This is a genomic window from Streptomyces javensis, assembly GCF_039525925.1.
Classification (GTDB): Bacteria; Actinomycetota; Actinomycetes; order Streptomycetales; family Streptomycetaceae; genus Streptomyces; species Streptomyces asiaticus.
Genome location: NZ_BAAAIF010000061.1, coordinates 1 through 56,452 on the forward strand (window position 1 = coordinate 1; position 56,452 = coordinate 56,452).

The window sequence follows — 56,452 nt, forward strand, 5'->3', positions numbered from 1 at the left end:
ACGTGCACACACCCCGCAAAACGAAGCCAGCGAAACGGCAAACGAACAAAACGTCCAACCCACGGCCCCGCCGCACAGGTTAAAGATCAAGCTAGGGCGTGTTTCGAAAGTGCTGGTCACAGCCATTCGTTGACGGCCGCGACCAGCACGGTCGCCTCATAGCGGACGGCGAGCTTGTCGTACCTCGTTGCCACCGCGAAGCATGGCCGCATCCACGGCCTGCCGATTCCCGGGGCCTCAGCAGGCCGAGTGACCTGCGACGTTAAAGGCCAAGCTCAGGAAGAAGGGAGCTCAGACCTCGCAGTGCAGCTACCTGGAAGTCACGCAGCTGGCTCCGGGGCTACTGGTGCCGTGGAAGAGCCTGTGCCTTCTGCGCCGAAAGAGTCTTGTAGACGGTACCCGCGAGGTCGGGCAGCGTGTCCCCTTCGCCAACGGCGCTGTTGACAGCAATGGCGATGATCATGCCAGTCTTCGGGAAGTACATGTGCAGCACCCGGTTTCCATAAGTGGCCCCCTCATAGGCCCAGACCGTCCCGGCCACAGGATGGACCAACTTCACGACACCGAGCCCGAAACCCATGGGATCGTCGGCCGTGACGCTCTTGATGGGCTTACTCGTCTTCGTCGAGACCAGGGACTCCAGCTCGCGCTGCTGCGCTGAGGGCAGCAGTCGACCGCTGTACAGCGCCCTGTCCCAAGCCGTCATGTCTCGCAGTGAACTCACCAGGCCACCCGCCCCCTGCGCCCAGGACAGGCGGAGCCGAGGAAGTGACTTGTTGAGATGCTTCGGCAGGACGGAATGGGTGGAGTACGGCGTCGGCATGCGCGAGGCCGTGTCCGGAGGGCAGTCCGGGGGGAGGCAGGTGTCGTTCATTCCGAGAGGTTCGATGATGCGCTCGGCGAGCCGCTCATGGTAAGTATCGTGCGACGCTCGTTCGACGATCATCTGCGCGAGGAGGTAGTTCGTATTCGAGTACTCGTACTTCGCGGGACCCAGTGGCAGACCCTCCACATAGGACATCAGGCGCTCCAGCGTGAAGCGCGTGGAGGGATTGGCGTCGAAATCCTTCAGGAACGCATTCTGCTCGGTGTAGCTGGGGATGCCGCTGGTCATCGACAGCAGTTGCTTGATGGTGACATCGCGCCACGCCGGATACTGGGGAAGCCACTTTCCCAGCTTGTCCCGTATGGACAGCTTTCCTTCGGCCTCCAGTTGAAGCAGCAGCACGGACGTGAACGCCTTGGTGTTGCTGCCTATCTGCCACAGCGCCTTGCTGTTCACCGGTCGACCACCGCCGTAGCGGGACGTCCCCGCATCGACCGAGATATCAGGGCGCTGATCGGCATAGGTCACCCGAAGGGAGACCGCTGAGAAATGATCCTTAGTGCCCTGAGCGTCCAGATATTTCTCGAGGTCACTTCGCAGTGACGCGGTGGCACTGCGAACGGATGGCTCCACCACTGCGTGCGCGACGGCCGGCCCACTTCCCGACACCATCATCCCCGAAACAATCGCCGCGGTGGCCGTCGCCAGGGCCACGAGGCGCTCCCCTTGCTGGCCACCCCGCCGACGAAGCCTGTACCTCATTGTCGCTATTCCTCCATCGAATTGAACAGAACTGGGAAATGACGATCACGCTACGCAGTGGAGGCACGGCAGGTAATGGGGGTAACCCCCGCTTGGTAGTGGTGCTGACCCCCTGAGTGAGGCCAAGTACAGCTTCGAAGGCAGCCATCTGCCCGTCGGAAGAGGAGAGACCGCGACGGTCATTGACTCATGTCTGGGGATAGTTGTTGCCGATCCTGAGGGGGGCGATGCTGGTTGTAGTGCCGGATGTACTCGGTCAGGACCGCTTGGGCATGGGCCGTGTGGTAGATCAGGATCCGGTCGAGGACTTCGCGGCGTAGGGTCCCAACGGCTCGCTCGCAGATTGCGTTCGCCTTTCGGGCCCCAGGCGGGCTGAGCAGGATCTCCACGTCGTCGGCCTGGAAGTCGGCGTCGAAGGCGCAGGTGTACTTGCGGTCGCGGTCGTGGAGGAGGAAGCGCAGGGAGTCCATCCGGCATCCCATGGCCATGGCGGGATTCCTGGCCTGCTGGACGGTACATCGGGCGGTGGGATGGGCGGTGACGCCGGCGAGGTGGATTCGTCTCGTGTCGTGCTCGATGAAGACCAGGGCGTAGAGGCGCTTGAGCGCGATGGTGTCGAGGTGGAGGAAGTCGGCGGCGAGGATGCCGCGCGCCTGGGCGGTCAGGAACTGGCGCCAGGTCGGGCCGGCGCGCTGCGGAGCGGGATCGATGCCGGCTGCGTGCAGGATCTCCCAGACCGTGGATGGGGTGATCGAGTAGCCGAGGCGTGCGAGTTCGCCGTGTATGCGGCGGTGGCCCCACGTGCTGTTGTCCTTGGCCAGGCGCAGGATGAGCTGCTTGACGGTGGCCGCGGTGGAGGGCCTGCCGGGGCGGCGGTGCTGGGAGAACGTCCAGTTCCGCGCGATGAGTTGCCGGTGCCAGGCCGGCAGCGTGGTCGGTGTGACTGCGAATACGTGGCGCCAGCGTTCCCGCGGGACCAGCCGGGAAGGGACGGCGGGCCACATCCGGTCGGCGGGCTCGTAGCGGACTCGGGCGATCTGGCGGCGTAGCACCGCGTTCTCGTGCCGTAATGCCAAGACTTCCGCATCCTTGGCCACGCGGCTGCGCAGCAATCGTATCCTCGAGCGGGACAGGTCGACCTGGGGCTTTGCGCCCAAGGGGGGCAGGTTCAAATCCTGTCGTCTTCGACCAGCGTTTTCGCAGGACGGAGGCCATTTGTCCAGAGATGGGAAAGCGGCCTTCTTCGTGTTGTGCGGCGTGGTGGTCGCATGGCGGTCGCACGCGTGCCTTGAGGTGTGGAGGCGCTGGGTGAACTGGCTGTCGGGGTGGCGAAGTAGGGCAGCGCGAGGCGTGTCCGGGACCTGTTCGGGTGGTCGCGGCGTGGTCGCGGCCAGTCTGGTCAGTGCGGATGACTACCGGCGGCCGGCGGCCGCTGCTGGCCGACAGCGACTGTGCGGTGGAGGGCAGGCCCCCGGGGGCACGTGGTGGACCCGAAGTGCTGCCACGGCCCCCGCCACAATCCGCACTGGCACGTCGTCCACGAGTACGGGTGCGGGCTGTTCCGTGCGGGTGGCGATGAAACGGCTCCAGGACGCGCCCTGGCACCTGCGGGACGGTGGGTACGTCCGCGTTCGAAGGCGGGCACGGCGTTCCTGGACGCGTGCCTGCTGGAGACCGCCTGGGGTGCACCGACTTCGGGCCCTGGCCCCCAACAACCCGGCACCAACATCAGGTTGGAAGAGGCTCACTCTTCACAGACTGATTGCAGCGATGCCGGCAAGAACGATCACGGCACCGGTGATGCGGCGGGGAAGGTGCCCCTCGTGGAAGAGCCGCCAGGCGAGCAGCGATCCGAGGACGATGGACGATTCGCGGAGCGGGGCGACGAGCGCGACGGGGGCGGTTTGCATCGCGACGAGGACGAGGATGTAGGCGATAGGCGAGAGCACCGCTATCAGGAGGATTGGGACCGCGTCGGTGCGGAATTCGAGCGCGAGCTGCTTGCGTCGGGTCAGGCCGCGCGGGAGGAGCATGAGGGTCTGTAGTAGCAGCGTGCCGACGTAGTACGGGATGGGTTTGAGGTGCAGGGCGGTGATGCTGTAGCTGTCCCAGAGCGTGTAGGCGACGATCGTCGCACCGGTGGCGGCCCCCCAGGCGATGCCGGGGAGGGGATGGCGGTGGCTGTGGCCGAAGGGATTGCCGGTGACGACGATGATGCCGCCGACCACGAGCGCTGCGCCGAGGATCGCGGTGCCGGTGAGGCGTTCGCCCAGGACGAGCAGCGCGCAGAGCATCGTGAGCACGGGTCCGGTTCCGCGGGCGACGGGGTAGACGACGCCGAGTTCGGCGCGGTCGTATCCGGTCTGCAACGTCAGTGAGTACGCCAGGTGCAGGACGGCGGAGACCGCGCAGCCGACCGCGAGCTCCCAGTCGAGGGTCTGCGCGCCGGTCGAGATGAACGCGACGCCCAGCGGGAGGAACAGCGCCGCCGAGGCGATCGCGTACGCCCAGACGAACAGGACCGTATCGCCACGTTTGTACTTGGATGCAGTGTTCCACACCGCGTGGCATGCGGCGGCAACGAGGACGATGGCGATGGTGCCGGGCAGCATCGGGTCCGGTTCAGCCGAGGTCGGGCAGGTCGATGCCCGCGTACTCGGCTCGTCGCCGGCGGTCCGGGTCTCGGATCGCGATCGCGGCTCCGAGGGCGTCGGCGACGGCGAGATGGGCGATGCGGCTGCCGGCGGCGGCCATCTGCTCCGACAGTGGCGCGCCGCCGACGGCGAGGACGACGTCGGCGAGGTCGGTCAGCGGCGTGCCGTACTGGTTCGTGATTGCGATCAGCGTCGCGTCGGAGGAGGACGCGGCGTCGGCGACGGCGAGCGTGGTCGCGGTGCGTCCGGTCGAGCTGACGAGGACGACGACGTCGTCGGGTCGGAGGAGCCGCATCGCGATCATCGCGGATTCGTGGTCGGTGATGCCGGTGGTTCTCGCGCCGAGCGCGCGGAGCCGGAACACGGCGTCGGCGGCGACCGTCGCGGACGGCCCCGCCCCGAACGCGATCACCTGCTGCGCGTGCAGCACCGAGTCGACAGCTGCGTCCAGCGCGGCCTCGTCGAGCGCCCCGCTGAGCGCGGTCAGGGCGTCGTGTCCCGCCCGGGCTGATGCGTCGATGATCGTGCGGGTCGTCGCGTCCGCGCCGAGGGCAGGCGACGGATCGAAGAAGTCCGTCGTGCCGCGGGCGCGGGCGATTTCGAGTTTGAGGTCGGCGAACCCGCCGAGGCCGAGCGCGCGGGCCGCGCGGACGACGCTCGGCGCGGACACGCCCGCCCGGGCAGCGACCTGCGCCGTGGTCGCGCTGCCGACGAACAGCGGGTCCTCCAGCAGGAGCTGCACCACGTTCGCCTCGCTGGGGGCCAGACCGCCGGCTCGGGCCTGGACGCTGCCGAGCCATTTCGCAAGGGAGTCGCTCATGAAAACGTAGTTACCTTTCACCTTGCACCCTCGTAACAGGGTAACATCGTCGGGTGACAGAAAAGAACAGTTCTCCAGACACGGGTGGTCAGCGGCCCCCGACTGTGGCGGTCGTCGGTCCGGGCGCGATCGGCACGACGATCGCGGCGGCGCTGTATGAGGCGGGCGCGGGCCCGATGCTGTGCGGCCGCACGCCGCGCGACCACGTGGAGGTGCGCGACGGGGACGACGTCGTCGTGGTGCCGGGACCAGTGCTCGTGGACCCCGATGCCGTCGATGGGACGGTCGATCTGGTGTTCCTCGCGGTGAAGGCGACGCAGACGGAAGGCGCTCTCGGGTGGCTGGAGGCGCTGTGCGCGCACGACACGGTGGTCTGCGTGCTCCAGAACGGCGTCGAGCAGGAGAAGAGCCTCGCCGGTCGCCTGTCCCATGGGCAGGCGGTCCCGGCCGTCGTCTGGTTCCCCGCGCAGACACTGCCCGACGGCGCGGTGCGGCTCCGCGGCGACGCACGGCTCACCCTGCCCGACGTGCCCGCCGCGGACGTCGTCGTGCGAGCGCTTGCCGGCAGCCGCTGCGCCGTGGATGTCTCGGCCGGTTTCGTGTCGGAGGCGTGGCGGAAGCTGCTCCAGAACGCCGCAGCTGGGCTGATGGTCCTCACGCGCCGACGGTCGGGCATGTTCCACAGGACCGACGTCAGCCGACTGACGACCGAGTACCTCCGCGAATGCCTCGCCGTGGCGCGAGCGGAAGGCGCAGCTCTGGACGACGCAGACGCCCTGGCGATCGTCGACAAGTTCCGAGGATTCCCGCCCGATATGGGCACCTCGATCCTGACCGACCGCGAGGCTGGCCGGCCGCTCGAATGGGATGTCCGCAACGGCGTCGTCCAACGGCTGGGAAAGCTGCACGGGATACCCACCCCGATCAGCGACGTCCTCGTGCCACTGCTCGCCGCCGCGAGCGGCGGCCCCGGATGACCCGCCGCGGGGTTGCTGCGATCGGGGTCAACCGAGGTGTGCAGTCACCGGTAGGCACGCTGCGCCGGGCAGCGTTTACTCGACTGGGTCTGAGGTTCCGGCATCGCTGCGCGCTGCGGCTGGTCCGAGCGACGCCACAGCCCCAGCCGCCCGCGGGCCGCGTCCTGGAAGGCGCCGTAGTCGGCGGTGCGGTCGATGGGCCACATCTTCTAGTCGGGCGGGTCGGCGAGCTGCGGGGCGTAGGCGACCCCGGCCAGGGTGAGCAGCCCAAACACGATGTCGTTGTTTATGTGGAAGTTCAAGTTGCTCTTCCTTCGGCTTGCCGCTCGGGTCGTTGGCGGTGTTGGCGCGGGCCGGAGAAGCCGCGCGCATAGAGTGAGATCTTTGATGGAGTGGCAGGAGTGGAGGCAGTGGAAATCACGGTCCAGTGGATACGGACGTCCTGGACGAAACTGTCCCGCGGAGGAGAAGCCGCCGCCCGTAGGAACGGGGCCCCGGTCGGCTTCACTGTCCCGTATGTGCCGCCCTCGTTTGCCCACGTGGTCCGCATGCATGAGCGAGACGGCTTCGAGCCACATGGCGTCGAGGAAGACCTGCGCAAGGTCGACCTCCAGCTTCGCGAAGCCGACGGCCGGCTGCGCGTACTTCCCCGAGTGCAGTCCCTATTCGCCATACCACCTCGGCCGCGACGGCCCCCAGCCGTGCGCCTTGCCTCCGGCCAGTGGGTCCGCTGGCAGCTCAACTACCGTTTCAGCAGCGCGGCGGGTGTGCGGGACTGGTCGTACTGGCTGGACACCTTCAACATCGCCTATGGCCCGGTGGGTGCCGACGTATTCTTGTCGCATCCCACTGTCCACGTTGACGAGCGAGGACCGCTCCGGTAGCTCCGCCCTGGGGTGACCTCGCGGTCCCAGCCGCGTTCGGCCGCGTCGCGGGCGAGGGCCAGCTCGACCTCGCGCCGTGCCCGCAGTTGTGGTGCGTATTCGGGTGTGGTGACGAACTTCGCGCAGGTCAGGTAGAGGTCGCACTCGCAGGGGCCTTCGGCGGGAAGCCGGAGGCAGCGGCCGAGTTCGAGTTCGGTCTTGAAGAAGTTGGTCTTGAGCCAGTCGACCGAGGTGTCCGGCAGGGTGCCATTGCGCAATTCGTCGGCAGCGGGGCCGGCGATGGCGGCGCCGGGACCGAGCACGGCCTGGTAGTCGCGCAGGACTTCCTGGTCACTGATCTGCGTGTAGACGAGCGCCATGTTCACGGAGGTGTGCCCGAGGACCTTCATGATCGTGTAGAGCTTCGCGCCGCGTTCGGCAAGCTGGGGCCCACCGTGTGGCGGAACCGATAGGCCGAGACGGTGCCCCGGCCGGTGCCGCCGCGGCCGCCGGGGCGGACGAGACCGACGGCCTTGCAGGCGGCCTGGATCGGGGTCTCGAACAGGTAGTACCTCGACAGCAGCTTGCCGTGGCTCATGAACAGGTAGTGGATCTCCTCGCCGGTCCGCTCGTCGGTGAACGGCCGCTCCGGTGCGTTTCTGCGCAGGTCGATGACCTTTTGCAGGGCCTCGGCGGCGCATCCGCCCCTACATCGCCACGGCCGGTGTGCTGTGGCTCGCCTGCATCGCCGCCGCCAGCGCGACCATGGGCGGCCACCGGCCCAGCGAAGTGCTGGGGGCCGCACTGTTGGCCTGTGCCTATTACGGCCTCGCAACCTGGCTGCTGCCGCCGGCCGCCGCGCCAGGCGCCACGCGGAGCACCCGTGCGCTGCCCGTCACCACCTCTACGGTGGCATTGGCCATCGCCCTCGTTTCCGGCGCACGAAACGACACCCTCACAAGGTCACTGGTCTCCGCGGCGACGGCCTTCATATGTGCGGCCCCGGCCTGGTGCGCCGCAGTCGGGCGGCCGGGTCGTCTCCGATCCCTGCGTGCCGGCCGGGAGCCGTGGCTGGCTGTCGACCCCAAGGGGTACGTGGGAGATCCTGCCTACGATGGCGGCGTACTGCTGAAGTCCCGCGCGCTGACGCTCCTTGAAGCGGATGACCTGCGCAAGGCTGTCCACCGCGTCTTGGACGTCTTCGCCGAGGCCGCTGAACTCGACCGTGAACTCGCCCAGCGGTGGGGGCCGCCTCGGCGACGTCGAGGGCCACTCCGTCCCTGGCTCCTTTCAGCGCCCGGCACGGGGAGTTCGCAGTAGGGGCCACGGTCGGTTCTCCAGATCTCGTACGTGTCCGCGGGGCGAGCGGTTCGCCTCGCGGGAGAATGCGGCTCGGTGCTCCTGGCCCAGGGTGGGGTGGTGCTTGACCGGCCAGGTGGAGTTCGCAGTTGGTCCCACCGGCTGCCGTTGTGCGGTCGTGGCCGGTGGGGACCTGTAAGCGGCTCACCGGGGGAGGGGTTGTCCCTTGGTCTCCGGCCCGACGAACCAGACGGTGGCGATGGCGATGACGTACATCACCACTCCGACGACGGTGGCAGCGGCGGTGATCCCGCCGAGCAGGGTGATGAGCATTCCGGTGCCGAGGGTGACCAGCGCGCCTGCGATGCGTGCGGAGTTGAACACCGTGGAGATCGCGGTGGCGCGACCCGAGGTGGGGAACAGCTCGGGCATGTAGATGGGCATCCAGGCGAACTGGCCCAGGATGAAGAACCCGGCCATGGCTGCCACGGCCAGTGCCGCCTGCGGGGTGTGGACGGCGAAGAAGAAGGTCGGGACGACGGCCGCGGATGCGGCGTAGTAGAGGAGCATGGTGGGTTTTCGGCCCCAGCGGTCGGCCAGGTAGCCGAGCAGGAGGTAGCCGGGTACGGAGGCGCCGTTGAACACCAGGCCGGCGTTGGCGCCCCATTGAGTGCCCGTCTCGCCGGTGTCCTTGGCGAGTTGGGCGGTGTATGCGGGGATCCAGGCCGACACGGCGTACAGGCCGATGACCGACACGACGGTCAGCACGAGCAGCCGTAGCCCGCGACGGCGTAGGTGGGCGTGGCTGAAGACGGCGGTGAAGGGGGAGCGCAGGAGTGCCCTGTCCGCGGCTGTGACGGTGGTGCCGGCTTTTTGGGCGGCTTTGGCCTTGCGTCGCCGGTCGCGGACCGAGGTCCACATCTCGGGGTCGCGGACGGCCCGCCGTACGTAGAGGACGATGAGTGCCGGGAGCGTGCCGATCAGGAAGAGGTACCGCCAGGCGTTGTCGCCCACGGGCTCCAGCAGGTACCAGGCCAGCGCGGCGATGGCCGCGCCGACGCCGAAGCCCGACTGAAGTACTGCGGCGGCTCGTCCTCGTGAACGGTCCGGCCAGAGTTCGCCGATCAGGGTGGTGGCGCTGCCCCACTCCGCTCCCAGCCCCATGCCGGTGATGAAGCGCAGGGTGAGCAGCCACCAGTAGTCGGGTGCGAGTGCGGTCAGACCGGTGAAGAGGGCGTACCAGAGGATGGAGAGGATGAGGGTGCGGCGTCGGCCGAGTCGGTCGGCCGCGAAGCCGGCGAGGATCCCGCCGAGCGCCCAGCCGGCGAGGGTGGCCGCAAGCAGGCCGCTGACGTAGGTGGGAAGGTCTGCCAGCTGTGCTTCGGTGCCCACCGCCACGACGGCCGTGGGGCAGACGAGGACGAGGGCGTAGGTCTCGAACCCGTCGAAGGTCCATCCCAGCCAGGACGCGAACAGCGCGCGGCGGCTGCTTTCGTCGATGTGGCGCACGGCTGGGGACGGGCCGAGAGTTCTGGGGGGCGACACGTCGTGTTGCAGGTCGGACATGGTGCTCTCCTTTGAGCGGTCGCGCGACGTCGTGACGTGCCCGTCGTCAGCCGATGACGTTGACCGGCCTGAGGACGGAAACCTCGACCGGTTTGGCGAGGAGGTCGGACAGCTGGGCGCGGTACGCCTTGTAGTGGGCCGTCGCGCGGTGCGCCTCCAGGGCCGCGGAGTCCTGGTAGCGCTCCAGGAGAACGAAGTCCGAGGCTTCCGTCTCGGTGGTGTAGAGGTCGTAGGAGCGGCATCCCGGCTCGGAGCGGGTCGGGGCGATCATTCCTTCGAGCAGGGACTGGAGCTGCGGAGCGCGGTCCGAGGCCGGGGTGAAGCGGGCGATCACGGTCACGTGGTTCTGGTCTGGCACGGGGACTCCCTTTGATTCTCGGCGGGGCTACTTGCGCCCACCAGATGTAAGACGTTATAAAACGTCTTATGACATGCGTCAAGGGTTCGGTGACCCCGCCGACCGTGACACCCGAAGGGGTTGTTACGCGTCCGGGCCTGCTGCCGGGTTCAATACGACTTATGACATCTGACATGGGCAACGAGCCCCGCTTCGACCTGTCGGCCGCCGGATTCCGGATCGAACGGGGCCGGACATCGGCGACGACGCAGCTGGCGGAGCAGATCAAGGCACTGATCCTCAAGCAGGAGCTGCCGCCGGGAACGCGGCTGCCCACGGAACGGGAGCTGATGGCTGAGACCGGTCTGAGCCGCATCACGGTCCGTGCCGCCGTGGGTGCACTGGAGTCGCAGGGCTGGGTGGTGCGCAAGCAAGGACTGGGCACCTTCGTCTCCGAACCGGTGGACCAGGAGCTGTCCTCCGGCGTGCGCACCATCACCGAGGTCCTGCTCGAACAGGGCGTCACACCGCACATCGACGTCCTGGGCTTCGGGGTCGAATCCGCCGCGCCCCACGTCGCGCAGGTCCTCGGGGAATCCGAGGTACTGACGATCCGGCGCCGGTACGGGGACGGGGAGAAGCCGGTCGCGCTCGTCACGATCCACCTCCCGACGCGCGTGTTGGAGGCGGCCGGGCCGCTGAGCTCCGGCGAACCCGCCACCGAGACCACGTACACGATGTGGGAGCAGCGCCTGGGGGTGCGGATCGCGCAGGCCCGACACCAGATCCACGCGGCCGCGGCTTCTCCGGACGTCGCCGCGGCGCTGGAGATCGACGAGTCCGCACCCGTGCTCGTCCTGGAGCGGGTCAGCTACGGCCACGACGACCGTCCACTGGAAGTCGTGGTCTTCCACTACCGCCCGGAACGCTACGGATTCACCGTAACCCTTCCCCGCACCGTCTCCGGTGCCCCGGTCGGCATGACCGACATGACAGAAAGGCGACGCCCATGAACGACGACGATCCCTCCGGCGCGGGTCCCGCCCACGAGCCCGAGCCGCACATCGGGCTGATCCTGGCCCTGACCATCCGCGGCCTCGCCGTGGGCAACTATCCCGACATGGCCCGCGCCGCGCAGGCGGCCGAGTCCTACGGATTCGACTCCGTGTGGCTGTGCGACCACTTCCTGACCCTCAGCCCCGACGACTACGTCCGGGACGCGGGCATCACCGCCGGACCCGAGAGCGACGGCGATGCCCAGCAGAGCCGCTCGTCGTCGGTCCCGCTGCTCGAATGCTGGACCGCGCTGTCGGCCCTGTCCCGCGACACCACCACCGTGCGCCTGGGCACCAGTGTGCTGTGCAACTCCTACCGCTACCCCGCCGTGCTCGCCAAGATGGCCGCCACCCTCGATGTCATCTCCGGCGGCCGACTGGACCTGGGCATGGGAGCGGGCTGGTTCCAGCAGGAGTACGAGGCATACGGCATCCCGTTCCCCCCGACCGGGGACCGGGTCACCGCGCTCGGCGAGTCGCTCCAGGTGATGCGCCAGGTGTGGACCGACCCGCACCCGACCTTCCACGGCGACTTCTACAGCATCGACGGGGCGGTCTGCGATCCGCCCCCGCTCCAGCAGCCGCATCCGCCCCTGTGGGTGGGCGGCGAGGGGCTGCGGGTCCACCGCATCGCCGCCCGGCACGCGGGCGGCATCAACGTCCGATGGTGGCCCGCCGAGAAGTGCGCGGAGCGCCGCGCGTTCCTGGACCGTGAGTGCGAGGCGATCGGCCGCGACCCGGCGACCCTGCGCCTGTCGATCACCACCCTGCTCGCACCGACCGACTCCTCGGCACAGCAGGACGAGCTGCGTACCCGCTTCCAGTCGATTCCCGACACCGGACTGATCACCGGGACGCCGGAAGCCTGTGTCGAGCGCATCCGCGCCTACCAGGACGCCGGCATCGACCACTTCCTGTTCACCATCCCCGACGTCGCGGACTCGACCTATCTCGACGTCGTCGGGGAGCAGATCCTGCCCCACATCAAGCCCGCACGGCACACGCAACCCACCTGACCCAGCCGCGCGACCACGACGCCAACGACTCAACGAAGGGCTACTCCGTGACCTCCGATACGACCGCACACAGCGACCTCACCACCATCGACGAGGCGTACCTGAGGCCGACCGCCTACATCGATTCCGACCACCCGCTCGTGGTATCCACCGCACGAGAGCTGACGGACGGTGCCACCACCGACAGCGAACGACTGGGCCGCATCTACCACTACGTCCGCGACCTGCCCTACGACATCCTCGCCTCGTTCCGCTATCTCGCCGAGGGCGAATCGGCGGCCAGCGACGTCCTCGCCCACGGCGTCGCCTTCTGCATGGGCAAGGCGAGTTCGTTCGTCGCCCTGTCCAGGGCCGCCCGCATCCCTGCCCGCATCGCGTTCCAGGCGCTCCACGCCCCGAAGATGGAGTTCCTGTCACCGGAGGTCCGCACCCTGTGGGGAGGGCCGGTCGGACGGCCACTGCCCTGGCACTCGCTCGGCGAAGCCTTCCTCAACGGCCGGTGGATCAAGCTGGACGCAACCATCGACGCGCCCACAGCGACCCGCCTGGGCAAGCCCTACACCGTCACCTACGACGGCGTCACGGACATCCCGACCGTCGAGGGGCCCGTGCTGCGGGAGAACGGCAGCTACGCCGACTATCCCGCCGAAGTGGCGCGATGGTACGAGCAGGTCGCCGGCGAAGTCCTCGAAGCGCTTGCCTCGCCCGCCGCGCACGAGCGGGTCGCCGGCGACGACGTGCTGTGGAGCGGCCCCGATCCGGAGCTGGTCGGCCGCACTTCCGTCGCCTGATCCGGCCACTCGAGGAGCGCCCCGAGACACCGACCGGCGGACATGCCCGCCCTTCGCGGACCATCACGTCAACCCCCAAGGAGTGAGGCCACCATGGCCGTTCACCAGATCAACTCCGTCAACCCGGCCACCGAGGAAGTCATCGCCCAGTTCACCCCCCACTCGCCGACAGCTGTCGACGCGGCAGTCGAGCGGGCATCCCTCGCCGCCAGGAGGTGGCGGACGATACCCGTAGCGGCACGGGCCGAGCACCTCAAGCGGGCCGCCGCGCTACTGCGCGCCGAACGGGACCAACTCGCCGCACTCATCACCGAGGAGATGGGCAAGCCCATCGCCGAAGCGGAAGCCGAGGTCGACAAGTCCGCCTGGGCTTGCGAGTACTACGCGACGCAGGGACCGGAACTACTGATGCACCAGCCCGTGGCAACCGGGGCCGCCCGCAGCCACGTCGCCTTCGACCCGCTGGGCCTCGTCCTGGCAGTCATGCCCTGGAACTATCCGCTCTGGCAGGTGTTCCGCTTCGCGCCGCCCGCGCTGCTGGCCGGCAACGGTGCCGTGCTCAAACACGCCTCGAACGTGCCGCGTTGTGCCCTGGCCATCGCCGACATCTGGAACCGGGCCGGCTGCCCGCCCGGTCTGTTCACCACGCTGCTCGTCGGCCCCGACGCGGTGCCGGACCTCATAGCCGATCCCCGCATCCACGCCGTGACCCTCACCGGATCGACCGAAGTGGGCTCTGCCGTCGCCGCGATGGCCGCGCACCACCTCAAGCCACAGGTCCTCGAACTCGGCGGCTCGGACCCCTTCATCGTCCTCGCCGACGCGGACGTCCCGGCCGCCGCCGCGGCAGCGGTCAGCGCACGCATGAACAACACCGGGCAGAGCTGCATCTCCGCCAAACGGTTCATCGTCGAGGAAACGGTCGTCGAGGAATTCACCGACGCGTTCAGCGCCGGTGTCGCTGCCCTGACCGTGGGCGACCCGTTCCGCCGAGACGTGACGATCGGCCCGCTCGCCCGCTCCGGTCTCCGCTCCGACCTCGTCGACCAGGTCGAGCGCAGCACCGCAGCGGGCGCCCGAGTCGTCACCGGCGGCACGGTCCCCGACGGCCCCGGGTACTTCTATGTGCCCGCCGTCCTCGACCAGGTCACCCCGACGATGGCTGTCGCAGCGGAGGAGACGTTCGGGCCGGTGGCCGCCGTCGTCTCCGCGAAGGACCCGGCCCAGGCCGTCGACATCGCCAACGCCACCGAATTCGGTCTCGGCGCCGCGCTGTGGACAACCGACCTGGAGCGCGCCGATCGCCTGATTCCCGGCATCGAGGCCGGCGCGGTGTTCGTCAACGGGATCGTCGCCTCCGATCCGCGGCTGCCGTTCGGCGGCATCAAGCGCAGCGGCTACGGGCGCGAGCTGGGTGCCTTCGGACTCCGTCAGTTCACCAACGTCAAGAGCGTGTGGATCGGCCCCGCACACAACGCACAGAGCCATCCCCTCAGCGAATGACCAGCATTCTCCCGTACCGCAACCAGCCGACCGAAGGCGATCACCCATGACAGTCACTCAGCCGGACCCGTTCCCCGGCACAAGAACACATCACGAGAACACCGTCGCCATCGTCGGCGGCACCGGCGCCCTCGGTCTTGGGCTCGCGACCCGGTGGGCCCACAGCGGCGTCAACGTCCGCATCGGATCCCGGCGTGCAGACGCGGCGCAGGGCTGCGCCGACAAACTCCCCGGAGCGGTCGGCGGGGACAACACCACAATGATCGAAGGCGCGGCGGCGGTGGTCGTCGCCGTGCCCTTCAGCGCACACGTCGAGACGATGCGCTCCATTGCGAAAGCCATCCGGCCCGGACAACTGGTCATCGACACGACCGCGCCTCTTCTGCCCGTCGGCCCCCGCGGCCTGCGCCCCATCGTCCCCTGGGCCGGTTCTGCCGCCGAACAGGCCCAGGCCCTGCTGCCGGACGGCACAAGCGTGGTCTCGGCCCTACAGACGGTCAGCGCCGCCACCTTGCGGGACCTCGAGCTCCGGCTGGACGAGGACGTACTGCTCTGCGGCGATCACACGGCCGACAAGCTCCTGGCCGCGGATCTCATCGACCGTATCCCCGGGCTGCGCACCGTCGACTGCGGCCTGCTGGACATGAGCGGTGTCTGCGAGCGGATCACCGCGCTGCTGATCGGGATCAACAGGCGTTACAAGACCCACGCCGGCATTCGGCTCACAGGTCTCCCCAAGCCACTCGCCCGATGAGCTTGTTCTCTTTCTTCCGGCCTCGAACGGTGTCGTGAACTGAGCCGCTCACCTGGGGGTTCGCCGGACGCGGACGCCGGGGGAGCGGACTTCGTCTGATCATGTGCTCCGGCCAAGGTGCACGTGATCAGACGGAGGCCGTGAGGGTGAGTCTGCTGCCTGATGCTGCCCGGAGGGCAGCGTTGGCGGAAGCTTCGAGCGCTGGTGGACTTGACGCCGCTGCCCGAGCATCGAGGTGGACACGGAGCGATGTACGGCGGCTTGAACCACGGCCGGCTCGACGTCGAAACGAAACTGCCTAGTCGGATTGGGTGCCATCGGCGTCCGTCCCGCTGCGCCGGGCTATGAGTTCGTCCTCGATGCGCCGGAGCGTGGCATTGACGATCTCGATGGTGGCGGGGTCGTCGATGATGCCCCGGAGGGTCCGGTCCCAGTTGTCGCGGAGGATCTGGTGATTCTGGTGGGCCTTGTCGGTGGGGTACAGGCGCACGCCTCGGGCGTTGCGGTCGTCCACGACGCGATCCACGAGCCCCCTCTTCTCCAGGCCGCGCAGTACCCGGCTGAAGTTGCTCGACGGAAGCAGGGTCGCCTCCGACGCGGCTCGCGCGGACGTGCCGGGGTGGTGGTGGATGAACCGCATGACGCTGATCTCGATCGGCGTGCACGGCTCGAAGGCGGGGTCCGTCGGGGGCCGAAGCTGCCGCCCCACGGCGAAGACCAGGTCGGCCAGCTCGTGGAGACTGGCGGCTTTGACGTCGCTCATGCCACGAGGATACCTTCCTATTGCTTGATAGCTATCAATCGATAGCATTGAATGGCGGACGCCCCGCGCCTCGAAGGCCGTGGCGCTGCTCAGGCAATCCACCGACTCATGGATGAGGACCCCCCTATGGACATCAGCGGAGCCGTAGTACTCGTGACCGGAGCGTCGTCAGGCATCGGAGGAGCCACCGCACGCGCCGCCTCCCGCGCCGGTGCGCGCGTGGTGCTCCTCGCCCGCCGCGAGGAACGCATCCGACAGCTCGCCAGGGAACTCGGCGAGTCCGTGGCCCTGGCCGTGCCATGCGATGTGACGGACCGGGTCCAGGTCGCGGCGGCCGCAGAAGCCGCGATCGAGAAGTTCGGGCGGATCGACGTCCTGGTGAACAACGCGGGCCAGGGGCTACAGGCGACCGTCGACGCCATCGACCCCGAGGACTTCCGGGCCGTCCTCGAACTCAACCTCGTCGCACCCCTGACCGCGACGCAGGCCGTCCTTCCGCAGATGCGCAAGCAGGGAGCCGGGGCCATCGTGAACGTGGGCTCCGGGATCATCTGGTCCTCGCTGCCCGGATCCGGCGCATACTCCGCCTCCAAGGCCGCCCTCGCCAAGCTCTCGGCCATCGCCCGCGTCGAGCTCGCCGACGACAACATCGCCGTGTCGATGATGTTCCCGTCGATCACCGAGACCGAGTTCGTCGGGACGGTTCGCGGCGACGTCGCAGGCGCGCTGAAAATGGAGGGCTCCAGCGGCTTGGTACCCCAGTCGCCCGAGGACGCCGCCGACACAATCCTCGATCTGATCAGGAGCGGCGCCGAGCAGGCCGACCTCGTCCCGGAGGAGTACGGCGGCACGCTCAAAAGCTGAGCCGACGAAAACTGGAAATACCCCGACGCACGTCATGAGGCCGGGCGGGCAACGCCTTCCGCTGCTGTCGACGCAGCACAGGCGGCAGCGGTGGAAGGACACGCACCACCCGGTCCGTTATCGAGGAAGAGACACGGCACATGGAGATAGGCGTAGGGCTGCCGGGTCATGTCACCGGCGTTGAGGAGCGTACGTTGGTGACGTGGGCGCGGCGGGCCGAGGAGCGGGGATTCGCCTCGCTGATCGCCAGCGACCGCCTGGCCTGGTCCACTCCGGAACCCCTGATCACACTGGCCGCGGCAGCCGGGGTCACCGAACGCATCCGGTTGGTCACCAGCGTGCTGCTGGCCCCGCTGCACACCAACCCCGCATTGTTCGCCAAGGCCGCGGCGACCCTGGACCGGATCGCCGGCGCCGGACGGCTGCATCTCGGCCTCGCTCCCGGAGCCCGCGAAGACGACTACCGGGCGAGCCACCTGGACTTCAGTACTCGAGGGCGTGCCCTGGACACACTGGTGGAACGCGTCACCGCCATCTGGCGGGGTGAGGAGGAGGTGGGTCCGGCCCCGGTCACCCCCGGAGGGCCGCCCCTGTGGTTCGGCGGCGCATCGCAGGCGACGCTGCGGCGCATCGCCTCCCACGGCACCGGATGGATCGCCGGAACCGGCGGAGACATCGACGAGTTCATCACATTCACCACCCGCCTCCACAGCCGCTGGAAGGAGGCCGGCAGGCAAGGACGTCCGCGCACCAGGGCCACGGCGATGTTCGCCCTCGGCGGCCACGCCCACCGCTCCCTCGCCCGCGCCGTCAACGACTACTACGCCTTCGCCGGCCCCGACTACGTCCGGACTGTCATCGACACAGCGGCCACCACCGCCGACGTGATCCACGCAACCGTCACCGCCCACGAAGCAGCCGGACTCGACGAACTCGTCTTCGTGGGCAACGACACCGACCCGAAGCAGATCGACCTGCTCGCCGACATCCTCGGGGACAAACTCACCTCCCCGAACAGCACGACCAGGGCGCCGGACCGTTCACATCGAAGGAACCAGGATGCCGAACGAGTTGAACCACCTCATCGTCCACTGCCGTAACCGGCGAGAGTCCGGTGCGTTCCCGGCCGACCTGATGGCCGCCCCCGCCCCCTTCGACGACGGCCGGTTCACGCAGGTCAACAGCGGCCGACCACATCGGCCGACAGCCGGACATGTCCGTGGTGCAAGCGGCAAGCCGCTCAGCCGACGAGGCCATCGGGTACGTGGCCGTGTGATCGGCCCGCCGGGGTGCCGGGCACCGATCTCCATCAGGTAGATCCCGTTCTCGTTGACCTGTCGCAGCACCTGTACGGCGGGCACTTCCCGGATCCAGCCCGGCGCATGCGCCGCGTAGGCGGCGGCCAGCAGGTGCCGGCCGTCCTGGCCGACCGTGCGGGCGAGCGCATCACGGGTGGCCTCGGTTCTCGGCAGCCGACAGTTGCTGGCCCGCCGCTCGTAACGGTCCCACCAGCCGAGCGAGGTGTGCAGGATCAGCCATCCCGGCGCGGCTGCCGCCAGGGCCTCCAGCGTGGCCCCCATGGTCTCCACCACGAGCTCCACGCACAGACCGAGGCCACAGAGACATCGAGGAACCCCGTTCATCGGCTCCCCGCGCCGGACTTACGCATCCGTGATCCCCCGTCGAAGAACAGCTGAACCGCCATGTGAATCGGCCAGCAGGGTCGTGATCCAGGACACTCTTCAGGCCTGCCGGACTCCTCGCGGGGGGTTGATCTCGGTCGCGTGCATGAAATCCAAGAAACAAGCCGCGACGGGCGAGAGATCCTGATAGCAGCGGTACACCACGCCGATGACCCTGGTTGCTCCCGGAGAGTCCACGGGTACCGCCACGAGATCATCCAGACCGAAACCCCGCACCTCAAAGGCCGGCAGAGCTGCCACGCCCACGCCGGCCCGTAGCAGCCCCCTGATCGTCGCCGCGCTACAGGCATTGAAGTGGTGGCTCACCGAGATCGAGTGCTTGCCGAACGCAGCGTCGGTGATCGCTCGGATGCTGGTTCCGGGCCGCGTTGCGACCACGGTGTCACCGTTGAAGTCCGCCCACGAGATGGAACTCTGCACCGACCAAGGATGGCTGTGGTGCGCGACGCCGTAGAACCGTTCCCGTAGCAGTGGTGTGAAGCAGAAGCCGTCTGGCAGGTAACCGTGGGCGGTCACGCCGAGTTCGACAGTCCCACCTTCGAGGCGTTCGACAACTTCATCCGCGGCCCCGTCGATGATCTCGAACTCCACCTCGGGGTGATCCAGCATGAAGTCGCGCATCATGTCCGGCAGCACAGCCGCTGCGAGCGACGGAAGCGCGGCTACGGCGATGGTTCCGGACTGGGCCGCTACGTATGACATGAAGCGGCTCAGTCGCATGTCCATGTCGTCGAGGACGGCGCCCGTCATGAGGAGAAAGGCATGCCCCGCGGCCGTGATGTCGAGCTGCCGAGTGGTTCGGTCGAACAACTGCACCCGCAGGCGACGTTCGACTTCCTTGATCCTTCTGCTGAGGACTGACTGAGAGAGCCGTTGTCGGCGTGCCCGGCCAGCTCCGAGCGCTTGACCGCTTCCCGCGGCATGCCGCAGGGCACAGGGGCGGCGGACAACAACGGCTGACGGCCACTCCAGGCACGGGATAACACCACCTGATCGTTGATCGCCACGTAGAGTGCCATCAGAAGGGCGTTCGGTTCTTCGCTCACCCATCAAGCTGAACGCCCTCCTCCCACGCCTGCGGACCGATCTCACTTCACGCGATCTTCACGTGATCAACCACCTAGTTCGGCCTCGAGCGCACATGGTTCGCGATCGCCGCGTCGTCGTTCGCGCCGTACATGTCGTCGATCAACGTTGCGAACGAGCTCACGACGGCATTGCGCTTGATCTTGCCGTTCGCGGTCCGCTCGCCGCGCTCGATTTCCAGGGGCCGTGGCAGAACGCGAAAGTCCTTCAACTGCTCTACGCGCGCAAGGTCCGCGTTGACCCGAGCGACCTCCGCTCGCAGGCGTTCGGCCAGCACCTCTGCCGACCGGGCGCTTGCGGTTGTGCTCGGCTCGAGCAGGACGGTGAGGTACTTGCGGGCGTCGCCGACGACGATCGCTTCGTTGATCAGCGAGCTCTCCTTCAGCCGGGTTTCGATGGGCTGAGGGCTGATCGTTTTGCCGCCTCGGGTGATGATCACGTCCTTCTTCCGGCCGATGAGCCGGATGTCGCCGTGGGGTGTGCGCTCCACCAGGTCACCGGTGCGGAACCAACCATCCTGGAAAACAGCCTCGGTCTCCGCCGGGTTGCGCCAGTATCCGTCGAAGAGCAACGGCGCGCGGAGCAGCATTTCGCCATCGTCCGCGACCTTCACCTGGAACCGTGGGTCCGGGAATTCCCTGCCGATGAGGCCCGGGCGGGGGAACGGCTGGTCGAAATGAGCTATGGGACACCCGGCGGTCTCGGTGAGACCGTAGTTCTCGCGGAGATCGAGCCCCCAGATCTGCCAAATCGCGATGACACTCTCGGGCATCGCGGCAGATGCGGTGTAGGCAACCCGGATGCGATCCATTCCGACGGTTGCCCGCAGCGGCAAGAACACCCCATGAAGTGCGGCAGCGTACGCGATCCGCAACAGTACCGAGGGCCGGCGATGAGACCAGCGGCGTTCGGCCACCCTGCGGCCGACCCACATGGCGGCGTCATAGGCGTGGCGACGAAGCCGCGGCCAGACCTCCGTCTGTGCGATCAGTTCGCCGGCGATCTTCTCGTAGAACCGCGGCGGCCAGAGCACTGCCGTCGGCCGCACCGAGCGCAACACATCCTCGTAGTCACCAATGCGACAGTATGTGACGACCAGCCGTGAGAGCAGCGGCGAGAACACCGACACCAGCGCCGGCGCCACATGGGCCAACGGCAGGAAGCCCACGACATCGTGCTCGTGACGGAGGATCTGCGGGTAGAGGCCGATGAAGGTCTGCGCCGCGTGCTGAAGTGTGCGGTGCGAGTGTGTGACGCCTTTCGGAACTCCCGTGGATCCCGATGTGTAGAACAGCACGGCGGCATCGTCGAGGGATCCGCCGGCGACCAACTCGGACAGAGGATCGGCGCTGTCGTCGGCGTACTGCGTTCCTTCTTCGCACAGCGCTTCCCACGTTGTCCTTTTGATCACCTCGGGTAGCTCCGGGGGAGTGGCGTCGATTCCGACCACGAGCCGCAGCTTCGGTGTGTGTGCGGCGACCTCCGCCACCTTGATGAGCTCCGTCGTCGTCTCGCCGATGAAGGCGACGGCCTCGCTGTGTGCGAGGAGTTGCTCGATCTCGGCAGGTGAGTTGGTCGGATAGACGCCGATCACTACGCCGCCGACACTTTGCACGGCCAGCGCGGCGAACACCCACTCCGGGCGTGCGCTGCTCATCACCGCGACGCGATCGCCGTGCTGCACACCTTGCGCGATAAGGCCGAGCGCGAGATCTTGCACGCGATCCCGGTACGTCCGCCACGTGATCGCCTGCATAACCCCATCACGCCAGTAACGCAGCGCGACGGCGTCGGGTTCCCTGTTCGCGCGATCGAGCAGCAGCCCCGGTAGCGTCCGGGTTGGCTCGAAATTGATCAGATCCATGACACGGCCTCTCTTCCAGAGCCGACAGGTCCGGGCCCGATGAGATTCATGCGGCACTCTCCCCGAGGTGCAGGAAGTCACCTCGGTACCACGTCACCGGCATGCCGCTACCTGTCCGCGCGTCGTGCACACGGCCGACGAGGATCACGTGATCTCCGCCGGGTACGGCTTGCTCCAGTTCGCAACGGATGACTGCCGCCCCATCGGGCAGGAGCGGGTGACCCCACTCATCGAATTCGAAGGCTCCGTACGCGAACTTGTTTTCACCTTTTGTCGCGAACTTGATCGCCAACTCGGCGTGTGCGGGTGTCACGATGTTGACGATGAACCGTTCAGCCGCCATGAAGACGGGAGAGCAGTCCGCTCCGCGGTCCAGGCACACCAGGACGAGCGGCGGATCGAGCGACAGCGCCGCGAAGGAACTCGCGGTGAACCCGTGCAGCGTGCCTGACGCGCTTCGCGTCGTCACGATCGTCACGCCTGAAGGGAAGCGGGCCAACGCCGAGCGGAAGGCGGCCGGGTCCAGCCCTTGAAATTGATCAACCATGATATCCCTCGCGGGCAGCTCGGGCGGCAGGGTCGTTGAAGACCGTGCGGGCGTCGGCAACCGTGACGCGGAGCTGCTCTTCGACCGGCCAACTGGAAGTCCCCGAGTGAAGGGCCCGTTTCAGCGCCGCGAACACGGCGGGTGGTTTCGCCGCTGCCGCCCGCGCGTCCGCCATCGCGATCGCGAGCAGGTCGTCCTGCTCGACCACCTGGTCGACGATGCCCATCGTCGCCGCGTCGAACGCGTCGAGGGGCTCTCCGCCCAGCAGGAGGCGCCGGGCCGCGCGGTCACCCAGGACCCCGCGCACTCGAGTGATCCCCTTCACGGCCGGCAGCATCCCGTGGTTGATCTCCGGGAAGACGAAACGCGCCTCAGCCGACGCGTACACCATGTCAGCGAACAGTGCCATTTCGATGCCACCACCGACGCACCAGCCGTTGACCGCGCACACCAGCGGCCGGGCGAAGTCCTCCAGTGCGCAGAGCAGCGCGTGAAACGACGCCATCCGCTCGACCATCGAATCGGCCCCGAAGCCGATGGCTTCCTTGATGTCGCCACCCGCGCAGAAGAAGCGCTCACCGGCTCCCGTCAGGACCACTGCGGGGGTGTCAGGGCCGCTGGCGAGGGTTTCCAGCGTCGTTGTCAGCTCGCTGACGAGCGAGTTGCTGAGTGCGTTCGCCGGCGGGTGGTTCAGAGTGAGTACAACCACGCCGTCCACTTCGTCGGACGCGTGCACAGCGCTGGGCGCTGTGTTGTGCGAGGCAATGCTCATGCTCGTCTTCCCTCAGTTCGCCGGTCCGCCAGCGGTGCGAGCGGAGGGGAAGTCCACGGGGCGCTTCTCCCGGAAGGCCTGGCGTGCTTCGGCGTAGTCGGCACCGGCGAAGTCGAGGATCTCGAGTGCCGCGGACAGCTCGTGCTGAGGCCCCGCGTTGGTGAGCCAGGCGTTGAGCGCACGCTTGGTGAAACGGAGCGCCTGCTGGGAACCGCGGGCCAGTTGGGATGCGACCTCGAGGGCGCGGGGCAGTACCTGCTCGCGGGGAACGGACAGGCTCACGAGCCCGATCCGCTCGGCCTCGGTACCCGTCAGCTTCTCGGAGGTGAGCACGTAGTACTTGGTCTTGGCCATGCCGACAAGCAACGGCCAGATGAGTGCGGCGTGGTCGCCGGCGGTCACGCCGACCTTGGTGTGGCCTTCCACCAGCACCGCGTCGTCCGCGGCGATGCTGATGTCGGCGAGGAGCGCGGTCGACAGCCCGTAGCCGACCGCGGGGCCGTTGATCGCGGAGATGATCGGCTTCTCGATGCGCAGCACCGTCGCTACCCGCTTGCGTTCGGTCTCCAGCAACGCGAGCGCTTCCTCGGGCGTGGGATCGGGCTGAGCGACGTCCATCCCGGTACAGAAGGCTTTGCCGGCCCCGGTGATGACGACGACCCGGGTCTGTTCATCGCGCTCGACGTCGGCCCAGATCCGGTTCATCTCCTCGAACATCGGCATGGTGAGCGCGTTGTACCGGTCGGGTCGATTGATCGTGATCAGGAGGACGCCGTTGTCGTGGCGTTCGGTGAGGATGTCGCCGGTGCCGTGGTGGTAGAGGTCGGTCATCGGCTGGTCTCCTTGTGGTGTGTGGGGTTGTGCTGGGAGTGGAACTGGCGGAGTGCTTCTTGGTGGGCGGGGCGTGCGGCTCGGATGTCGGCGAGTACGTCGTCGGCGGGGCGTACGACGTTGCGGGGGTTTTTGAAGTGGGGGATGACGTATTTGCCGAAGAGTTCGATCGAGCGCATCAGCTGGTGGTGGGGGAGGCTGTCGACGCGTAGGACGAGTGCGTCGACGCCCATGTCGGCGTATCGCTGTACGTGTTCGATGCAGTGGTCGGGGTCGCCGACCATGAAGCCTTGGGAGCGTTCGAACATGTACTCCTCGTCGTTGAAGTCGATGTCTTTGACGGCGCCCATGTAGGCGTAGTCCTGTGAGAGTTTGGACAGTCGTTCGTAGGCGTCGGTGGAGAGTTTGGCCATCTCGAAGAGGGGTTTGGCCTCGGTGCGGGCTTGTGCTGTTGTTTCGGCGCAGTGCATGCCGCCTGAGATCGCGACCATCTTGCGCGGCGTGATCGGGTAGGGGTGGTCGGTGGCGGCGAGTGTCTTGTCGTAGAGCTTCACCATGTTTTCGACGAGGTCGAATCCGAGGTAGAGGCCGCCCATGATGGCGCCGATGCCCATGGTGGCGGCGGTTTCGACGGAGCTGGGGCTGCCGGCGGCGGCTGAGATGGGTGGGTAGGGCGTTTGGAGGGGCTTGGGGACCAGGCTGCGGGGCGGGATCTTGTAGTGCTCGCCGACGTAGGAGAAGGGGTCGTCGAGGAAGGCGCGGCGGATGAGTTCGATGCCTTCTCGCCACTGGGACTTGTTCTCTGATGGGTCGACTTCGAAGGCGCGCAGGGCGAGGGTGGTGTTGCCGCGTCCGGTGCCGAGTTCGACGCGGCCGTTGGAGAGGATGTCCTCGGTCGCGACGCGCTCGGCCACGCGCAGTGCGTGGTTCATCCGTATCGGCAGCAGTGTCACGAGGTGGATGAAGCGGATCCGGCTGGTGAGAGCCATCAGGTACGGGTAGAGCACCTCCGGAGCGGAGACCGAGGCCGTCCCGAGGGCGACGTGCTGCTCGGAACTGCCGAAGGCGTCGAAGCCGACGCGCTCTGCGAGCAGTACCTCCTCGATCAGTTCCCGGTAGCGGTGCTCATGCGTGAGCCCGACCGGGGGGTCCCCCTCGGTCATGAGGATGAAGTCCATACCGACCCTTCCGTCGAATGTTATTCGGCGATAACGTAGGGCGTAGCCCAGCCCAGGTCAAGACCACGGGGGAGACCGAAGGCGTTAGTTAGGATTAACGTGCGTGTGCCTCGGCTGCGGGCCTCTCCCCATCCGTCGAGTAGTGACGCATCCGGGAGGTACTGGCCGAGTCAGGCACAGGAGGAGGAGCGACCACACGTGAGCGAGTTGCGGATTGAGCGTTTGACCTCGCCTGACATCGCGAGTGCCATCGCGGGCGGTATGCGTACGGCGGTCTTGCCGCTGGGTGCCACGGAGCAGCACGGTGCGCACCTGCCGATGTCGGTCGACAGTGATCACGCCGATCGACTGGGTGTTCTTGTCGCCGAGCGGCTTGGCGACGCGCTCGTGCTACCGACGGTGCGGATCGGCTGCTCGTCGCATCACCTCGGTTTCGCCGGAACGCTCTCGCTGAAGGCCGAGACGCTCGAAGCGATCTGCGCCGACTGCTGCGCGAGCCTCGCCGTGCACGGCTTCCGCCGGGTGCTGATCTTCTCGGCGCATATCGGCAACTACCCGGTGCTCAGTGACATCGAGCCGAAGCTCGCCGCGCGGCTCCCCACCGACCTGGATGTCATCGCGTTCGCAGACTCGGCAGCGGTCCTCCGCGCATGGCGCGACGCTGCTCAACGCGTCGCCGGCCTCGCCCACCACGTCGGAGGCCATGCCGACGTCGCCGAAAGTTCGATCATGCTAGCCGTGCGGCCGGACGCCGTGAGGAACGAGCGTGCCGCCGCGGGTTTCACCGGGACCATGGATGACGCGTTGCTGGCCAGCGTATTCACTGACGGTGTCAAGGCAGTCGCACCCAGCGGGGTGCTCGGTGATCCGCGCGGCATGTCGTCTGAGCTGGGCTTCGCCTGTCTGACCGCGGTGGCCGACCTGCTCGCGGAACACGCAATGGCACGTTATCGGCCGCTCACCTAGACTAGACTCTACGTGTGTCGAGCTCACCTACCCCCCGTACCGCATCTCCCCGCGCCACCCGTCGGCAGGTGCTGATCAAGGTCGCCGGAGAGTTGTTCAACGAGCGTGCCTTCGATGCGGTCACCACTGAGATGATCGGCGCGCGTGCCGGTGTGACCGGCCCCGCGCTCTACCGGCACTTCCCGAGCAAGCAGGCGTTGCTGATCGCCGTGCTCGAGGATCCGCTCAACGAACTGCTGGCTCATGCCCGCAAGACGGCAGCCGAGGTGACGGATCCACGCAAGGCGCTCGAGGAGATGATCGATTACCACGTGAAACGCAGTCTCCAGAACGTTCCGTCCACGCTGGTGTTCCTGAAGAACGAACACAACGTCCCCGAGGACGAACGCCATCGCATGCGACGCATGATGCGCCTCTACGCCGAAGAGTGGAGCGGGCTGGTCACCCGGCTGCGGCCCGACCTGTCAGACGCGCAGACCCGCGTTCTCACACATGCCGTCTTCTCGATGATCAACGCGGTACCCCAGTTCAACAGCGGCCTTGATCCCGACATCGTCGCGACAACTATCCGCACCGCCGCGATCAACGCGCTACTGGTCCCCGCAGAGGCGATCTGACAAGCAGAGCGCTCTTTGCGGCGTCGAGGCCCGTAGCCGCTGACCTGATCCAGGCCGGGGCTGGTGACCGGGAGGTGACCCGGCGCTTCGGGGTGACCCGGATGTCGGGGAACTGTTGGCGGCGAGCATTGGCTCTGGTGCATCCGCGGAGAGGCCGTGTGATGGATCTGATGAATTTTGAACCGATCCGGACGCATCCGCAGCTGTTGCTTGATCGTGCGCGTTCCGAGCCCAACATCGTTGCGCTGCGCCACTGGCGCGATGGGATTGTGCACGCGATCACGTGGCGGACGTACCGAGATCGAGTAAGCGAGATCGCGCTCGGCCTTGTCGAGCGCGGTGTGCAGCACGGCGATCGCATCGCGGTGATGAGCAGCGCACGCCCGGAATGGGCCTTCGCCGCACTGGCCGTACAGAGTGTCGGCGGCGTGGTGGTCGGCGTCTACCCGACCAGCTCGCCCGCCGAGATCGAGCAGATCCTGGCGCACAGCGAGGCAGTGGCCTTTATGGGCGAGTCAACCACGGAGCTCGACAAGGTGGCGGAGATCGCGGACCGCACGCCCAAGCTGCGGCTCGTCGTCGGCATGGACACCGCCCCACCGGCGCTGCCTGGGGCAATCACCGGGACAACGTGGGAGGAGCTGCGCACGGAAGGAGCGCGGCATCCGAGCGCCGTATTCGACCGTCTGGTCGAGATGGTCGCTGCCACGGCACTCGACGACCCCGCCGTTCTCTTCTACACGTCGGGCTCCACAGGAGCGCCGAAAGGCGTCACACACTCGCACCGTACGCTTCAGCACTCGGTCCAGACCGTCGTCGGCCTCTATCCGGAGCTCGACAGCCGTGAGCACGCCATCGTCGGCTTCCTGCCGCTGGCCCACGTGGCGCCGGCGCTGCTGCTGATCTTCACTCCGCTGCTCTCACGTCTCGTGGTGACGTACTGCCGCATCGAGGACTACGAGGACGCGTTGCGCACCGTGCGGCCGACGGCGCTGCTGTGGCCCCCGCGCTTCTACGAGAAGGTCGCCGGCGAGCTGATCGCACGAACGCGGGCTTGGCCCCGGGGGCGCCGGTACGCCTACAAAGGCGCGATGTGGGTCGGAAGCCGAATGGCCGAGCGCCGTTGGTCCGGTGGTCATCCCTCGGTATTGCTGCGGATCGCATACACCGCAGTGCTTCACCGTGTCTTCCTGCCGTTGCGGGCAAGCGTCGGATTGGACCGCCTGCGCGTCGCTTTCACCGCCTCTGCCGCGATGCCCGAGAACGTCATCGCGCTGTGGCAGATCTGGGGGCTGGATCTCCGCGAATGCTATGGCCTCACCGAGACAGCCGGCTGCCCCGTTGCTCATTTCGACCAGACTTTTCCGCGTCCGGGATATATTGGTCGAAAATTCCCGGATCCACGCTTCCAGGTCGAGGTCGCGCATGATGGTGAAATGCTGGTCCGCGCACCATTGCTGTTTCGCGAATATTGGCGCAACCCCAAGGAGACAGCTGCCGTTCTGGAGGACGGCTGGTTCCGTACCGGCGACCTGATCGAGCGTACCGCGCACGGTGAGATCCGCCTCATCGGCCGGAAGAAGGACGTGATCATCACCAGCGGCGGCAAAACGATCGATCCGCAGCCGATCGAAACCCGGCTGAAGGAGAGCTCGCTGATCAGCGAAGCGATCGTCGTGGGCGACGCGCGCAAGTGCCTTACCGTGCTGCTCGAACCGAGCACACAGGCCAAGGCGCTGACTGCGACGGCGCTGCCCGAACGCCTGCGGGCCGAGCTCGGGCGAGTCAACACGGACCTCGCACGCGCGCAACAGCTGAAGGATTTCCGTGTGCTGCCTCGGCCCCTCGAGGCCGAACGCGGTGAGCGGACCGCGAATGGCAAGGTCAAGCGGAACGCGGTAGTGAATTCTTTCGCTACGCTGATCGATGAAATGTACGGCGGGAATGACGACACGGTGATAGCGAACCACCTACGGCCGCGGCCGCATTAGCGGAGAACCTTGATGAGTTGGCCGTGGCTCCTACATCTGCTGACGCGCGGACAGCAATGGGTGGATTCATGCAGACAGATCATCTCCGGCTTCAGCCCCTGGCTCGGGCAGCTCCTTTCCCCGCACCGCTCTGCGGCTTGAGTCGTTCAGCAATGCTGACCTCATTCCATTCTTGTGCGCCACTCCCAGACCATGTCTCTTCTGCACACACACTTGTGGAATTTGAATTAGTCCAGTCGTATCTGTGCATTGCGCGTCTGTGTACGACGGGTCAGAGTCAGCACATGCGAAGTGCATCGAGAGTGTGCGTACGCAGTTCCTGCTGACCCACGGGGTATGGCATGCGATCGGCGGCGCTCCATCAATGCGTCCCATCATCCGATGGCGCGCCGATGCTCAGCTGTCAGAACCCACCATGGCCTGGCAGAGGCGGGAGAGGACTGGCTGGTGAGGTCGTAGCCCGCAGCGACCGAGGCTGCTTGTCAGCGCGTCCGCAGACAGGGGCCGGGGGATTCGGTGAGGCGGCGGCAAAGGCCGGGGACCTGCTTAACGCTCCGGACGTGATCGTGGAACGGATCGCCCCTCTCGCATGCGCAGGATCAAGGTGACCGCGTCCTCCGGGCGGGTTCCGGGAGTCAGGACTTCCTGCAAGAGGAGGCCGCGAAGCGCGGCAATGGTGACGGTGGCCACATCCCGCGCTTCCTTGGTGTCGAGCCCTTCGCGTTCCGCGAGTGAGGACAGCATCACGGTCAGGTCGCCGATCGACTCTACGAACTCACGGAAGTCCCTCGGGGCCGTACGCCGCCAGTCCGACGACGTAGAAGAAGCCATGCACGAAACACACGTGACTGGGCTACAGGCATCTTTCCTCAGCTACCTCAGGACCTGCCGTGCCCAGTGAGCCGGACGCCGCGGCTCGTCTTCCGTCCCATGTGAGTCGACTTCTCCGGAGGTGTGCGGGTGGCCGAGCGTGACTTCGTCAGCACGACGCCCCCTGCCGTGGGTATCGCCGACGTACTCAGGCGACGGCTGCCGTCCGGCCGGGTGGTGACTGATCCGGACATCGTCGCCGGTCTCTCCCGCGACCAGGCGGTGTGGGCGCCTGTTGGCCGAGCGGTGGCCGTCGTGCGCGCCAAGAGCACCGACGAGGTCCGGACCGTGGTTCGTGCGTGCCTGGAGCAAGGAGTCCCGTTGGTTGCACGCGGCGCCGGTACCGGATTGTCGGGAGGCGCCAATGCCGTCGAAGGCGGCGTGATCCTCGCGCTGGACGGCATGGATCGGGTACTGGAGGTCGACGAGCTGGAGCGCCTCGCCGTCGTGCAGCCCGGTGTGGTCAACGACGACCTGCGCGCCCATGTAGCGGCGCTCGGCTTGTGGTACCCGCCTGGCCCCGCTAGTTCGCCCTGGTCGACCATGGGAGGAAATTCGCGACGAACGCCGGCGGAGTGTGCTGCGTCAAGTACGGCGTCACTCGCGACTATGTCCTCGGTTTGGAGGTCGTGACCGGCACGGGCGAGGTGGTCCGGCTCGGGCGCCGTACGTCGAAGGGGGTCGCCGGCTACGACCTTGTGGGCCTCATGGTGGGGGCCGAGGGCACTCTTGGTGTCGTCACCGAGATCACGGTCCGGCTGCGACGCCTGCCTCCGGTCGGCGTGACCGCCGTCGGCTACTTCGACAGCGTCGGGCAGGCCGGTGACGCGGTGCGTGCGACGGCTGCCGCCGGGCTGCGTCCGGCCGCGCTGGAACTCGTCGACCGGCACTGTCTGCGCGCGGTCGATGCCTGGAAGAACATGGGCCTTTCAGCCGAGGCGGACGTGGTCCTCCTGGCCCGTTTCGACGATGATGGCCGCGCCGCCGAGGAGGGCGCCCGCCGGATGGTCGACTGCTTCCGCGGGGCCGGCTCTACTTGGGCGGACCGGTCGGAGACGGAGGAAGAGGCCGAGATGCTCTTCGCGGCCCGCCGACTGGCCTTCCCCGCGCTCGAGCGGCTGGGGCCGGTACTGACGGAGGACATCTGTGTGCCCATCGGGGCGGTGGCGGAGATGCTGGCCCGCATCGACCGGACCGCGGAGAGGCACCGGATCACCATCGCCAACATCGCGCACGTCGGCGACGGCAACTTGCATCCGCTGCTTGTGACGGAACACGGTGACGCGGCGGCTCAGGTCCGGGCCCGCGCGGCGTTCGACGACATCATCGCGGACGCCCTCGAATTGGGTGGGACGGTGACTGGTGAGCACGGTGTGGGACTGCTCAAGCGGCCCGGCCTCACCCGTGAACTCGGCCCGGCCGTCCTGGAGATGCATCGCGCGGTGAAGCGTGCTCTCGACCCGGCCGGGATTCTCAACCCTGGCAAAGTCTTCGGGCCGGCATGACCCCTTGGCCAAGTACAGGACCGGGCCGCGGACGACAGAGCTCGCAGAGCCGGAGTTCCACGCACGGTAGCCATCTCAATTGTCGAGTCTGCGGAAGCAGATGGGGGTGCAGGCGATGCTGGTGAAGGCGAGGAAGTGTTCGGCCTTGCGTCCGTAGCGGCGGTGGAGTCGGCGGCATCCCGCGAGCCAGGCCATGGTGCGTCCTGTTCCAGCGGGTGTTCCGGATGCACGTGGCAGCAGCTTCCCGCCGCGTCGTTCGGACCTTCCGGTGCGACGGCTCACCGCCGGTTCGCCGAGTGGCCGAAGGCCAGGGTGTGGGCCCAAGCTCTACCGCCTGGTCCTCGACGAACTCGGCTCCCGCGGCCCATCTCCGCCCGGATATCCGGCGCCAACGTTCACGACAGCCAGGCCCTGATTCCGCTGGTGAAGGGGCATCGAGACCTCACAGTGCGGAAGCCGCCCGGGTGCAGGAGATCGTCGAGCCTGCGGATACCACGACCGCGGCGAATCAGCCCGCATGCCGACCGCGTGCTGTCCGCGTGCTGTCTGTCCGCGTGCTGTCCGCGGGCGGGCTGTGCTCCTCCGCCCGACGTCCTTTCCCGTCGTACGCACCGCACCGGCGACCGGTTGAGAACTCTCTGGTGAGGTGAGGCTGCCGATCCACCCGAAGAAGAGTGCTGCTGGCACGAGGAGGCCGTTCGGGTGCGCGGGCCCTTGCCCTGAGCGAACACATCACGCGCGAAGGTGACAGCGGCAGCGAAGGCCACACTTGACACGGTCGTGAGCGCGGCGCACGGCCGCGGCCGCGAAGCCCGCCGCGCTCAGGAGCACGGCAAAGGCAGCACCCGGTCCCGAGGCAATGCTCATGGACCGGCGTGCCGAGCGCCCGGTGCGGGAGGCGCTCACCCGCAGGACCAGGTTCGGCAGCACGGCCGTACCGAGGATGACGACGATGTGTTCGCCGATCGGGTCGAGTACAGCCGCGCTCACGATGTGCACGGTCACCGCTTCACCGCCAGGGATCATCGACGGGGGGCGCGCCCGGCGCCCCGGCCTGGGGTACGTCGGAGGTCCGGGGCCGCTCGACGGGATCGCAGGCTGTGCATCGCGTCTCGTACACCCACACGGTGGCGACGAAGAGGCCGCATTGCAGGATGCCCCAGACGAGCCCGAGGGTGATGTGCCCGTACACATGCACTGCGGGAACGGCGGTCAGCAAGGACAGCGCGATGCCGACGACAAGAGGGACGGCGTTGGCGGCGACGAGCGCACGCCGGGCACGACGCGTGGTTCCGCGGAGACTTTCACCGTGTTGCAGTCGGAGGGCATCGAGCGATGGGTCCGGTGCCGGTGGGTGATCCGGTGAGGGCGAGGAGAAGACGGGGCGCACGGAAACCTTCCGGGCTTCGAGGGCGGGTGACTCGGCCGACGCGTACTGGGCCTCGGACACGCGGCTTGTTCCGGCGCGCGAAAGGTCGAGGATCTGGCCGACGGCCGGGGAGGGACACGAACAGGAATCTCGTGGGCATCAGACGACGTCCCGGTCCGGGGCACGGTGGAGGCCGACCCGCTACCGGACCGACCGCTACCGCGGCCCGTAGATCACTACGGTGTTGCCCCATGGGTCCCGGGCCACGGCCCGGACCTCGTGCGGGCCCTGCTCGGGCTCCCGGACGACGGATCCGCCGCCTTGTACGAGGGCGGTGAGCGCCGAGGTCACGTCGGGGACCTTGAACGACGCCGCGGGCACCCCACCGGTGACGTCCTCGGCCGGGCCGGTCAGGGCCAACGTGGTACCGCCGGCGTCGAGGGCGGCGTAGCGGTCGCCGTCGACGAACTTCGTGGCCAGGCCAAAGGTGTCGGCGTAGAAGCGCACGGCGGCGTCGATGTCGGCCACCGGGTGCAGCACGTTCCCGATCTTCACGAGGTCGATCTCCGCGGAATCACTCACCGGACGGCCCCGCAGCACGGCCCGAGCGGAGGGTTCCACCACATCGCGCGCCGCGCGTGGATGAACCACTCGTGCGATCCACCGGGGCCGACGAGCCGGGTCCGATGTCAGTCATGTAACGCTCTGCCCGAGGTGGAGGAAATCACCGCGGTACCACATCACCGGCTTGCCGCCGCCTACGCGCGCGTCGTGCACACGACCGATGAGAATGACGTGATCTCCGCCGGGTATGGCCTGCTCCAGCTCGCAGCGGATGACCGCTGCGGCGTCGGGCAGGATCGGGTGTCCGCCCTCGTCGGACTCGAAGCTCCCGTGTGCGAACTTGTCCTCGCCCTTGGTGGCGAACCTCATGGCCAACTTCGCATGCGCGGGCGTCACGATGTTCACGACGAACTGCTCAGCCGCTATAAAAGCTGGGAAGCAGTCCGCTCCTTGGTCCAGGCACACCAGGACAAGTGGTGGATCGAGCGACAGCGCCGCGAAGGAACTCGCGGTGAACCCATGCGGCGTGCCCCCGGCACTTCGGGTCGTCACGATCGTCACGCCGGCAGGGAAGCGGGCCAACGCCGAACGGAAGGCAGCCGCGTCCAGCCCCTGGACTTGATCAGCCATTCCACACCTCGCGGACAGCTCGGACGGCGGGGTCGTGGTAGCCACCGAAGGCATCAACGTCGACATGCGCTGCGTGCAGCGCCTCCCCGACCAGCTCTCGGTAACGGTGCTCACGTGCGAGCCCGGTCGGGATGTCCCCCTCAGTCATGACGATGACGTCCATGCCGATCCTTCCTCGAATGTTATTGGTAAATAACATATGACGTGACTTAGGTGCGGTCAAGCCTCCGGATGGAGAGGTAAATCCGTTAGTGCGCGGTAACGAAGTGAGGGTCACGTCAGTCCCCGGCCGCCTGTGCGGCCCTGTGTGGCTGTCGGTCGCGGTGTGACCGGGGTCGCTCTGGTCGCGGCCCCTCCCGTGCGCGCCCGGTCGACCTCCGTTGTTATCACAAGGTAACGTCCGTCGCTCTTCCTGGGGCCTTGACCTGGGCTGGGCTACGCCCTACGTTATCGCCCAATAACATTTGTCGGAAGGGTCGGTATGGACTTCATCCTCATGTCTGAGGGGGACACCCCGGTCGGGCTTACGCATGAACACCGCTACCGGGAGCTGGTGGAGGAGGTTCTGCTTGCGGAGCGGGTTGGCTTCGATGCCTTCGGTAGTTCCGAGCAGCATGTTGCTCTGGGTACGGCTTCGGTCTCCGCTCCGGAGGTGCTTTACCCGTACCTGATGGCTCTGACGAGCCGGATGCGGTTCATCCACCTGGTGACGCTGCTGCCGACGCGGATGAACCATGCGCTGCGCGTCGCGGAGCGTGTGGCGACCGAGGACATCCTGTCCAACGGCCGTGTCGAGCTTGGCACCGGGCGCGGCAACACCACGCTCGCCCTGCGCGCGTTTGAGGTGGACCCTTCCGAGAACAAGGCTCAGTGGCGTGAGGGCATCGAGCTGATCCGGAGCGCGTTCCTCAACGACGTGTTCTCGCACGTGGGCGAGCACTACAAGGTTCCGCCGCGTAGCTTGGTCCCCAAGCCCCTACAGGGTCCCTACCCGCCCATTTCGGCTGCCGCCGGCAGCCCGAGCTCGGTCGAGACGGCCGCCTCGATGGGTATCGGCGCCATCATGGGCGGCCTCTACCTCGGGTTCGACCTCGTCGAGAACATGGTCAAGCTCTACGACGACACTCTCGCCGCCACCGACCACCCCTACCCGATCACGCCGCGCAAGATGGTCGCGGTCGCCGGTGGTATGCACTGCGCCGAGACCACTGCCCAGGCCCGCCTCGAGGCGAAGCCCCTGTTCGAGATGGCCAAGCTGTCCACCGACGCATATGAGCGCCTGTCGAAGCTGTCGAAGGACTACGCCTACATGGGCGCTGTCAAGGACATCGACTTCAACGACGAGGAGTACATGTTCGAACGCTCCCAGGGCTTCATGGTCGGCGACCCCGAGCACTGCATCGAACACGTACAGCGATACGCGGACATGGGCGTCGACGCACTCGTCCTGCGTGTCGACAGCCTGCCCCACGACCAGCTGATGCGCTCGATCGAACTCTTCGGCAAGTACGTCATCCCCCGCTTCAAGCACCCCCGCAACGTCGTGCGCTCGGCCGACGACGTACTCGCCGAGATCCGAGCCGCCCGCCCCGCCCACGAAGAAGCACTCCGCCAGTTCAACGACACGCACAACCCCGGCCACCACAAGGAGACCAGCCGATGACCGACCTCTACCACCACGGCACCGGCAACGTCCTCACCGAACGCCACGACAACGGCGTCCTCCAGATCACAACCGGCGTCCCGGCGCACGGAGCGGTGCGATGACCCGCGACCTGGGCTCCTTGTCCTTCGAGCCGTTGACTCCGACGTCGTATCTGGATCGTGCCGCGGCGGCGCACGGGGATCGGGCCGCGGTGGTGGACGGGCGGTCCCGGTGGACCTATGCCGAGCTGCGTGATCGGTGTCAGCGGTTGGCGGGCGGGCTGGCCTCGTTGACCGGGGGGCGTCCGGTGGCGGTGCTGGCGCCGAACACGCATGTGTCGCTGGAGGCGCACTACGGGGTGGTGTGGGCGGGGGTGCCACTGGTAGCGGTGAACACCCGGCTGTCGGCGGGCGAGGTCGCCTACATCCTGGAGCACTCCAAGGCGTCCGTGCTGATCCACGACCCGTCGTTCGACGCGTTGGTGGACGAGGCCCTCGCCCGGCTGGACGCCCCGCCGCACCGGATCAGGGCGGGGCAGCAATACGAGGATCTGCTGGCCGCGGCGGAGCCGCTGCACCTGACCCCGACCGACGAACGGGCGCTGCTGTCGATCAACTACACCTCGGGGACCACGGGCCGCCCGAAGGGCGTGATGTATCACCACCGGGGCGCGTTCCTCCAGGCCATGGCGATGGTGGGGCACACCGGACTGACACCGTCGAGCGTGCACCTGTGGACGCTGCCGATGTTCCACTGCAACGGATGGACGTTCCCGTGGGCGGTGACCGCAGCGGCTGGGACGCACGTCTGCCTGCCGAAGGCGGATCCGGCGGAGATCTGGCGACTGCTCCGGGAAGAGGGCGTCACGCACCTCAACGGGGCGCCGACGGTGCTGTCGATGATCGCCTACGCCCAAGAGGCCGCACCACTGGACCGCACGGTGCGGATCGCCACCGGTGGGGCGCCGCCGTCGCCGGCGATCCTGCGGCGGACGGCGGAGCTGGGGTTCGAGGTCACGCACCTGTACGGGCTGACCGAGACTTACGGCCCAGCGATGCTGTGCGACTGGCGCCCGGAGTGGAACGACCGCGACGCCGCGGCACAAGCGCGGCTCAAGGCGCGCCAGGGCGTCGGGAACATGATCGCGTGCGTGCCACGCGTGATCGCGGACGACGGCACGGACGTCCCCGCGGACGGTGTCACCACGGGGCAGATCGCGTTGCGCGGCAACAACCTCATGCTCGGCTACCTCGACGACCCGGAGGCCACCCTGGCAGCGGCGCCGGACGGATGGTTCCGGACCGGGGACATCGGCATCCTCCACCCGGACGGGTACGTGGAGCTGCGTGACCGCTCGAAGGACGTGATCATCTCGGGTGGGGAGAACATCGCGTCGGTCGAGGTGGAGCAGGCGATCATGGACCATCCGGCGGTACTGGAGGCGGCGGTGATCGCGGTGCCGGACGAGCACTGGGGTGAGGTCCCTGCCGCCTATGTGAGCCTGCGGGAAGGCGCCACGGCCACCGAGGCGGAGATCATCGAGCATGTGAGGGGCAGGCTGGCCCGGTTCAAAGCGCCGAAGTCGGTCACGTTCACCGAGCTGCCGAAGACCTCCACCGGGAAGATTCAGAAGTTCGTGTTGCGGGACAAGGCATGGGCGGGGAGCGAGAGCCGCATCCGGTGAACGACGGGAGCGGACCGGTGGCACGCGAGGTCGTCGGGGAGTGTCGAACCGCGTGCTTCCACGCGGCAGAGCGTCCGGTGGGCGATCAGAAACGCCAGGGCCTGCGGCAGGTGGTCGCCGTCGTCCTCATGTGGCGAGGGCGCGTCGGGTTGTTCAAGCGCAGTGGATCTGTCCAGCATGACGCAGGCCTGTGGCACTGCATCACCGGATATCTGGACGCTGACAGCGACCCGGTACGGCAAGCCATCCAGGAGATCTGGGAGGAGACTCTGCTCCCCGCCCGCGCTCTGGAGCAGCTGACCGCGGGCCCCACGCTGCGTCTCGCCGACCCACGTGGCGGGCCGGACTGGACCGTGCACACTTTTTTGGCCCGCACCAGTCAACGTCGGCTCACTCTCAACTGGGAGCACAAGACATACCGGTGGGTATGGCCTTGGAAGCTGTCGCAGTTCGATGGGCAGGTCGCATGGCTCACAGACGTCCTGCGGGCAGTCGGCTCTCTGCCGTCAGCCAAGGCGCGTGATGGGGTCGCGTCCTAAGGCCGGTGCGAACCGGTCCAGCGCCCTGGGGCAGCCGATCAGGTGGCCCGAATTCAAAAGGCGTGGTGCCGAATACGGAGGTGGTCTGTGATGGTGGCGGAACCGAAGTCGGCCGGCGGCAACGGCGGTCCTCCCCAGGCGGAGGAGCTCGTTGCGCTGGAGTCGGTCGAACAGCGGGTGCGGTGGCTGTCCACCGCGATCATCGATCACGCCAACCGGGTGCGGCCGAACCCTTCGGGGCTGAAGGTGGGCGGTCACCAGGCGTCCAGCGCCTCGATGACCTCGATCATGACGGCGCTGTGGTTTCACGCACTGACTGCCGAGGACCGGGTGTCGGTCAAGCCTCACGCCTCACCGGTGTTGCACGCCATCAACTACCTGCTGGGCGAGCTGGACGAGTCCTACCTGACCACGCTGCGCGCCTTCGGCGGCCTCCAGAGCTACCCCAGCCGGGCCAAGGACCCCGACCCGGTCGACTACTCCACCGGTTCGGTCGGTATCGGCGCCACCGCTCCCCTGTGGGGCGCCCTCGCCCGGCGCTACGTGGAGGGGCGCTTCGGCGGTGCCGGGAAGGGGCGCCAGTACTCCCTGCTCGGCGATGCCGAGCTGGACGAAGGCGCGATCTGGGAGGCCATCCGGGATCCTATGGTGCCGGGCCTGGGCGAAGTGGTGTGGGTCGTCGACCTCAACCGGCAGTCCCTCGACCGAGTCATCCCCGGCATCGCCGCGGACAAGTTGCAGGGTATGTTCGCCGCGGCCGGGTGGCAGGTGATCTCCCTCAAGTACGGGAATCTCCTGCGGGAGTTGTTCACCCGGCCCGGCGGCGAGGCCCTGCGCGCTCGTATCGATGCCATGGGCAACCCCGAATACCAGCGCCTGCTGCGCTGCTCCGCCGACGAGCTGCGCGAGCGCCTGCCCGGCACCGGCTCGACCGCCGGGCCGATCGCCGACCTCATCGCCCCCCTGGACGACGCCTCGCTCCTGGCGGCGCTGCGCAACCTGGGCGGCCACGACATCGGCGCGCTGTCGGATGCGTTCGCCGGTGTCGACGACACCCGCCCGACCGTGATCTTCGCCTACACGATCAAGGGCTACGGGCTCCCCACTGAGGGCCACCCGCAGAACCACTCCTCGCTTCTGACGGCCGACCAGATGAGTGCGCTGGCCGACCGCCTGGGAACCGATCTCGACGACCCGTGGACGCGTTTCGGTGAGGGTTCGGCGGAAGCGGCCCTGTGCGCGGCGGCCGCCCAGCGGCTGCGCCGCCCCGAACAGGCGCCCCAAGAGCCCCCCGCCGTCCCCGCCGACCTGGCGCGCCCGGCCCCCACCGGCATCGGGAACACTCAGCAGGCGCTCGGCCGCGTACTGCTGGATCTCACCCGGCGGGCGCCGGAGGCGGCCGCCCGGATCGTGACCGTCAGCCCGGACGTCAGCTCCACCACCAACCTGGGCGGCTGGCTCAACAAGGTGGGCGTGTGGTCCCCGGCCGAGCGCACCGACTGGTTCGCCGATGACGCCGAGACGATCCTGCACTGGCGCGAGCAGCCGGCCGGTCAGCACGTGGAGCTGGGCATCGCGGAGACCAACCTGGTCGGCCTGCTCGGCGAGCTGGGCGCCACCTGGAGCCGCTGGGGCCAGCCGCTGCTGCCGATCGGCGTCGTCTACGACCCCTTCGTCAACCGGGCCCTGGAGCCCTGGTCGTTCGGCATCTATGCCGGTGGCCAGTCGATCCTGGTCGGCACCCCCTCCGGTGTCACCCTCGCGCCGGAGGGCGGCGCCCACCAGTCGATCACCACACCCTCGCTGGGCATCGAACAGCCCGGCTGCGTCACCTATGAGCCGGCGTTCGCCATCGACACCGAATGGTGTCTGCTCGCCGCACTCGGCAACTTGGCCAGTCCAGGAGGCAGGTCAGCCTATCTGCGGCTGTCGACCCGCCCCATGGACCAGTCGACAGCCGCCGTGCCCAGCGACCCGGCGGCTCGCGAACGCCGTCGCCGACAGGTGACCGCCGGGGCCTACCGGCTGCGGCAGCACGAGAAGCCCGTGGTGACACTCGCCGCGACGGGCGCTTTGGTCCCGGAGGCCCTGGCCGCCGCCGACCGGCTGGCCGCCCTCGGGCATGGCGCCGACGTTGTGTGTGTGACCAGCCCGGACCTACTCTTCCGCGCGCTCCAGGCCCGTCGCGGACTGTCGGACGACCCGGCCTGGATCCTCGACCAGGTCTTCCCCCTCGACCGGGCCACCCCGCTGGTCACCGTCCTGGACGGGCACCCCCACACCTTGGCTTTCCTGAGCACGATCCAGAACGTTCCCGTCAGCACCCTCGGCGTGACCCGGTTCGGCCAGTCCGGGGCGATCGAGGACGTCTACCGCTACCACCGCATCGACACGGACAGCATCGTCAGCACCGCCCTCGACCTCATCGATTGAGCGAGAACCCGGCAGCCTCTGCGTGCCGGGGATTCGCCTCTCATACCCCGTCCGGCGGCACGCCCCTGTCTTGCCGAAAAGACGTGCCGCCGGACGGTCCCGGAGCAGCCGACCCGTACCACCACCCCATGGCAACAGCTCCCCACCCACTCCGTCCGGCGGCACGGTGCGGCACCCGCCCTGACAAGCCGCGCCGTGCCGCTGGACGGTCGCACCAACCTGTCCGCCCTTCCCACGGCGAGCCGAGCAGACGCTCCACCCAGACGATTGGACATGTGATGAAGGCTCTGAGCGGAATCGAACGAAGGTGGTCCGGGGCTCCGGCCGTTCCCCGACCAGCCGCACCGTCAGCCGGTCGTCCGTGTCTGGCCGTGGGTGGCAGGATCGGCGAGGTCGTCTCCAAGCCGCCCGCGAGCGCCTCCGTCGCCGATGAGCTCCAGCAGCGCAATGACGAAGGGTTCCTCCGCTGATGCGCATCGTCCTCGTCGGGCCGCCGGGTGCTGGAAAGGGCACTCAGGCCACACGCCTGGCCGGGAAGCTGTCGATCCCGCACATCTCTACGGGCGATCTGTTCCGGGCCAACATCAGTCGGCAGACCGAGCTCGGGAAACTCGCGAAGGTCTCCATGGACGCCGGCAACCTCGTCCCCGACGAGCTCACCATCGCGATGGCGAAGGACCGCATGCGACAGCCGGATGCCGAGGACGGCTTCCTGCTCGACGGTTTCCCGCGCAATGTCTCGCAGGCCGAGGCGCTCGACGAGCTGCTGACGACCGAGGCCATCACGCTGGACGCGGTTCTTGACCTCGAAGTCCCCGAGGGAGAGGTCATCAAGCGCATCGCCGGCCGGCGCATCTGCCGCAGCCGGTCGGCACACGTGTTCCACGTGTCGTACAGCCCGCCGAAGAAGCAGGGCGTGTGCGACGTCTGCGGCGGTGAGCTCTACCAGCGCGACGACGACTCCGAGGAGACCGTCCGCAAGCGGCTCGAGGTCTACCACACGCAGACCGAGCCGATCATCGAGTACTACACGACGCAGGGCCTGGCGGTCACGATCTCCTCCCTGGGCCCGGTGGACGAGGTCACGCGGCGGGCGCTGGAAGCCCTCGAGCGCGAGGACGACGGCGAGTAGCCGAGCCACCAGCACGTGGGCCGTGCCTGCGGAGCGGCCCGGCTGGTCATGCGCATGTATGCCGAGCGATGCGGTCTTCGCGCCTGGCTGCGCTCCGGCGCCCGGGGGCGACGTGGCCATCGGGGTGGACCAGGCTCTGAGACTCGTCCACCGCACTTGGGGTGATACGGGGCAATCGCTCATCCTGGGCGCCAGAAGCAGCTCGCCGATGTGGCAGACCGTCCAACGTCGCTTCGGTGGCTGACGGGGGAGGAGGGTGCCTGCTGAGCTGTAGGGTGTGGCCCTCTCCGGTCCTCGAGGCTCGCTCTGGGACTGGCACCGCTGCCCGCCTATGGAGCCCGTGGTGTTCGTGTGGGCGCCGGGGCCATGCCTGGAGACAGACTGGCCCAACAGGCCTCCCGTTAGATGTCTGTCTCGCGGTCAGGCCGGGTGCGAACGTGGCGGTCGCGTCCAGCGCCATAACCTGCAGCGGCCATGACCAGGCTCAATGCGGTGAGGAGGAGGAGAGCACCAGTCCAGCTGCCGGTGGTGTCGTGGAGGACGCCCAGAAGGAGGGGTCCGGCCGCGGCGACGAGATAGCCGATGGACTGAGCCATCCCGGCCAGGGCTGTGGTCTCGCTGGGACCAGTGGCACGTTGGCTTTGGAAGCTCAGGGCGAGCACGAGACAGACACCGGCGCCCAACCCGAGAAGAGTGCACGCCGCGAGTGCGAGCGCTGGAAAGAGGAGCAGAAGCGCGAAGCCCGCGGCGACGATCGCTGAGCCCGCGGCCGCAGCGAAGCGCTGGTCGTGGCGGCCCCGAGTGATCAAAGGCAGCGACATGCTCGTGACCAGTGCGACGAGCTGGTAGTAGAACAGCATCCAGCCGGCAGCTGTGGTGCTCATGCCCTGCTGACTCAGGATGCTGGGCAGCCAAGCGACGGCGGTGTAGAAGGCAAGGGATTGCAGGCCCATGAAGAAGGACACCTGCCACGCCAGCCAGGATCGCCATGGGGTTCGAGCGTGTGTCCCACGAGATCGCACGCCGCCGTCCGGCCGGGACCCGCGTAGCCGAGGCAGCCACACGGCGAGAGCGGCGACGGCGACGACTACTCCCCAGGCCAGGGCGGAATGCCAGGTTCCAGGTAGGACCTCGGCAAGCGGGACGGAGATGCCGGACGACAGAGCGGCGACCATTCCCATAGCGGTGACGTAGAGAGCGCTGACGGTATGAACCCGCGAGCCGGGCACGTGGGTGCGGATCACCGTAGGCAGCAGGACGTTGCCAACCGCGATCGCCACCGAGAGGATCACGGTTCCGACGAACAGACAGGCAAGCGAAGGCAAGGACCGGATCACGGTGCCCGCTGCCAGCACTGCGAGGGCGGCCACGAGGAGGCGGGTGGTGCCGACCCGGTGCGAGGTGCGTCCGACAAAGGGCGAAGTCACAGCAAACACAAACAGCGGCAGGGTGCTCAGTACGCCACCCTCTGACGCGGTCAACCCGGTGTCGTGCTCGATGGCCGGCAACAGCGTGCCCACACCCGTCAAGGTCACGCGTAGGTTGGCCGCCACCAAAAGGATCGCGATCAAGAGGCCGGCCGAAAGGGCGGGCGTAGTAACGGGCGTCTCCGGGGTCGCGATCCGGTCGGCCTTCGTAGCCGTGGTGAGGCCGGCGCGGGAGTTCCTCGAGGTGGTCACTTCTGTCGTTCCGTTCCGGTCTCGGTGAGCTTCACGATCTCGGTGGCGCAGTGGCGTGCACCGACCTCGTCTTGGGCAGCGATCGCCTCAACGAGACGCCTGTGCAGAAGGCTGTGCTCTGCGGCCGTCGTGCTGGGCCAGAGCGTGCCGCCGATCTGTTCGGTGACCGCGATGCTGAGGACGTCGTACACCTCGGTAAGAAGGGTGTTCCCGCTGGCACTCACCACGGCCTGGTGGAAGCGGGTATCGATCTCCGCGATGGCGGCCATCTCCGGTGAATCCGCTGTCGCCTCGGCTTCGTCGAGGAGGTGCCGCAGGCGATTCAGGTCGTCTTCGGTACGCCGCAACGCGGCCAAGCCCGAGGCGTACTCTTCCAGCACGGCGCGCAGTTCCAGCACGTCGCTCCGCCTCGAGGTGTTGGCACGTCTCATCAGTACCGAGTGCATTTCGCTCGATGTCCGGACGTACGTCCCGTCACCCTTCCGAGCCTCCAGCAGGCCCAGATGCACCAGCGCGCCGAGCGCCTCGCGCACCGTCGTGCGCCCGACACCGAGTTGCTCGACCAGATCATGTTCCGCCGGAATCCGCGTCCCTACAGGCCATGCGCCGGATGTGATCTGCTCACGAAGGGTGTCCACCAGTTGCGCCGACAAGCTCGCGACGCGGCGCGGCGCACGAAGATCTTTCATAAGGTGACCCTAACACCGAATGTCTGACATCTGTCCGTGATGTAGGTCGCCACCCGCCTTGGTCCGCCTGGCGTGCATGGGTTTCGACGCGGCGAATGCGTTGATCGCGGTGGCGCGGGTGGGTGTCTTGATGACTCGGCCTAGGTGAGCAGCCGATAACTTTTGTCCTTTTCGCCCGTGTCTTGACTCCGCTGATACCAGGACATACGTTGAATGTGAATCACCCATAACGTTAGTCGTCGATAACGACGAAAGAGTCGGTACGGACGTCATCGTCATGACTGAGGGGCCACCCCCGCCGGATCCCCGGTGGCCTGGCGCCGCCACACCGCGCCCGAGACGTTCCTCTCCGGCCTCGCCGTCCCCCGCCCCACCGGGAACACCTCCAGGACAGCACCATGAATCACGACCTGCCCGTGAAGCTCAGCAACAGCCTTGAGACGGTCTCATCCGCTCGGACAGATGTGGTCTTCCCCCTGCCTCACATCCCAGAAGGTCTTGCCGCCGTCCGCCGACGTGCCGCCCGCGCCATGCAACAGTGGCGCATCCCCTCGGACCTTGCGGACGATGCGCTCCTGGTCATCTCCGAACTGATCACCAATGCGGTCGTTCACGCGCTTCCCCCCGCGTCGCTGTGCTTGTCCCGGCAGGGTGGCCGGGCTGCGTGTGCTGTCCGCATCGAGGTCACTGACGCGGGCCCGGCGCTGCTGCGCCACCACGGCGGCAGTCCTCGGCAGCCCGAGGAGAGCGGCCGCGGGAGCGCCATCGTCGCCGCAGTGTCCGCCCGCTCCGGAACCACGACCTACCGAAGCGGGACCACTCGATGGGCGGAAATCCAATAGCCCACGCCCTGACCAGGCCCCCGACGCCACCACGCTGGCGCGTGCGCTGGGCACATGGTTCGGCCAACCGGCCTGAGCGCCGTATTAACAGTCGTCTCAGGTTCGCTCGGTACGAAGTAGGCATCCAGACAAGCGATGCAATCCGTATGGAGGAGGCTAGTGATGGCAGTCAACGCAGCGCCGTCCGGCGAAGCGCCGGCCGGTCGGTTGGCAGGCCGGTGGGTGCCGTGGTTGGTGATTGGCTTGTGGTTGGTGCTGGCGGCGGGCATGGTGCCGCTGAGTGGAAAGTTGAGCTCGGTCACCACCGACAGCGCCGTGGACACCCTGCCGGCCAGTGCCGAGTCCACCAAGGCGGCGGTGCTGGACGACAGTCTCCCCGACGGTGAGAACAACACGTTCGTCTTCGTGTACCACCGCGCCGGCGGCATGACCGACGCCGACCGCGCGACGGTCGAGCGCCACTACAACACCCTTGCCAAGCGGTACCCGCCGAAGGCGACGGCGGCGGCCGGCGAGGCCGAGGAGGACGACGAGGGCTCACCGACGAAACGCTCCACCGACGGCAAGGCGATGATGTTCACCCTCGAGGTGAGCACGACCTACGGCGAACCGGAGGCCATCGTCGGCCCGTTGCGTGACGCCGCGAAGGACCGCCCCGCCGGCCTGGAACTCGACGTGACCGGTCCGGGCGCGATCGACGGCGACATGGATGCCGTCTTCGACGGCATCGACGTGCAGGTCCTCCTCACCACCATCGTCGTCGTCACGCTCCTGCTCATCCTCACCTACCGCAGCCCGGTGTTATGGATCATCCCGCTGGTGGCCGTTGGCGCGGCCGCACTGACCTCGATGGGGACCGTCTACCTGCTCGTCAAGGGCTTCGGCATCGTGGTCAACGACCAGAACTCGGCGCTGCTGACGATCCTGGTATTCGGCGTCGGCACGGACTACGCGCTGTTGCTCATCGCTCGATATCGGGAGGCACTGCACCACCATGAGAACGTCCGGGTCGCGATGGTCCACGCGCTACGCGGCGCGGCACCGGCCATCGTCGCGTCCGCGGCCACCGTGGTCGCCGGCCTGCTCTGCCTGCTCGTCGCGGACCTGAACAGCACCAGCGGGTTGGGCCCGATCGGTGCGGCCGGCATCCTGTGCGCGCTGGTGGCCATGCTGACGCTGTTCCCGGCGGTGCTCGTGGTGCTCGGCAGGCGGGTCTTCTGGCCGGCCATCCCGCGGTTCAGCACGGCGGTGGAGGAGAAGCCGGGGCTGTGGAGACGGCTCGGCACCGCCATCAGCCGCCGCCGGTGGGTGGCGGCACTCGGCTCGCTCGGAGTCCTCGGCGTGCTCGCCATCGGGCTGGCGGGCAACACCGGCGCCCTGCGGGAGCAGGACCAGTTCCTGTCCGCGCCTGAGTCGGTCACCGGCTTCACCGTTCTCCGCCAGCACTTCCCGGAGCTCGGCGGCCAGCCGATGACGATCTTCACGCGGCCGACGCACCAGGAGCGGGTGCTCGACATCGTCAAGGACACTCGCGGTGTGGCCCTGGCCATCCCGGAGCAGACCAGCGGTGGCTGGGCCAACATCTCCGTGTTCCCGAAGGACGCGCCGGACACCGTCGCGGAGTACGACACGATCAAGCGGGTGCGCACCGCCGTGCACGCGGTGAGCGGGGCGGAGGCGATCGTCGGCGGGCCGAGTGCGGAGAACCTCGACACCGAGGTGACCACCAAGCGCGACGAGAAGCTGGTGATCCCGCTGGTGCTCGCCGTCGTCCTGATCGTCCTCGGGCTGCTGCTGCGCGCGATCCTGGCCCCGCTGGTCCTGATGGCCACCGTGATCGTCTCATTCGCCGCAGCCTTCGGCGGCAGCGTGTTCGTCTTCGACACGATCCTCGGGTTCAAGGGTGTCGACTATTCGGTGCCGGTGCTGGCATTCCTGTTCCTGGTGGCGCTCGGCGTCGACTACAACATCTTCCTGGCCAGCCGGGCCCGGGAGGAGACCGTGCGTCTCGGCGCCAGAGAGGGCATGCTCAAAGCCCTCTCGGCCACCGGTGGCGTCATCACCTCGGCGGGCCTGGTCCTGGCGGCCACGTTCGCGGTCCTCGCCACACTTCCGCTGGTGATGCTGATCGAGGTCGGGTTCCTGGTCGCCTTCGGCGTGCTGCTCGACGCCCTGCTGGTGCGGTCGGTCCTGGTGCCCGCCCTCGCCTTGCTGATCGGCCGGCGGATCTGGTGGCCGAGCCGGCTGTCCCGTCCAGCGGCGGAGCCGCCGGACGGTCAACAGTCGCTCGGCGACGACGAGGAGCCCGCGCTGCAACGGTGAGCGCGGCGGCACGGACGAGATCCGGGACGGGCCCCAGGCCCGTCCCGGATTTTTTTCATGGGCCCGACGGCCGCCGCCCTTTGGTCCCGCGCCGTGCGCCGGGGCTGGGGTCGGCGCACCGTGTCCTGCCCCGACGGTGAGCCGCGCGGGACCATGCCCGAGGGCCGCCGTCCCTCGTCCCGCGCCGCGCCGCCGGGGCGGGTCCGCGCACCGCGGTGTCACCCCCGGCGGTGAGCCGCGCGGTCGGGGCGGGCGGGGCCGCGGCCGGAAGGCCGACCCGAAGCAGCGCGCCACCGCGTGCGGAGCGGGCGACGGTGGCCCGGCCGCCGTGGGCGTCGACGACCCGCTGCACGATCGACAGCCCCAGACCGGATCCCGGCAACGCCCGGGCGCTGTCGGCACGGTAGAACCGGTCGAACACCCGCGGTACGTCGGCGGCGTCGATGCCCGGCCCGGCGTCGTCGACCTCGAGCACCGCCGACGCGCCCTCGGCACGGAGCCGGACCTGGACCGGCTGGTCCGCGGGGGACCACTTGCCGGCGTTGTCGATGAGGTTGAGCACCGCCCGCTCGAGCGCAGCGGGACGCCCGCTCACCCACACAGAGGTCACGTCGAGCGCGACCTCGATGTCGGGCACGCGGGAACGCGCCCGGGTCGCGGCGGCCACCACCACGTCGGCGAGGTCGAGCACCTCGGTGCTCTCGTCGCTGACGTCACCGCGCGCCAGGTCGGTCAGCTCGGCGGCAAGGGTGCTCAACTCGCCCACCTGGGCGCCGAGATCGTTGAGCAGCCGGGTCCGGCTCTCCGCCGGCAGTGCGCTGTCCAGGGTGCCGCGCCGATCGAGCCGGATCAGCAGCTCGACGTTGAGGCGCAGGCTGGTGAGCGGGGTCTTGAGCTCGTGGGCGGCGTCCTCGGCGAGCAGCCGCTGGGCCCGCCGGGAGTCCCGGAGCGCGGCGAGCATGTCGTTGATCGACTGGATCAGCCGCCGGATCTCCCCACCGCCCTCATCCGGGATGTCGGCGTCGAGATCCCGGGTGTGCGCGACACGTACCGCGGCGGCGGTCAGCCGGTCGATCGGTGCCAGCCCGGTCCGCGCCACGGTCCGCCCGACAAGGGCGCCACCGACCATACAGAGCAGCCCGATCAGCAGCATGCCCAACCCGAACCGGTTGATCGGGCTGTCGTCGACGACGCGGGCCACCTGGACCGCGCCGTCGCCCGCCCGCAGCGTGTAGATGCGGTAGCCGTCCTCGTCGCTGTCCTTCGACTCCATCAGGTCGGCCGACGCGCCCTGCGCCACGCGCCCGGCGTGCTCGCTGACCGGGGGCAGCGCGGGTTGGCCGGCCGGCGTCCGGGTCGAGCCGTCGGGCAGGATGACCCGCACCAGCCGACCGGATCCGGGATACGGCGGTAGCTGGACCCGCGCCAGACCGGCGCGCTCCGCGGTCGTCGCCAGGACGCGGGAGTCGGCGCGCAGCTGATTCTCGGCGGTGTCCTCCAGCTCCCAGCCCAGCAGCTCGCTGGCCACCTGGAAGGCCACGAACACACTGACCGCGATGGCCGTCGCCGCGATCACCGTCAGCCTGGTCCGCAGGGACCGCCGGCGCCACCATCGGGTCAGTCGTCGCGGTTCCCGACCGGCGGGCCTGCTCACGGAGGAGTCTCCCGCAACGTGTATCCCAGGCCGCGCAGCGTGTAGATCAATCGCGGCTCACCCCCGGCCTCCATCTTGCGGCGCAGATAGCTCACGTATACCTGGAGGTTGTTGGCGGTGGAGCTCATGCCGAAGCCCCAGATCGCCTCGAACAGCGCGTCGCGGGTCAAGACCCGGGTCGCGTTGCACATGAGGACGTGCAGGAGGGAGAACTCGGTCCGGGTCAGGCGCAGCGGCCGCTCGCCCCGCCACGCCTCGAACCTGTCGGGATCGAGCCGGACGTCGGCGAACGACAGGATCTGCGACTCCTCGTCGGCCGGCATGCGCCGGCGCAACAGGGCCCGCACCCGGGCCAGCAACTCCTCGGTGGCGAACGGCTTGGGCAGGTAGTCGTCGGCGCCCGCGTCCAGCCCCGCGACCCGGTCGGAGACCTGGTCACGGGCGGTCAGCATCAGCACCGGCAGATCCCTGCCCGCGGCCCGCAACCGCCGACAGGTCTCCAGCCCGCCGAGGCGGGGCATCATCACGTCGAGGAGTAGCAGATCCAACGTGTCACCGCTGGCCCCACCGACCCCGTCGAGCACGGCGAGACCGTTGGCGACGGTGCTGGTGTCGTAACCCTCGACCTGGAGCACCCGCTCCAGCGACTCACGGATGGACACGTCATCCTCCGCAATCATGATCCGCACGCCGGCCCTCCCCCCTTCCAGTCGATGTTTTTGCCGCTCATTGTCCCCGACCAACCTGAGGCCAGGATTAGAGCGTCGCTGGGGACCGCGCTCTTACGGATACCTAAACGGATACCTAATAGGACTCCGTTAGGTCTTCCGGACTGATGCTGGACGGCCGCCACAAGTCGATCCCGGCCATGGCCGCTCGGCTGTCGGACGGCAACGGGCAGAACCTTCAGCAGTTCGTGAACCAGTCCATCTACGGCCCCGTGCCGGTGCAGCGTCGGATCTGCGAACGCATGCTGCCGCTCATCGCCCCGACGGCCTGGGTGATCGACGACGTGTCGGTGCCCAAGGAGACCCGGAAGCTGCTTACTGTTCCATCGGTGCTCCTCCGCCGTAGGGCGGCGAAGGACGCCCTGCTGGCCTGGCATCGTCGGTTCATCGCCGCGAAGTGGGACTTCACCGCGCGCCGACGCGGGATGGGTGGCCTGGGTCCAGCCCTGGCGGCGGTAGAAGGACATGGCCCGTCCCGACTGGACGGAGGTGAGCAGCCAGGAGCGGCCGTCGGGAGCGTCCGCGGTGACCGCCTCCAGCAGCTCGGCGGCGAGGCCGGTGCCCTGGGCATCGGCGCGGACGGCCAGCTCGTTTATCTCGCGGGCCCCGCACTGCCACTCCACGGTGCGGTCGGGGCCGAGGCTGACGGCGGCCTGGGGATAGCAGCGGCCGGTGGGGAAGGGGACGAGAGTGGTCCAGGCGGTGGCCAAGCCGACGAGATCCGGGCCCGCGAAGGCGAGGGCCGCGGTGAAGCCGGGTCGGCCCGCGTTCACCGGGAGCCGGAGCGGAGAACGGAAGTCCGACTGGGCAGCGGCGGGGCGCACCTGTCCGGAGGTGAGTTGGGCGATCAGGGCTCCCCGGGCCCTGGCCACGCGGGAACGGATCGTGCCGACGGGGCATTGCGCCACGGTGGCGGCCTCCGAGTAGGTGAGCCCCAGCAACTGGGTGAGCACGAACACCTCCCGCCGGGACGCGGGCAGCGCCGTGAGCAGTTCGCCGAGAGCGACGCTCTCCTCGAAGCCCTGCACATCGCACGGCTGATTCCGTTCCGCGGCCGCCTGCCAGCCGTCGGTTCCGGAGATTCTGGGGCGGGTCGTCAGCCATCGGATCCGCGTCCAGGACCGTCACCGTGTACCTGCGCTGTGCCAGGGGTGGTCGAGGGCGCGGCCGAGGGGGTCGGGTCATCTCGCTGGAGGCGGAGCCTGACGTGGTGTGAAGTTCACCCTCCGCTCCGCATGCCAGATATTGATTCACGGGGCCGCTATCATCCACAACATCTACAGCGAGACGTTCGCACATCAATGAGATACTCATGATTATTGAACGTCTTATGGCATGTTCGTAGGTTCGAACCATGCAGACATTCACTTTGGGAGATTTCGAGATCAGCCGTATCACCGAGTGGCACGGCTCTTTCGCGCCGGTCAGCGTGCTGTTCCCCTCCATCCCCGCCGACGCGTGGCAAAGACACCAGACCTGGCTGGACGCGCACTTCTGGGATGCCGCGACCGGCGACTACCTGGCCCATATGCAGACCTGGGTGCTGCGTGGACAGGGGCGCACGATCCTGGTGGACACCGGGCTGGGCAACGACAAGCCGCGCGTTCACGGTCTGCTGGCCAACCGCGACGGCGACTTCCTACACCGGCTCGCCGCGATTGGCGTGCGGCCCGAAGACGTGGACACAGTGGTCAACACCCATCTGCACACCGACCACGTCGGGTGGAACACTCGGCTGGAGAACGGCGAGTGGGCACCGACATTCCCCAACGCTCAGTACCTGATGCACAAGGCCGACTTCGACTACTGGAACCCCGCTAACAACATCCCCCGCAAGTCGGACTTCGGCGACCCCGCCGACAGCAGGGCGGGCTTCGACGACAGCGTGCTGCCCGTTCACCGAGCCGGTCAGGCCCTGCTGTGGGAAGGCGACGAGCACTCCATCGCCGCCGGCCTGTCCCTCCAGCTGGCTCCCGGACACACCCCCGGTTCCACGGTGCTCAAGTTGCACTCCGGCACGGACCGCGCTTTCTTCGTCGGAGACCTCATCCACACGCCCTTGCAGTTCCTCACCCCGGACCACGACACCTGCCTGAGCGAAGACCAGCGGCAGGCGGCCAGGAGCCGCCGCCGCATGCTGGAAGAGGCCGCAGACACCAACGCCCTCATCATCCCGGCCCATCTGGGCGGCGCCGGAGGGGCCGAAGTCGTCCGGAAGGGAGAAACCTTCACCATCAAGCAGTGGGCACCGCTGACCGCGCCAGCAGCGAATCCCGGTCGTCCGGTCCGTCTCACCTGACGCGCCACCCAACCAATCGTCATCCGGTGAACGAGACGATGGGTGCCGATGTGCGCCGAATCTTTAAGCGATCGCATACTCTGGCAGACGTGGACGTGCTCAGTGACGTCATTACTTCCTTCCGCGCAGGACGCCCCTTCGCCAACCGAGAAGATCGCGCGGGTGTCTGGCATATCCCCTTCGCCTCTTTCGCCGGAGCCGGGTTCCACATCGTGCTGAGCGGATCGTGCCGACTGCTGACACCCGACGGTTCACAGCGAACCCTCAGTGTCGGCGACGTGGTACTCACCCCGCACGGCGCACAGCACGCCCTGGAAAATCTCGGCCACGCCGACGCTGAGGCCGACAGCCCCACTTCCCTGCTGTGCGGGGCTTATCAGCTCGATCAGACACACCTCCATCCCCTCCTGGCCACCCTGCCGGACGTCATCCACCTGCGAGTGCGGTTCGGGCGCCATCCCGCACTGCACTCCGCCGTGTCCCTGCTCGGCACCGAACTGCGAAACCCACAGCAGGGATCCGTGTCCGCCCTTTCCACACTGCTCGACCTGCTGCTGATCTACATGCTCCGAGCCTGGCTTGAGGACGAGTCCGAACGCGGCGCGCCCGGCTGGTCCGCAGCGCTTGCCGACCCCGTTATCAGTGCCGCTCTCAGCGCCATGCACGAGAACCCCGCCCACGCCTGGACCGTCGAGGAACTGGGCAAGGAAGCAAACTTGTCCCGGGCGGCGTTCGCGCGCCGATTCACCACTCTGGTAGGAGAGCCGCCGCTGACCTACCTGACCTGGTGGAGACTGAGCATTGCCGCCCGCCTGCTCAAAGAAAGCGGCACATCTCTCGAGTCCATCGCGCGCAGCGTCGGGTACGGCTCGCAGTACGCCTTTGCCAACGCCTTCAAACGCGTGCACGGCACCTCTCCCGGTCGCTACCGGCGGACGCACACCGGCGACCAGCAGCCGACGCAGTGGCATCCGAGCCCAGGATGACCGCATGACCGCTGGAGGTTGTCCAGGACGACATGGATCTGGGTCCCCGCGGGCGGCTCGATGGCCTTCTCTCAAGACCGTGTCCTACGTGGTGAGGCAGTCGTTGGGCTGAGTAGTGGGACGGGGTACGTGGAGTTGGTCCTCCTAGTCGGTCTCCTGCGGCCGGTTCGATCACGAGACTTGGAAGGATCGTTTGGACAGCCCGAACCGGTAGCCCTCGATCGTCGTCCGGACGGGCACTTCGGCGTCGGTCGCGACTCCGAAGGTGACGAACATCGGCGTGTAGTGCTCGACGGTGGGGTGCGCGAAGTGCACTGCGGGGGCGAGGCTGCGGTAGTTCATCAAGGTGTCGAGGTCACCACGGGCGAGGGCGTCGGCCGCCCAGGCATCGAAGTCGGCGGACCAGGACGGCACGACGTTGTGCACGAACTGGTCCCGGGTGAGGAAGGGAACCCCGTGCGTCATGTAGCCCGACCCGACCACGAGCACGCCTTCCTCGCGCAGATCCCGCAGCCGACCGCCGATGTCCATCAGCCGGGCGGGGTGGTGTGTGGGCAAGGACATCTGCAAGACCGGAACGTCGCCGTAGGGGTACATGGTTTTCAACGGGACCCACGCACCGTGGTCCAGGCCGCGGCTGGTGTGCTGGTGGACCGGTTCGCTGTCCGGCATCGAGGCCGCGACCCGGGCGGCCAGTGCGCTGGCGTCCGGTGTTTCGTAGGTCATCCGGAAGTACCGCTGGGCGAAGCCCCCGAAGTCGTAGACCAACGGCGTGTTAGGGCCCGACGCCGACAGGCTGAGCGGCGCCGATTCCCAGTGCGCGCTGACGATCAGGATCGCCGTCGGCTTGGGCAGAGCCTGGGACCAGTCGAACAGCTCGCTCATCCACACCGCGTCCTCGAACAGCGCCGGAGAGCCATGGCTGAGGTAGAGCGCGGGCATCGGCCCATCGGCCGGCGTCCAGCGACGCTGATCGCGACTGGCGGGAGCCTGCACTCTCATGAACTGGTCGTAGACGGCCGCAGGATCGGCAGCAGCATTCATGGTTGACCTTACTAGGTGGTTTTGTGGAGACGAACGTCTGTCTCGAACTCAGGAGGTGACCCGCGAGTGCTGCCCGAGGCGAGGATGGCGAGTCCTTCGGCGGCGTGGTCGAGTCGCGGACCTGGACGACGCTGACCTGCACGGAGCCTTCCGCGCTCTTCGTCGCGACCGGAGTGGTGACCTCGCGAGTGGCGTATGCCATCACCTTATGGCCGGTGAGGCCGACAGCGATGAGGGTGTCCTCGTCAGGTCCCGTAGTGGTGAAGGAGAGCTCCGAGTTCGCGGAGCGGCTCGAAGTCGGCAGCGGTATCGGTGGCCGCGACCTCGACCTGCTGGGCGGCGGGGTGTTGTTGTGCCGACTCCGCACCGTCTACTGCGGAGTAGCAGTGGCGCCTTCGGCCGTGAGGCGTAAGACGAAGTCGTAGGTGAGGGTGCGGTAAGGCTGGTCGAAACCACGAGCGTGATGGTCGTCATGGCGGGTAGTGGTCTTGACCGCGTCGGCGGGGATAGCGCCTTCGATGGTGCTGGCGACCAGTGGGTCGCCGTCGAAGTAGATCTGGGTGGTCAGTGGTAGGCATCCGTCCGCGGAGACGATCGCGTGGATGTGCAGCGGGCGCAGGCCTTGAAGCTGCAACGCTCGGGTCAGTGTGGCGAGTGGGCTGTCCGTGGCCAGGCCGAAGGTTTCGGTGCCGGGCATCACCGTGCGGAACTCGTAGCGGCCGTCGGCGTCGGCGATGATCCTGGCGCGGAGGTTGTCGGCGGGGATGCCGGTGGAGTCGTTGGGGATATTCAGCGGCTCGAAGTCGCTGGTTTCCATGCCGGAATAGACGTTGTTGGCGTCGATCTGCCAGATCTCCAGGGCGGCTCCGGGCAGCGGGTCGCCTGTGGTGGTGCGTACGGTCCCGGACACGATGAGGGGTTCTCCGGGTTCGTCGGGACGCATGGGCAGGACGGCGGGGCTGTGCAGGACGGGGGCTCCGGGGCGGTGGGCGGGGCCCTCCATCTCCCAGTGACTCGCGCCGTCCTTCTCCGGGTGGGCGTAGGTCGCGCCCGCGGTTCCTTTGAGGACGGTCTTGTAGAACAGGATGCTCGCGGACGGCAGTTCGCCGGCGTCGGCGACCTGCTGTAGCCATCCGATCGTGGCAAACAGTTCCTCGAGGGTGACCTGGTGTTTGAGGATGACGTCGTCGACGGCGCGGCGCAGATCGGCGAAAACGACCTGCAACCGGCTCTGGGACTCGCTCACGTGCGGTGGCTCCTTTTCGGGACGGGGACAGTGCGGTCGGGCGGATGTGGTGACACATCAGGAAATCGAGTGCGGCGGCGTTCCACTCTTGGTGCGCGGCGGCCCTAACCGCCGCCCAGCGCCGGACTCCTTCGGCGTGAGCGTGCGGTATCCGGCCGACAGTTCGGACGGTCCGCTGAGCGCCAGCGAGGTGACGCGCTCCGGGTGAGGAGGCCGTACTCCAACGCGATCGGGCCGCCAGCGGCCGCGGCGACCAGGCGACGCCGTGTTCACACCGAGGTGGTCCAGCAGGTGGTTCAGATCTGCCGCATCGTCGACGCGGTCCACAGCTTCCGCGCGGGGAGGGCGACTCGTGCCGCGGCGGTTGGAGGCGACGACCCGGAAGCCGGCCGAGACGAACTCGCCGACCTGGTGCACCCAACTGTCAGCCGAGCCCGAGGCGGGGTGCAGGAACGCGACTGCATCCCCACCACTACCCGAATCGGTGAAATACAGTGGCCTCCCGGCCAGGGAGAACCGGCAGGCGAACCCCCTTTCGGTGCGTTCGGTCAGCGCCGGATTCCGGCGACGAGCTTTTCCCAGTTCCGGAAGGCGATACGTTCGCGGTCGGCCTCGCCAATCGGTGCCGTTTCCAGGAAACGCCGTGCGGATCCGGTGCTCTCCCGGTTGAACGGGTAGTCCGAGGCATACATGATCCGCTCGACCCCCACCGTCTCCAGGCTCCACCGCAGGTACGTGTGGCTGGAGATGCCGCCCGGGGTGATGAAAATGTTCGAGCGGAAGTACTCCGCGATCGGACGCCGTAGGTCGGTGAGGTTGTCCATCGCCGCGACACGGTCGAGGTAGAACAGCACCACCTCGCCCCAGTGCCCCAGGATGACCTGAAGCTCGGGGAACCGGTCGAACACGCCGCCGACGATCATCCGGAGCATGGTCAGCCCGGCGTCGTAGTGCCAACCGAACGCCCCGGTCGCCAGCATGCTGTCCACCGGCTCACCGAAACCGCGGTAGTAGGCCTTGGTGACGGCCGGGAACGGAACACTGGGATGCAGGTAGATCGGTGCGCGCAGATCCTCGGCGGCCTCGTAGACGTCCCAGAATACGGGCGCGTCCAGAGCCCGGCCACCGGAGTTCGCGTTGACCAGCGCGCCACTGAGCCCCAGCTCGGTGACCGCACGCCGCAATTCCTCGGCCGCGGCCGACGGCGCGGAGGTGGCGAGCGCCGCGAACCCCTGGAAACGCCCCGGGTGGCGGCGCACGGCGGCAGCGATCGCGTCGTTCGTGGGCGCCTGCAAGGGGACTGCCTCCGCCGGGTCGAGGTTCTGTAGCCCCGGCGTCGTCAGCGACAGCACCGCGGTGTCGATCCCGGCGTCCTCCATCGCGGCGATGCGCCCGCCGCCCAGGTCCAGCAGCGCCGGCGTGATGTCACTGGCGACAGCCCACTTCATCATCGGCTCGGCGAGCTGGGGGTCGCGCCGCTTCCACGCATCGAGCACGTCGGGGGTGACGAAGTGCTCTTCGAGCCCGTACAGCTTCATCGAGACTCAGCTTCGGACGGACTTGAGCGCGCCGGCCCAGGACTCGAGCTGGCCGAACAGGACGGAAGCGGCATGGTCGTGTATCGCGGAGGGCTTGAACACCGAGAAGTTCTCGAAGTCGGTGAGCAACGAGAACGACAGCTGCTGGCGCACGTGGGCCAGTTGCAACTCGCTCGAGATCGCCCGCAGGTGCTCGATCGCCCGCGTACCGCCGAGCGAGCCGTACGACACGAAGGCTGCCGCCTTGTTGTTCCACTCGGCGTAGAGGTAGTCGATGGCGTTCTTCAGCACCCCAGAGGTGGAGTGGTTGTACTCCGGGGTGACGAAGACGTATCCGTCGAACTCCTTGATCTTGGCGGACCAGGCCTTCGTATGCTCGCCCGCGTAAGTGCCCCTGCTCGCCGGCACGCCCTCGTCCAGGTGCGGCAGCGGGTAGTCGAGCAGGTCGATCAGTTCGTAGTCGGCGTTCGCCCGCTCCTTGGCCTTGGCCAGCACCCAGTTCGCCACCGCTTCACCGTTACGGCCGGGACGGGTGCTGCCGAGGATGATGGCGAGCTTCAGGTCGCTCATGGATAGCCCTTCCAATCGGGACACACTCACACTTGAATGTTCAAGTGTGAAGCTAGCCCACCTCACGTGAATGTTCAAG

Annotated in this window: 50 protein-coding genes and 7 pseudogenes; 24 read left to right on the forward strand and 33 right to left on the reverse strand. The window is 67.8% G+C overall.

Features of this window, described 5'->3' with window-relative positions:
• Positions 1-340 precede the first annotated feature (340 nt).
• From ABD329_RS36350 to ABD329_RS36365, 4 genes are all read right to left on the reverse strand, one after another.
• Positions 341-1,540, reverse strand: coding sequence for a serine hydrolase domain-containing protein (locus ABD329_RS36350; protein ID WP_309142679.1), 1,200 nt, complete (start codon positions 1,538-1,540; stop codon positions 341-343).
• Between the two features lie 227 nt (positions 1,541-1,767).
• Positions 1,768-2,700 (reverse strand): integrase core domain-containing protein, encoded by a 933-nt coding sequence (locus ABD329_RS36355; RefSeq protein ID WP_246618363.1) that lies wholly within the window; start codon positions 2,698-2,700, stop codon positions 1,768-1,770.
• 639 nt (positions 2,701-3,339) lie between these two features.
• Positions 3,340-4,200 carry a DMT family transporter gene (locus ABD329_RS36360; RefSeq protein WP_198276498.1) on the reverse strand — a complete coding sequence of 287 codons (861 nt, stop codon included), beginning with the start codon at positions 4,198-4,200 and terminating at the stop codon, positions 3,340-3,342.
• A gap of 10 nt (positions 4,201-4,210) precedes the next feature.
• Positions 4,211-5,062 carry a MurR/RpiR family transcriptional regulator gene (locus ABD329_RS36365; RefSeq protein ID WP_198276497.1) on the reverse strand — a complete coding sequence of 284 codons (852 nt, stop codon included), beginning with the start codon at positions 5,060-5,062 and terminating at the stop codon, positions 4,211-4,213.
• A gap of 53 nt (positions 5,063-5,115) precedes the next feature.
• Between ABD329_RS36365 and ABD329_RS36370 the strand changes: the two genes are divergently transcribed.
• Positions 5,116-6,039 (forward strand): oxidoreductase, encoded by a 924-nt coding sequence (locus tag ABD329_RS36370; protein ID WP_198276496.1) that lies wholly within the window; start codon positions 5,116-5,118, stop codon positions 6,037-6,039.
• Between the two features lie 131 nt (positions 6,040-6,170).
• Here ABD329_RS36370 and ABD329_RS36375 read toward each other — a convergent pair.
• Positions 6,171-6,323, reverse strand: a pseudogene (locus ABD329_RS36375) (Tn3 family transposase); the annotation flags it as partial.
• Positions 6,324-6,449: 126 nt separating this feature from the next.
• Here ABD329_RS36375 and ABD329_RS36380 point away from each other — a divergent pair.
• The gene (locus ABD329_RS36380; RefSeq protein WP_309142680.1) at positions 6,450-6,923 is read left to right on the forward strand and encodes a hypothetical protein; all 474 of its coding nucleotides are present in this window, start codon (positions 6,450-6,452) and stop codon (positions 6,921-6,923) included.
• Here ABD329_RS36380 and ABD329_RS36385 read toward each other — a convergent pair.
• The gene (locus tag ABD329_RS36385) at positions 6,848-7,312 is read right to left on the reverse strand and encodes a hypothetical protein (RefSeq protein ID WP_344317483.1); all 465 of its coding nucleotides are present in this window, start codon (positions 7,310-7,312) and stop codon (positions 6,848-6,850) included. The two genes, ABD329_RS36380 and ABD329_RS36385, sit on opposite strands and share 76 nt — an antisense overlap.
• Entirely contained in the window at positions 7,309-7,500 is a 192-nt protein-coding gene (locus tag ABD329_RS36390) for a hypothetical protein (protein WP_198276494.1), read from the reverse strand. The genes ABD329_RS36385 and ABD329_RS36390 overlap by 4 nt, the downstream gene beginning before the upstream one ends.
• A 449-nt stretch (positions 7,501-7,949) precedes the next feature.
• Here ABD329_RS36390 and ABD329_RS36395 point away from each other — a divergent pair.
• A pseudogene (locus tag ABD329_RS36395) lies at positions 7,950-8,147 on the forward strand (aminoglycoside phosphotransferase family protein); the annotation flags it as partial.
• 258 nt (positions 8,148-8,405) lie between these two features.
• Here the strand turns inward: ABD329_RS36395 and ABD329_RS36400 are convergent.
• Positions 8,406-9,767 (reverse strand): MFS transporter, encoded by a 1,362-nt coding sequence (locus ABD329_RS36400; RefSeq protein WP_198276493.1) that lies wholly within the window; start codon positions 9,765-9,767, stop codon positions 8,406-8,408.
• Positions 9,768-9,813: 46 nt separating this feature from the next.
• Entirely contained in the window at positions 9,814-10,125 is a 312-nt protein-coding gene (locus ABD329_RS36405) for a putative quinol monooxygenase (RefSeq protein WP_198276492.1), read from the reverse strand.
• 161 nt (positions 10,126-10,286) lie between these two features.
• Between ABD329_RS36405 and ABD329_RS36410 the strand changes: the two genes are divergently transcribed.
• The 5 genes from ABD329_RS36410 to npdG all read left to right on the forward strand — a co-directional run bounded on the left by ABD329_RS36410 (position 10,287) and on the right by npdG (position 15,223).
• Positions 10,287-11,117, forward strand: a complete 831-nt coding sequence (locus ABD329_RS36410) for an Rv0792c family HTH-type transcriptional regulator (protein WP_246618362.1) — start codon at positions 10,287-10,289, stop codon at positions 11,115-11,117.
• The gene (locus ABD329_RS36415; RefSeq protein ID WP_198276491.1) at positions 11,114-12,175 is read left to right on the forward strand and encodes a TIGR03619 family F420-dependent LLM class oxidoreductase; all 1,062 of its coding nucleotides are present in this window, start codon (positions 11,114-11,116) and stop codon (positions 12,173-12,175) included. Before ABD329_RS36410 ends, ABD329_RS36415 begins: the two co-directional genes overlap by 4 nt.
• A 47-nt stretch (positions 12,176-12,222) precedes the next feature.
• Positions 12,223-12,966 (forward strand): transglutaminase-like domain-containing protein, encoded by a 744-nt coding sequence (locus tag ABD329_RS36420; protein WP_198276490.1) that lies wholly within the window; start codon positions 12,223-12,225, stop codon positions 12,964-12,966.
• Positions 12,967-13,059: 93 nt separating this feature from the next.
• Entirely contained in the window at positions 13,060-14,469 is a 1,410-nt protein-coding gene (locus ABD329_RS36425) for an NAD-dependent succinate-semialdehyde dehydrogenase (protein WP_198276489.1), read from the forward strand.
• A 46-nt stretch (positions 14,470-14,515) separates the two neighbouring features.
• Complete coding sequence (gene npdG / locus ABD329_RS36430; protein WP_198276488.1) at positions 14,516-15,223, forward strand: NADPH-dependent F420 reductase; 708 nt, start codon at positions 14,516-14,518, stop codon at positions 15,221-15,223.
• A gap of 298 nt (positions 15,224-15,521) precedes the next feature.
• Here the strand turns inward: npdG and ABD329_RS36435 are convergent, their stop codons facing one another.
• A complete protein-coding gene (locus ABD329_RS36435) occupies positions 15,522-15,986 on the reverse strand; it encodes a MarR family winged helix-turn-helix transcriptional regulator (RefSeq protein WP_198276487.1) in 465 nt (154 codons plus the stop codon).
• A gap of 126 nt (positions 15,987-16,112) precedes the next feature.
• Here ABD329_RS36435 and ABD329_RS36440 point away from each other — a divergent pair, with 126 nt between their 5' ends.
• On the forward strand, positions 16,113-16,850 hold the full coding sequence (locus ABD329_RS36440; protein WP_198276486.1) for an SDR family oxidoreductase: 738 nt from the start codon (positions 16,113-16,115) through the stop codon (positions 16,848-16,850).
• 140 nt (positions 16,851-16,990) lie between these two features.
• The gene (locus ABD329_RS36445) at positions 16,991-17,950 is read left to right on the forward strand and encodes an LLM class flavin-dependent oxidoreductase (protein ID WP_198276485.1); all 960 of its coding nucleotides are present in this window, start codon (positions 16,991-16,993) and stop codon (positions 17,948-17,950) included.
• Here ABD329_RS36445 and ABD329_RS36450 read toward each other — a convergent pair.
• The 7 genes from ABD329_RS36450 to ABD329_RS36480 all read right to left on the reverse strand — a co-directional run bounded on the left by ABD329_RS36450 (position 17,891) and on the right by ABD329_RS36480 (position 24,831).
• Positions 17,891-18,430: a hypothetical protein gene (locus ABD329_RS36450; protein WP_344317485.1), complete on the reverse strand. Its 540-nt coding sequence runs from the start codon at positions 18,428-18,430 to the stop codon at positions 17,891-17,893. The genes ABD329_RS36445 and ABD329_RS36450 overlap by 60 nt on opposite strands.
• Positions 18,431-18,592: 162 nt before the next feature.
• Positions 18,593-19,603, reverse strand: a complete 1,011-nt coding sequence (locus tag ABD329_RS36455; protein ID WP_198276483.1) for a LysR substrate-binding domain-containing protein — start codon at positions 19,601-19,603, stop codon at positions 18,593-18,595.
• 70 nt (positions 19,604-19,673) lie between these two features.
• A complete protein-coding gene (locus ABD329_RS36460) occupies positions 19,674-21,503 on the reverse strand; it encodes an AMP-dependent synthetase/ligase (RefSeq protein WP_198276482.1) in 1,830 nt (609 codons plus the stop codon).
• A gap of 46 nt (positions 21,504-21,549) precedes the next feature.
• Positions 21,550-22,050: a flavin reductase family protein gene (locus tag ABD329_RS36465; RefSeq protein ID WP_198276481.1), complete on the reverse strand. Its 501-nt coding sequence runs from the start codon at positions 22,048-22,050 to the stop codon at positions 21,550-21,552.
• Positions 22,043-22,822, reverse strand: coding sequence for an enoyl-CoA hydratase/isomerase family protein (locus tag ABD329_RS36470; protein ID WP_198276480.1), 780 nt, complete (start codon positions 22,820-22,822; stop codon positions 22,043-22,045). Before ABD329_RS36470 ends, ABD329_RS36465 begins: the two co-directional genes overlap by 8 nt.
• A gap of 12 nt (positions 22,823-22,834) precedes the next feature.
• A complete protein-coding gene (locus ABD329_RS36475; RefSeq protein WP_198276479.1) occupies positions 22,835-23,653 on the reverse strand; it encodes an enoyl-CoA hydratase/isomerase family protein in 819 nt (272 codons plus the stop codon).
• Positions 23,650-24,831 (reverse strand): LLM class flavin-dependent oxidoreductase, encoded by a 1,182-nt coding sequence (locus ABD329_RS36480; protein ID WP_344317487.1) that lies wholly within the window; start codon positions 24,829-24,831, stop codon positions 23,650-23,652. The genes ABD329_RS36475 and ABD329_RS36480 overlap by 4 nt, the downstream gene beginning before the upstream one ends.
• A 198-nt stretch (positions 24,832-25,029) precedes the next feature.
• On the opposite strand from ABD329_RS36480, the gene ABD329_RS36485 reads away from it, so the two are divergent.
• The 4 genes and pseudogenes from ABD329_RS36485 to ABD329_RS36500 all read left to right on the forward strand — a co-directional run bounded on the left by ABD329_RS36485 (position 25,030) and on the right by ABD329_RS36500 (position 30,780).
• Complete coding sequence (locus ABD329_RS36485) at positions 25,030-25,797, forward strand: creatininase family protein (RefSeq protein WP_198279242.1); 768 nt, start codon at positions 25,030-25,032, stop codon at positions 25,795-25,797.
• A 68-nt stretch (positions 25,798-25,865) separates the two neighbouring features.
• Positions 25,866-26,414 carry a TetR/AcrR family transcriptional regulator gene (locus ABD329_RS36490; RefSeq protein ID WP_198279241.1) on the forward strand — a complete coding sequence of 183 codons (549 nt, stop codon included), beginning with the start codon at positions 25,866-25,868 and terminating at the stop codon, positions 26,412-26,414.
• 161 nt (positions 26,415-26,575) lie between these two features.
• Positions 26,576-28,405, forward strand: a complete 1,830-nt coding sequence (locus ABD329_RS36495) for an AMP-dependent synthetase/ligase (RefSeq protein WP_198279240.1) — start codon at positions 26,576-26,578, stop codon at positions 28,403-28,405.
• A gap of 1,005 nt (positions 28,406-29,410) precedes the next feature.
• A pseudogene (locus tag ABD329_RS36500) lies at positions 29,411-30,780 on the forward strand (FAD-binding oxidoreductase).
• A 75-nt stretch (positions 30,781-30,855) separates the two neighbouring features.
• Here the strand turns inward: ABD329_RS36500 and ABD329_RS36505 are convergent.
• From ABD329_RS36505 to ABD329_RS36535, 6 genes and pseudogenes are all read right to left on the reverse strand, one after another.
• Positions 30,856-30,981: pseudogene (locus ABD329_RS36505) on the reverse strand (IS5/IS1182 family transposase); the annotation flags it as partial.
• A 531-nt stretch (positions 30,982-31,512) separates the two neighbouring features.
• On the reverse strand, positions 31,513-31,785 hold the full coding sequence (locus ABD329_RS36515; protein WP_198279239.1) for a hypothetical protein: 273 nt from the start codon (positions 31,783-31,785) through the stop codon (positions 31,513-31,515).
• 4 nt (positions 31,786-31,789) lie between these two features.
• Positions 31,790-32,230, reverse strand: coding sequence for a hypothetical protein (locus ABD329_RS36520; RefSeq protein ID WP_344317488.1), 441 nt, complete (start codon positions 32,228-32,230; stop codon positions 31,790-31,792).
• A 135-nt stretch (positions 32,231-32,365) separates the two neighbouring features.
• Complete coding sequence (locus tag ABD329_RS36525) at positions 32,366-32,731, reverse strand: VOC family protein (RefSeq protein ID WP_198279238.1); 366 nt, start codon at positions 32,729-32,731, stop codon at positions 32,366-32,368.
• A gap of 111 nt (positions 32,732-32,842) precedes the next feature.
• Entirely contained in the window at positions 32,843-33,343 is a 501-nt protein-coding gene (locus tag ABD329_RS36530; RefSeq protein ID WP_198279237.1) for a flavin reductase family protein, read from the reverse strand.
• Complete coding sequence (locus ABD329_RS36535; protein ID WP_198279236.1) at positions 33,336-33,506, reverse strand: hypothetical protein; 171 nt, start codon at positions 33,504-33,506, stop codon at positions 33,336-33,338. The genes ABD329_RS36530 and ABD329_RS36535 overlap by 8 nt, the downstream gene beginning before the upstream one ends.
• 318 nt (positions 33,507-33,824) lie before the next feature.
• Between ABD329_RS36535 and ABD329_RS36540 the strand changes: the two genes are divergently transcribed.
• From ABD329_RS36540 to ABD329_RS36560, 5 genes are all read left to right on the forward strand, one after another.
• Positions 33,825-35,006, forward strand: a complete 1,182-nt coding sequence (locus ABD329_RS36540; RefSeq protein ID WP_198279235.1) for an LLM class flavin-dependent oxidoreductase — start codon at positions 33,825-33,827, stop codon at positions 35,004-35,006.
• Between the two features lie 100 nt (positions 35,007-35,106).
• Positions 35,107-36,672, forward strand: a complete 1,566-nt coding sequence (locus tag ABD329_RS36545) for an AMP-binding protein (protein ID WP_344317489.1) — start codon at positions 35,107-35,109, stop codon at positions 36,670-36,672.
• Between the two features lie 17 nt (positions 36,673-36,689).
• On the forward strand, positions 36,690-37,211 hold the full coding sequence (locus ABD329_RS36550; protein ID WP_198281925.1) for an NUDIX domain-containing protein: 522 nt from the start codon (positions 36,690-36,692) through the stop codon (positions 37,209-37,211).
• A 90-nt stretch (positions 37,212-37,301) separates the two neighbouring features.
• Complete coding sequence (locus ABD329_RS36555; RefSeq protein WP_344317490.1) at positions 37,302-39,644, forward strand: transketolase-like TK C-terminal-containing protein; 2,343 nt, start codon at positions 37,302-37,304, stop codon at positions 39,642-39,644.
• Positions 39,645-40,113: 469 nt separating this feature from the next.
• Complete coding sequence (locus ABD329_RS36560; RefSeq protein ID WP_198278165.1) at positions 40,114-40,776, forward strand: adenylate kinase; 663 nt, start codon at positions 40,114-40,116, stop codon at positions 40,774-40,776.
• Between the two features lie 401 nt (positions 40,777-41,177).
• Here the strand turns inward: ABD329_RS36560 and ABD329_RS36565 are convergent, their stop codons facing one another.
• Together ABD329_RS36565 and ABD329_RS36570 are read right to left on the reverse strand one after the other, a co-directional pair.
• Complete coding sequence (locus ABD329_RS36565; protein ID WP_309142768.1) at positions 41,178-42,455, reverse strand: MFS transporter; 1,278 nt, start codon at positions 42,453-42,455, stop codon at positions 41,178-41,180.
• Positions 42,452-43,144, reverse strand: coding sequence for a FadR/GntR family transcriptional regulator (locus ABD329_RS36570; RefSeq protein WP_198278164.1), 693 nt, complete (start codon positions 43,142-43,144; stop codon positions 42,452-42,454). The genes ABD329_RS36565 and ABD329_RS36570 overlap by 4 nt, the downstream gene beginning before the upstream one ends.
• 530 nt (positions 43,145-43,674) lie before the next feature.
• Between ABD329_RS36570 and ABD329_RS36575 the strand changes: the two genes are divergently transcribed.
• Together ABD329_RS36575 and ABD329_RS36580 are read left to right on the forward strand one after the other, a co-directional pair.
• Positions 43,675-43,986 carry an ATP-binding protein gene (locus tag ABD329_RS36575; protein ID WP_246618584.1) on the forward strand — a complete coding sequence of 104 codons (312 nt, stop codon included), beginning with the start codon at positions 43,675-43,677 and terminating at the stop codon, positions 43,984-43,986.
• A 162-nt stretch (positions 43,987-44,148) separates the two neighbouring features.
• Positions 44,149-46,308: an MMPL family transporter gene (locus ABD329_RS36580; RefSeq protein ID WP_198278162.1), complete on the forward strand. Its 2,160-nt coding sequence runs from the start codon at positions 44,149-44,151 to the stop codon at positions 46,306-46,308.
• 55 nt (positions 46,309-46,363) lie between these two features.
• Here ABD329_RS36580 and ABD329_RS36585 read toward each other — a convergent pair whose 3' ends face one another.
• Positions 46,364-47,962: a HAMP domain-containing sensor histidine kinase gene (locus tag ABD329_RS36585; RefSeq protein ID WP_344317491.1), complete on the reverse strand. Its 1,599-nt coding sequence runs from the start codon at positions 47,960-47,962 to the stop codon at positions 46,364-46,366.
• Positions 47,959-48,651, reverse strand: coding sequence for a response regulator transcription factor (locus tag ABD329_RS36590; RefSeq protein WP_198278160.1), 693 nt, complete (start codon positions 48,649-48,651; stop codon positions 47,959-47,961). Before ABD329_RS36590 ends, ABD329_RS36585 begins: the two co-directional genes overlap by 4 nt.
• Positions 48,652-48,791: 140 nt before the next feature.
• Here ABD329_RS36590 and ABD329_RS36595 point away from each other — a divergent pair.
• Positions 48,792-48,998, forward strand: a pseudogene (locus ABD329_RS36595) (transposase); the annotation flags it as partial.
• A gap of 108 nt (positions 48,999-49,106) precedes the next feature.
• On the opposite strand, the pseudogene ABD329_RS36600 reads toward ABD329_RS36595, so the two are convergent.
• Positions 49,107-49,469: pseudogene (locus tag ABD329_RS36600) on the reverse strand (GNAT family N-acetyltransferase); the annotation flags it as partial.
• 81 nt (positions 49,470-49,550) lie between these two features.
• A pseudogene (locus tag ABD329_RS36605) lies at positions 49,551-49,718 on the reverse strand (sigma factor-like helix-turn-helix DNA-binding protein); the annotation flags it as partial.
• A gap of 326 nt (positions 49,719-50,044) precedes the next feature.
• Here ABD329_RS36605 and ABD329_RS36610 point away from each other — a divergent pair.
• Positions 50,045-50,989, forward strand: coding sequence for an MBL fold metallo-hydrolase (locus ABD329_RS36610; RefSeq protein WP_198278159.1), 945 nt, complete (start codon positions 50,045-50,047; stop codon positions 50,987-50,989).
• Positions 50,990-51,078: 89 nt separating this feature from the next.
• Positions 51,079-51,975, forward strand: a complete 897-nt coding sequence (locus ABD329_RS36615; protein ID WP_198278166.1) for a cupin domain-containing protein — start codon at positions 51,079-51,081, stop codon at positions 51,973-51,975.
• Between the two features lie 171 nt (positions 51,976-52,146).
• Here ABD329_RS36615 and ABD329_RS36620 read toward each other — a convergent pair whose 3' ends face one another.
• From ABD329_RS36620 to ABD329_RS36635, 4 genes are all read right to left on the reverse strand, one after another.
• A complete protein-coding gene (locus tag ABD329_RS36620) occupies positions 52,147-52,917 on the reverse strand; it encodes a dioxygenase family protein (RefSeq protein WP_198278158.1) in 771 nt (256 codons plus the stop codon).
• 472 nt (positions 52,918-53,389) lie between these two features.
• The gene (locus ABD329_RS36625) at positions 53,390-54,265 is read right to left on the reverse strand and encodes a dioxygenase family protein (protein WP_344317492.1); all 876 of its coding nucleotides are present in this window, start codon (positions 54,263-54,265) and stop codon (positions 53,390-53,392) included.
• 548 nt (positions 54,266-54,813) lie between these two features.
• Positions 54,814-55,803 (reverse strand): amidohydrolase family protein, encoded by a 990-nt coding sequence (locus ABD329_RS36630; protein ID WP_198276274.1) that lies wholly within the window; start codon positions 55,801-55,803, stop codon positions 54,814-54,816.
• Between the two features lie 6 nt (positions 55,804-55,809).
• Positions 55,810-56,373, reverse strand: coding sequence for an NADPH-dependent FMN reductase (locus ABD329_RS36635; RefSeq protein ID WP_198276273.1), 564 nt, complete (start codon positions 56,371-56,373; stop codon positions 55,810-55,812).
• Between the last annotated feature and the right edge of the window lie 79 nt (positions 56,374-56,452).

What these genes read in the sequence shown, in the direction of transcription:
- ABD329_RS36360 (WP_198276498.1), bottom strand. Translation starts at nt 4,200, where the DNA reads ATGCTGCCCGGCACCATCGCCATCGTCCTCGTTGCCGCCGCATGCCAC.
- npdG (WP_198276488.1), top strand. Translation starts at nt 14,516, where the DNA reads ATGACAGTCACTCAGCCGGACCCGTTCCCCGGCACAAGAACACATCAC.
- ABD329_RS36610 (WP_198278159.1), top strand. Translation starts at nt 50,045, where the DNA reads ATGCAGACATTCACTTTGGGAGATTTCGAGATCAGCCGTATCACCGAG.
- ABD329_RS36385 (WP_344317483.1), bottom strand. Translation starts at nt 7,312, where the DNA reads ATGAAGGTCCTCGGGCACACCTCCGTGAACATGGCGCTCGTCTACACG.
- ABD329_RS36445 (WP_198276485.1), top strand. Translation starts at nt 16,991, where the DNA reads ATGGAGATAGGCGTAGGGCTGCCGGGTCATGTCACCGGCGTTGAGGAG.
- ABD329_RS36365 (WP_198276497.1), bottom strand. Translation starts at nt 5,062, where the DNA reads ATGAGCGACTCCCTTGCGAAATGGCTCGGCAGCGTCCAGGCCCGAGCC.
- ABD329_RS36460 (WP_198276482.1), bottom strand. Translation starts at nt 21,503, where the DNA reads ATGGATCTGATCAATTTCGAGCCAACCCGGACGCTACCGGGGCTGCTG.
- ABD329_RS36440 (WP_198276486.1), top strand. Translation starts at nt 16,113, where the DNA reads ATGGACATCAGCGGAGCCGTAGTACTCGTGACCGGAGCGTCGTCAGGC.
- ABD329_RS36390 (WP_198276494.1), bottom strand. Translation starts at nt 7,500, where the DNA reads ATGAGCCACGGCAAGCTGCTGTCGAGGTACTACCTGTTCGAGACCCCG.
- ABD329_RS36400 (WP_198276493.1), bottom strand. Translation starts at nt 9,767, where the DNA reads ATGTCCGACCTGCAACACGACGTGTCGCCCCCCAGAACTCTCGGCCCG.
- ABD329_RS36570 (WP_198278164.1), bottom strand. Translation starts at nt 43,144, where the DNA reads ATGAAAGATCTTCGTGCGCCGCGCCGCGTCGCGAGCTTGTCGGCGCAA.
- ABD329_RS36620 (WP_198278158.1), bottom strand. Translation starts at nt 52,917, where the DNA reads ATGCCCGCGCTCTACCTCAGCCATGGCTCTCCGGCGCTGTTCGAGGAC.
- ABD329_RS36555 (WP_344317490.1), top strand. Translation starts at nt 37,302, where the DNA reads ATGGTGGCGGAACCGAAGTCGGCCGGCGGCAACGGCGGTCCTCCCCAG.
- ABD329_RS36540 (WP_198279235.1), top strand. Translation starts at nt 33,825, where the DNA reads ATGGACTTCATCCTCATGTCTGAGGGGGACACCCCGGTCGGGCTTACG.
- ABD329_RS36470 (WP_198276480.1), bottom strand. Translation starts at nt 22,822, where the DNA reads ATGAGCATTGCCTCGCACAACACAGCGCCCAGCGCTGTGCACGCGTCC.
- ABD329_RS36480 (WP_344317487.1), bottom strand. Translation starts at nt 24,831, where the DNA reads ATGGACTTCATCCTCATGACCGAGGGGGACCCCCCGGTCGGGCTCACG.
- ABD329_RS36415 (WP_198276491.1), top strand. Translation starts at nt 11,114, where the DNA reads ATGAACGACGACGATCCCTCCGGCGCGGGTCCCGCCCACGAGCCCGAG.
- ABD329_RS36575 (WP_246618584.1), top strand. Translation starts at nt 43,675, where the DNA reads ATGCAACAGTGGCGCATCCCCTCGGACCTTGCGGACGATGCGCTCCTG.
- ABD329_RS36410 (WP_246618362.1), top strand. Translation starts at nt 10,287, where the DNA reads ATGACATCTGACATGGGCAACGAGCCCCGCTTCGACCTGTCGGCCGCC.
- ABD329_RS36495 (WP_198279240.1), top strand. Translation starts at nt 26,576, where the DNA reads ATGGATCTGATGAATTTTGAACCGATCCGGACGCATCCGCAGCTGTTG.
- ABD329_RS36465 (WP_198276481.1), bottom strand. Translation starts at nt 22,050, where the DNA reads ATGGTTGATCAATTTCAAGGGCTGGACCCGGCCGCCTTCCGCTCGGCG.
- ABD329_RS36535 (WP_198279236.1), bottom strand. Translation starts at nt 33,506, where the DNA reads ATGGACGTCATCGTCATGACTGAGGGGGACATCCCGACCGGGCTCGCA.
- ABD329_RS36560 (WP_198278165.1), top strand. Translation starts at nt 40,114, where the DNA reads ATGCGCATCGTCCTCGTCGGGCCGCCGGGTGCTGGAAAGGGCACTCAG.
- ABD329_RS36425 (WP_198276489.1), top strand. Translation starts at nt 13,060, where the DNA reads ATGGCCGTTCACCAGATCAACTCCGTCAACCCGGCCACCGAGGAAGTC.
- ABD329_RS36530 (WP_198279237.1), bottom strand. Translation starts at nt 33,343, where the DNA reads ATGGCTGATCAAGTCCAGGGGCTGGACGCGGCTGCCTTCCGTTCGGCG.
- ABD329_RS36580 (WP_198278162.1), top strand. Translation starts at nt 44,149, where the DNA reads ATGGCAGTCAACGCAGCGCCGTCCGGCGAAGCGCCGGCCGGTCGGTTG.
- ABD329_RS36630 (WP_198276274.1), bottom strand. Translation starts at nt 55,803, where the DNA reads ATGAAGCTGTACGGGCTCGAAGAGCACTTCGTCACCCCCGACGTGCTC.
- ABD329_RS36450 (WP_344317485.1), bottom strand. Translation starts at nt 18,430, where the DNA reads ATGGGGGCCACGCTGGAGGCCCTGGCGGCAGCCGCGCCGGGATGGCTG.
- ABD329_RS36545 (WP_344317489.1), top strand. Translation starts at nt 35,107, where the DNA reads ATGACCCGCGACCTGGGCTCCTTGTCCTTCGAGCCGTTGACTCCGACG.
- ABD329_RS36635 (WP_198276273.1), bottom strand. Translation starts at nt 56,373, where the DNA reads ATGAGCGACCTGAAGCTCGCCATCATCCTCGGCAGCACCCGTCCCGGC.
- ABD329_RS36475 (WP_198276479.1), bottom strand. Translation starts at nt 23,653, where the DNA reads ATGACCGACCTCTACCACCACGGCACCGGCGACATCCTCACCGAACGC.
- ABD329_RS36435 (WP_198276487.1), bottom strand. Translation starts at nt 15,986, where the DNA reads ATGAGCGACGTCAAAGCCGCCAGTCTCCACGAGCTGGCCGACCTGGTC.
- ABD329_RS36455 (WP_198276483.1), bottom strand. Translation starts at nt 19,603, where the DNA reads ATGGGTGAGCGAAGAACCGAACGCCCTTCTGATGGCACTCTACGTGGC.